This is a genomic window from Paenibacillus sp. GCM10027630 (assembly GCF_042676305.1).
In the GTDB taxonomy this organism is placed as follows: Bacteria; Bacillota; Bacilli; order Paenibacillales; family NBRC-103111; genus Paenibacillus_S.
In genome coordinates, this window is record NZ_JBHTGY010000058.1 from 57,672 (window position 1) to 115,342 (window position 57,671).

Annotated in this window: 66 protein-coding genes, 1 tRNA gene, 1 riboswitch and 1 other annotated feature (2 of these 69 cut by a window edge); of the genes, 4 read left to right on the plus strand and 63 right to left on the minus strand. The window is 44.1% G+C overall.

The features are described from left to right. From ACFQ0C_RS29275 to ACFQ0C_RS29420, 30 genes are all read right to left on the minus strand, one after another. Positions 1–381, minus strand: the 5' portion of a protein-coding gene (locus ACFQ0C_RS29275) for a hypothetical protein (RefSeq protein ID WP_379371995.1). 150 nt of this gene lie to the left of the window's left edge; 381 of the gene's 531 nt are visible here — the first part of the coding sequence; it begins with the start codon at positions 379–381; its stop codon lies off the left edge, out of view. A 205-nt stretch (positions 382–586) separates the two neighbouring features. Further along, positions 587–820 carry a trp RNA-binding attenuation protein MtrB gene (gene mtrB / locus ACFQ0C_RS29280; RefSeq protein ID WP_258216021.1) on the minus strand — a complete coding sequence of 78 codons (234 nt, stop codon included), beginning with the start codon at positions 818–820 and terminating at the stop codon, positions 587–589. 105 nt (positions 821–925) lie between these two features. Beyond that, positions 926–1,849 (minus strand): phosphatase PAP2 family protein, encoded by a 924-nt coding sequence (locus ACFQ0C_RS29285; protein ID WP_379371997.1) that lies wholly within the window; start codon positions 1,847–1,849, stop codon positions 926–928. Between the two features lie 93 nt (positions 1,850–1,942). Then, a tRNA-Pro gene (locus ACFQ0C_RS29290) sits at positions 1,943–2,019 on the minus strand. Between the two features lie 189 nt (positions 2,020–2,208). After that, positions 2,209–2,481 carry an HU family DNA-binding protein gene (locus ACFQ0C_RS29295; protein WP_171655817.1) on the minus strand — a complete coding sequence of 91 codons (273 nt, stop codon included), beginning with the start codon at positions 2,479–2,481 and terminating at the stop codon, positions 2,209–2,211. Positions 2,482–2,666: 185 nt separating this feature from the next. Continuing rightward, positions 2,667–4,145: a stage IV sporulation protein A gene (spoIVA, locus tag ACFQ0C_RS29300; RefSeq protein WP_171655818.1), complete on the minus strand. Its 1,479-nt coding sequence runs from the start codon at positions 4,143–4,145 to the stop codon at positions 2,667–2,669. A gap of 264 nt (positions 4,146–4,409) precedes the next feature. Next, positions 4,410–5,150 (minus strand): hypothetical protein, encoded by a 741-nt coding sequence (locus tag ACFQ0C_RS29305; RefSeq protein ID WP_379372000.1) that lies wholly within the window; start codon positions 5,148–5,150, stop codon positions 4,410–4,412. Position 5,151: 1 nt separating this feature from the next. Next, positions 5,152–5,496: a 2Fe-2S iron-sulfur cluster-binding protein gene (locus tag ACFQ0C_RS29310; protein WP_379372002.1), complete on the minus strand. Its 345-nt coding sequence runs from the start codon at positions 5,494–5,496 to the stop codon at positions 5,152–5,154. 28 nt (positions 5,497–5,524) lie between these two features. Further along, positions 5,525–6,151, minus strand: coding sequence for a nucleotidyltransferase family protein (locus tag ACFQ0C_RS29315; RefSeq protein ID WP_379372004.1), 627 nt, complete (start codon positions 6,149–6,151; stop codon positions 5,525–5,527). A gap of 59 nt (positions 6,152–6,210) precedes the next feature. Continuing rightward, a complete protein-coding gene (locus ACFQ0C_RS29320; protein ID WP_258216016.1) occupies positions 6,211–6,504 on the minus strand; it encodes a 2Fe-2S iron-sulfur cluster-binding protein in 294 nt (97 codons plus the stop codon). 56 nt (positions 6,505–6,560) lie between these two features. Next, on the minus strand, positions 6,561–6,740 hold the full coding sequence (locus tag ACFQ0C_RS29325) for a DUF2768 family protein (RefSeq protein WP_258216015.1): 180 nt from the start codon (positions 6,738–6,740) through the stop codon (positions 6,561–6,563). A gap of 111 nt (positions 6,741–6,851) precedes the next feature. Then, entirely contained in the window at positions 6,852–7,130 is a 279-nt protein-coding gene (locus ACFQ0C_RS29330; RefSeq protein WP_379372007.1) for a stage VI sporulation protein F, read from the minus strand. Positions 7,131–7,227: 97 nt separating this feature from the next. Further along, positions 7,228–8,271: an NAD(P)H-dependent glycerol-3-phosphate dehydrogenase gene (locus ACFQ0C_RS29335; RefSeq protein WP_379372009.1), complete on the minus strand. Its 1,044-nt coding sequence runs from the start codon at positions 8,269–8,271 to the stop codon at positions 7,228–7,230. Positions 8,272–8,326: 55 nt separating this feature from the next. Then, positions 8,327–8,929, minus strand: coding sequence for a glycerol-3-phosphate 1-O-acyltransferase PlsY (gene plsY / locus ACFQ0C_RS29340; RefSeq protein WP_379372011.1), 603 nt, complete (start codon positions 8,927–8,929; stop codon positions 8,327–8,329). A 12-nt stretch (positions 8,930–8,941) separates the two neighbouring features. Further along, positions 8,942–10,264, minus strand: coding sequence for a ribosome biogenesis GTPase Der (gene der / locus ACFQ0C_RS29345; RefSeq protein ID WP_258216011.1), 1,323 nt, complete (start codon positions 10,262–10,264; stop codon positions 8,942–8,944). Positions 10,265–10,438: 174 nt separating this feature from the next. Then, complete coding sequence (locus tag ACFQ0C_RS29350) at positions 10,439–10,621, minus strand: capping complex subunit for YIEGIA (protein ID WP_258216010.1); 183 nt, start codon at positions 10,619–10,621, stop codon at positions 10,439–10,441. 1 nt (position 10,622) lies between these two features. Then, complete coding sequence (locus ACFQ0C_RS29355) at positions 10,623–11,537, minus strand: YIEGIA family protein (protein WP_379372014.1); 915 nt, start codon at positions 11,535–11,537, stop codon at positions 10,623–10,625. A 39-nt stretch (positions 11,538–11,576) separates the two neighbouring features. Continuing rightward, positions 11,577–12,212 carry a hypothetical protein gene (locus ACFQ0C_RS29360; protein ID WP_379372016.1) on the minus strand — a complete coding sequence of 212 codons (636 nt, stop codon included), beginning with the start codon at positions 12,210–12,212 and terminating at the stop codon, positions 11,577–11,579. Positions 12,213–12,314: 102 nt separating this feature from the next. Continuing rightward, the gene (fni, locus tag ACFQ0C_RS29365; RefSeq protein ID WP_379372018.1) at positions 12,315–13,403 is read right to left on the minus strand and encodes a type 2 isopentenyl-diphosphate Delta-isomerase; all 1,089 of its coding nucleotides are present in this window, start codon (positions 13,401–13,403) and stop codon (positions 12,315–12,317) included. Between the two features lie 37 nt (positions 13,404–13,440). Further along, positions 13,441–14,685 carry a 30S ribosomal protein S1 gene (gene rpsA / locus ACFQ0C_RS29370; RefSeq protein WP_379372020.1) on the minus strand — a complete coding sequence of 415 codons (1,245 nt, stop codon included), beginning with the start codon at positions 14,683–14,685 and terminating at the stop codon, positions 13,441–13,443. A 129-nt stretch (positions 14,686–14,814) separates the two neighbouring features. Next, positions 14,815–15,399 carry a lysophospholipid acyltransferase family protein gene (locus ACFQ0C_RS29375; protein ID WP_379372022.1) on the minus strand — a complete coding sequence of 195 codons (585 nt, stop codon included), beginning with the start codon at positions 15,397–15,399 and terminating at the stop codon, positions 14,815–14,817. A 1-nt stretch (position 15,400) separates the two neighbouring features. Further along, positions 15,401–16,081 (minus strand): (d)CMP kinase, encoded by a 681-nt coding sequence (cmk, locus tag ACFQ0C_RS29380; RefSeq protein WP_379372024.1) that lies wholly within the window; start codon positions 16,079–16,081, stop codon positions 15,401–15,403. A gap of 144 nt (positions 16,082–16,225) precedes the next feature. Then, positions 16,226–16,438, minus strand: a complete 213-nt coding sequence (locus ACFQ0C_RS29385; RefSeq protein ID WP_379372026.1) for a hypothetical protein — start codon at positions 16,436–16,438, stop codon at positions 16,226–16,228. Positions 16,439–16,498: 60 nt separating this feature from the next. Further along, positions 16,499–17,152 (minus strand): flagellar brake protein, encoded by a 654-nt coding sequence (locus ACFQ0C_RS29390; RefSeq protein WP_379372028.1) that lies wholly within the window; start codon positions 17,150–17,152, stop codon positions 16,499–16,501. Between the two features lie 133 nt (positions 17,153–17,285). Beyond that, positions 17,286–18,644 carry a germination protein YpeB gene (ypeB, locus tag ACFQ0C_RS29395; protein ID WP_379372030.1) on the minus strand — a complete coding sequence of 453 codons (1,359 nt, stop codon included), beginning with the start codon at positions 18,642–18,644 and terminating at the stop codon, positions 17,286–17,288. Between the two features lie 109 nt (positions 18,645–18,753). Further along, entirely contained in the window at positions 18,754–18,915 is a 162-nt protein-coding gene (locus tag ACFQ0C_RS29400) for a hypothetical protein (RefSeq protein WP_258216001.1), read from the minus strand. A gap of 47 nt (positions 18,916–18,962) precedes the next feature. Next, positions 18,963–19,655 carry a glutamic-type intramembrane protease PrsW gene (prsW, locus tag ACFQ0C_RS29405; protein ID WP_379372032.1) on the minus strand — a complete coding sequence of 231 codons (693 nt, stop codon included), beginning with the start codon at positions 19,653–19,655 and terminating at the stop codon, positions 18,963–18,965. Positions 19,656–19,910: 255 nt separating this feature from the next. After that, positions 19,911–21,155: a Glu/Leu/Phe/Val family dehydrogenase gene (locus ACFQ0C_RS29410; protein WP_379372034.1), complete on the minus strand. Its 1,245-nt coding sequence runs from the start codon at positions 21,153–21,155 to the stop codon at positions 19,911–19,913. A 263-nt stretch (positions 21,156–21,418) separates the two neighbouring features. Beyond that, positions 21,419–22,021, minus strand: a complete 603-nt coding sequence (locus ACFQ0C_RS29415; protein WP_258215998.1) for a genetic competence negative regulator — start codon at positions 22,019–22,021, stop codon at positions 21,419–21,421. Positions 22,022–22,266: 245 nt separating this feature from the next. Beyond that, positions 22,267–22,653 carry a hypothetical protein gene (locus tag ACFQ0C_RS29420; RefSeq protein ID WP_379372036.1) on the minus strand — a complete coding sequence of 129 codons (387 nt, stop codon included), beginning with the start codon at positions 22,651–22,653 and terminating at the stop codon, positions 22,267–22,269. A gap of 102 nt (positions 22,654–22,755) precedes the next feature. On the opposite strand from ACFQ0C_RS29420, the gene ACFQ0C_RS29425 reads away from it, so the two are divergent. Next, positions 22,756–23,670: a polysaccharide deacetylase family protein gene (locus ACFQ0C_RS29425; RefSeq protein ID WP_379372038.1), complete on the plus strand. Its 915-nt coding sequence runs from the start codon at positions 22,756–22,758 to the stop codon at positions 23,668–23,670. Positions 23,671–23,706: 36 nt separating this feature from the next. On the opposite strand, the gene ACFQ0C_RS29430 is transcribed toward ACFQ0C_RS29425, so the two are convergent. Both ACFQ0C_RS29430 and ACFQ0C_RS29435 read right to left on the minus strand, forming a co-directional pair. After that, positions 23,707–23,928 carry a hypothetical protein gene (locus tag ACFQ0C_RS29430; protein WP_379372040.1) on the minus strand — a complete coding sequence of 74 codons (222 nt, stop codon included), beginning with the start codon at positions 23,926–23,928 and terminating at the stop codon, positions 23,707–23,709. After that, positions 23,928–24,521 carry a CPBP family intramembrane glutamic endopeptidase gene (locus ACFQ0C_RS29435; RefSeq protein ID WP_258215994.1) on the minus strand — a complete coding sequence of 198 codons (594 nt, stop codon included), beginning with the start codon at positions 24,519–24,521 and terminating at the stop codon, positions 23,928–23,930. The genes ACFQ0C_RS29430 and ACFQ0C_RS29435 overlap by 1 nt, the downstream gene beginning before the upstream one ends. Positions 24,522–24,588: 67 nt before the next feature. On the opposite strand from ACFQ0C_RS29435, the gene ACFQ0C_RS29440 reads away from it, so the two are divergent. After that, a complete protein-coding gene (locus ACFQ0C_RS29440) occupies positions 24,589–25,506 on the plus strand; it encodes a hypothetical protein (protein WP_379372042.1) in 918 nt (305 codons plus the stop codon). A gap of 69 nt (positions 25,507–25,575) precedes the next feature. Here ACFQ0C_RS29440 and ACFQ0C_RS29445 read toward each other — a convergent pair whose 3' ends face one another. Continuing rightward, positions 25,576–25,902 (minus strand): rhodanese-like domain-containing protein, encoded by a 327-nt coding sequence (locus tag ACFQ0C_RS29445; RefSeq protein ID WP_258215992.1) that lies wholly within the window; start codon positions 25,900–25,902, stop codon positions 25,576–25,578. Between the two features lie 244 nt (positions 25,903–26,146). Further along, positions 26,147–26,411 (plus strand) — a binding site (T-box leader). Between the two features lie 70 nt (positions 26,412–26,481). On the opposite strand from ACFQ0C_RS29445, the gene serA reads away from it, so the two are divergent. Further along, positions 26,482–28,065 carry a phosphoglycerate dehydrogenase gene (gene serA / locus ACFQ0C_RS29450; protein WP_379372045.1) on the plus strand — a complete coding sequence of 528 codons (1,584 nt, stop codon included), beginning with the start codon at positions 26,482–26,484 and terminating at the stop codon, positions 28,063–28,065. A gap of 99 nt (positions 28,066–28,164) precedes the next feature. On the opposite strand, the gene ACFQ0C_RS29455 is transcribed toward serA, so the two are convergent. From ACFQ0C_RS29455 to ACFQ0C_RS29570, 24 genes are all read right to left on the minus strand, one after another. Further along, entirely contained in the window at positions 28,165–30,024 is a 1,860-nt protein-coding gene (locus tag ACFQ0C_RS29455) for an ATP-binding protein (protein ID WP_379372047.1), read from the minus strand. A gap of 1 nt (position 30,025) precedes the next feature. After that, positions 30,026–30,742 (minus strand): response regulator transcription factor, encoded by a 717-nt coding sequence (locus ACFQ0C_RS29460; RefSeq protein ID WP_258215989.1) that lies wholly within the window; start codon positions 30,740–30,742, stop codon positions 30,026–30,028. 24 nt (positions 30,743–30,766) lie between these two features. Then, complete coding sequence (ccsA, locus tag ACFQ0C_RS29465; RefSeq protein ID WP_379372049.1) at positions 30,767–32,014, minus strand: cytochrome c biogenesis protein CcsA; 1,248 nt, start codon at positions 32,012–32,014, stop codon at positions 30,767–30,769. Further along, on the minus strand, positions 32,014–33,702 hold the full coding sequence (gene resB, locus ACFQ0C_RS29470) for a cytochrome c biogenesis protein ResB (protein WP_379372051.1): 1,689 nt from the start codon (positions 33,700–33,702) through the stop codon (positions 32,014–32,016). Before resB ends, ccsA begins: the two co-directional genes overlap by 1 nt. Positions 33,703–34,057: 355 nt before the next feature. Beyond that, positions 34,058–34,585 (minus strand): thiol-disulfide oxidoreductase ResA, encoded by a 528-nt coding sequence (gene resA, locus ACFQ0C_RS29475; RefSeq protein WP_379372053.1) that lies wholly within the window; start codon positions 34,583–34,585, stop codon positions 34,058–34,060. A gap of 67 nt (positions 34,586–34,652) precedes the next feature. Then, positions 34,653–35,399, minus strand: a complete 747-nt coding sequence (locus ACFQ0C_RS29480) for a pseudouridine synthase (RefSeq protein ID WP_379372055.1) — start codon at positions 35,397–35,399, stop codon at positions 34,653–34,655. A 21-nt stretch (positions 35,400–35,420) separates the two neighbouring features. Next, complete coding sequence (locus tag ACFQ0C_RS29485; RefSeq protein WP_379372057.1) at positions 35,421–35,762, minus strand: peptidoglycan recognition protein family protein; 342 nt, start codon at positions 35,760–35,762, stop codon at positions 35,421–35,423. A 106-nt stretch (positions 35,763–35,868) separates the two neighbouring features. Further along, positions 35,869–36,402: a spore maturation protein gene (locus ACFQ0C_RS29490; RefSeq protein ID WP_379372059.1), complete on the minus strand. Its 534-nt coding sequence runs from the start codon at positions 36,400–36,402 to the stop codon at positions 35,869–35,871. Positions 36,403–36,407: 5 nt separating this feature from the next. After that, positions 36,408–37,031, minus strand: coding sequence for a nucleoside recognition domain-containing protein (locus tag ACFQ0C_RS29495; RefSeq protein WP_379372061.1), 624 nt, complete (start codon positions 37,029–37,031; stop codon positions 36,408–36,410). A 32-nt stretch (positions 37,032–37,063) separates the two neighbouring features. After that, positions 37,064–38,236: a D-alanyl-D-alanine carboxypeptidase family protein gene (locus tag ACFQ0C_RS29500; RefSeq protein ID WP_445324366.1), complete on the minus strand. Its 1,173-nt coding sequence runs from the start codon at positions 38,234–38,236 to the stop codon at positions 37,064–37,066. A 187-nt stretch (positions 38,237–38,423) separates the two neighbouring features. Next, positions 38,424–38,909 carry a GerW family sporulation protein gene (gene ytfJ / locus ACFQ0C_RS29505; protein WP_379372133.1) on the minus strand — a complete coding sequence of 162 codons (486 nt, stop codon included), beginning with the start codon at positions 38,907–38,909 and terminating at the stop codon, positions 38,424–38,426. A gap of 136 nt (positions 38,910–39,045) precedes the next feature. Next, entirely contained in the window at positions 39,046–39,720 is a 675-nt protein-coding gene (locus ACFQ0C_RS29510) for a DUF2953 domain-containing protein (RefSeq protein ID WP_379372063.1), read from the minus strand. A 162-nt stretch (positions 39,721–39,882) separates the two neighbouring features. Further along, a complete protein-coding gene (gene scpB / locus ACFQ0C_RS29515; RefSeq protein ID WP_258215979.1) occupies positions 39,883–40,500 on the minus strand; it encodes an SMC-Scp complex subunit ScpB in 618 nt (205 codons plus the stop codon). Beyond that, complete coding sequence (locus ACFQ0C_RS29520; RefSeq protein WP_258216146.1) at positions 40,469–41,233, minus strand: segregation and condensation protein A; 765 nt, start codon at positions 41,231–41,233, stop codon at positions 40,469–40,471. The genes scpB and ACFQ0C_RS29520 overlap by 32 nt, the downstream gene beginning before the upstream one ends. A 203-nt stretch (positions 41,234–41,436) precedes the next feature. Continuing rightward, on the minus strand, positions 41,437–41,904 hold the full coding sequence (ribH, locus tag ACFQ0C_RS29525; RefSeq protein WP_258215978.1) for a 6,7-dimethyl-8-ribityllumazine synthase: 468 nt from the start codon (positions 41,902–41,904) through the stop codon (positions 41,437–41,439). A 25-nt stretch (positions 41,905–41,929) separates the two neighbouring features. Continuing rightward, complete coding sequence (locus tag ACFQ0C_RS29530; RefSeq protein WP_258215977.1) at positions 41,930–43,144, minus strand: bifunctional 3,4-dihydroxy-2-butanone-4-phosphate synthase/GTP cyclohydrolase II; 1,215 nt, start codon at positions 43,142–43,144, stop codon at positions 41,930–41,932. Between the two features lie 43 nt (positions 43,145–43,187). Further along, positions 43,188–43,850 carry a riboflavin synthase gene (gene ribE, locus ACFQ0C_RS29535; RefSeq protein WP_379372066.1) on the minus strand — a complete coding sequence of 221 codons (663 nt, stop codon included), beginning with the start codon at positions 43,848–43,850 and terminating at the stop codon, positions 43,188–43,190. Between the two features lie 2 nt (positions 43,851–43,852). Further along, positions 43,853–44,965, minus strand: coding sequence for a bifunctional diaminohydroxyphosphoribosylaminopyrimidine deaminase/5-amino-6-(5-phosphoribosylamino)uracil reductase RibD (gene ribD / locus ACFQ0C_RS29540; protein ID WP_379372068.1), 1,113 nt, complete (start codon positions 44,963–44,965; stop codon positions 43,853–43,855). A gap of 243 nt (positions 44,966–45,208) precedes the next feature. Beyond that, a riboswitch (FMN riboswitch) is annotated at positions 45,209–45,373 on the minus strand. Between the two features lie 115 nt (positions 45,374–45,488). Then, a complete protein-coding gene (locus ACFQ0C_RS29545) occupies positions 45,489–46,052 on the minus strand; it encodes a stalk domain-containing protein (RefSeq protein ID WP_379372070.1) in 564 nt (187 codons plus the stop codon). Positions 46,053–47,287: 1,235 nt separating this feature from the next. Next, a complete protein-coding gene (locus ACFQ0C_RS29550; RefSeq protein ID WP_258218356.1) occupies positions 47,288–47,719 on the minus strand; it encodes a peptidylprolyl isomerase in 432 nt (143 codons plus the stop codon). Between the two features lie 138 nt (positions 47,720–47,857). After that, a complete protein-coding gene (lysA, locus tag ACFQ0C_RS29555) occupies positions 47,858–49,189 on the minus strand; it encodes a diaminopimelate decarboxylase (protein WP_379372073.1) in 1,332 nt (443 codons plus the stop codon). 76 nt (positions 49,190–49,265) lie between these two features. Further along, complete coding sequence (locus ACFQ0C_RS29560) at positions 49,266–51,020, minus strand: spore germination protein (RefSeq protein WP_379372075.1); 1,755 nt, start codon at positions 51,018–51,020, stop codon at positions 49,266–49,268. Positions 51,021–51,068: 48 nt separating this feature from the next. Beyond that, positions 51,069–51,494: a stage V sporulation protein AB gene (locus ACFQ0C_RS29565; RefSeq protein ID WP_258218359.1), complete on the minus strand. Its 426-nt coding sequence runs from the start codon at positions 51,492–51,494 to the stop codon at positions 51,069–51,071. Next, complete coding sequence (locus ACFQ0C_RS29570; protein WP_379372136.1) at positions 51,487–52,125, minus strand: stage V sporulation protein AA; 639 nt, start codon at positions 52,123–52,125, stop codon at positions 51,487–51,489. The genes ACFQ0C_RS29565 and ACFQ0C_RS29570 overlap by 8 nt, the downstream gene beginning before the upstream one ends. Positions 52,126–52,345: 220 nt before the next feature. Here ACFQ0C_RS29570 and ACFQ0C_RS29575 point away from each other — a divergent pair, with 220 nt between their 5' ends. Beyond that, the gene (locus ACFQ0C_RS29575) at positions 52,346–52,561 is read left to right on the plus strand and encodes a DUF378 domain-containing protein (protein ID WP_258218361.1); all 216 of its coding nucleotides are present in this window, start codon (positions 52,346–52,348) and stop codon (positions 52,559–52,561) included. A 108-nt stretch (positions 52,562–52,669) separates the two neighbouring features. Here ACFQ0C_RS29575 and sigF read toward each other — a convergent pair whose 3' ends face one another. The 6 genes from sigF to ACFQ0C_RS29605 form a co-directional block, all read right to left on the minus strand. Beyond that, a complete protein-coding gene (sigF, locus tag ACFQ0C_RS29580) occupies positions 52,670–53,425 on the minus strand; it encodes an RNA polymerase sporulation sigma factor SigF (RefSeq protein WP_258218362.1) in 756 nt (251 codons plus the stop codon). 14 nt (positions 53,426–53,439) lie between these two features. Beyond that, complete coding sequence (gene spoIIAB / locus ACFQ0C_RS29585; RefSeq protein WP_258218363.1) at positions 53,440–53,919, minus strand: anti-sigma F factor; 480 nt, start codon at positions 53,917–53,919, stop codon at positions 53,440–53,442. Further along, on the minus strand, positions 53,916–54,269 hold the full coding sequence (gene spoIIAA, locus ACFQ0C_RS29590) for an anti-sigma F factor antagonist (RefSeq protein ID WP_379372079.1): 354 nt from the start codon (positions 54,267–54,269) through the stop codon (positions 53,916–53,918). The genes spoIIAB and spoIIAA overlap by 4 nt, the downstream gene beginning before the upstream one ends. A gap of 152 nt (positions 54,270–54,421) precedes the next feature. Beyond that, positions 54,422–55,621: a D-alanyl-D-alanine carboxypeptidase family protein gene (locus tag ACFQ0C_RS29595; RefSeq protein WP_379372081.1), complete on the minus strand. Its 1,200-nt coding sequence runs from the start codon at positions 55,619–55,621 to the stop codon at positions 54,422–54,424. Between the two features lie 221 nt (positions 55,622–55,842). Continuing rightward, a complete protein-coding gene (locus tag ACFQ0C_RS29600) occupies positions 55,843–57,177 on the minus strand; it encodes a pyrimidine-nucleoside phosphorylase (RefSeq protein ID WP_379372083.1) in 1,335 nt (444 codons plus the stop codon). Between the two features lie 151 nt (positions 57,178–57,328). Further along, a protein-coding gene (locus tag ACFQ0C_RS29605; RefSeq protein ID WP_379372085.1) for a hypothetical protein crosses the window boundary here: on the minus strand, positions 57,329–57,671 show its final stretch. Its footprint extends 839 nt past the window's final position; only the last 343 of its 1,182 coding nucleotides appear in the window; the start codon falls outside the window, past its right edge; its stop codon occupies positions 57,329–57,331.

Here is a 57,671-nt window from a genome sequence, read left to right on the forward strand (position 1 = left end):
CAGCAGCGCCGCTCCGCTGCCTGTGCTGCTTTTGGAGCTGTCTAATACACGCACCAATACTTGATTAATATTCGTCGATCTGCTAAACAATGTACGTGGAATTTCATACATATCTTGAACAATTTCACTTTTCTCCGAGGATGGTGAAGAAATCAGATCGACGGAAACAATCGCATGGGTAACTTCAACCTTCCGGATGCGAAGATGCAGCTGCATTTTACTCATGACATCCACTATATTGACCTCAGATACCGGCTGTGCTTTAACCGAACGAAACATAGCGGAATTCGAACCATTTTCCAATTGAGGCAATAACGACAGCGCTACTACTACGCCTACAGACAATAATGTTGTGATAAGAAGTCGGGGCAACCATTTCATCGGGTAAACTCCTCCTAAGAGTTCCGCTTTAGCGAAACTGACTTCGTAAGCATCTGCTGAGTTTTATGCATCAATCTGCTACACAAGCATGAAACTCAATTTCGCTTAACCGAGACCTTAGCATGTAAAAATTGCTTGACCGAGATCCCTACTCTTATCATTGTACAACTAAAAAAAGCAGGCTATGCCTGCAGAAGCTGAAAAATTATTCCTCTGTATCCATAACACCGTACTTTGTCATAACCAGAGCTTTTCCTCTAATCTTCACAGCTGATGTGTGTGCAGTAAATTGAGCAATCATAACTTCGCCTTTGTCCAGCTTTTCTGTATGATGGAACCTCGTATCCTGGCCTCGGGTCAGTCCGATTACCTGCACACCATTTTCCTTTGCTTTTATTACAAAATAATCACCTTGAGTCGGGCTTGAATTGGCGTCCATTGTTTTCTACTTCCTTCCTGTCAAAACATACTACTTGTATGATGCACAAAAAACAGGACTAATGTCAACTGTTCGATGCTCAAATGGACAAAAAATGGCCGCGGATTAAGCGACCATGGACTCTTTAGAGTAAGTTTTACCCTTTTTGCCGTAAAAGCCTTTGAAACTGCTTGGCAGAAACTTGGACGCAAGGTGGATAACTAGATCCGCCAATTTAACGGTACCGTAAGCAAATGCCATTCCTGCAAACACATCCAGCACCCAATGAATTTGCAAATACATCGTAGAGAAAATAATGGAAGAGCAGTAAGCGACCATCATATATTTAAAAATACGGTCTTTCTCTCTCAACGCTAATAACAGCATGGCAAACGATATCGAAGTATGCATACTTGGAAAGCAATTCATTACACTAACAAGCAGTTCATTCTCTGTAGCGAAGACGCGCCCCAATAAATCAGGTTGATGTTTAACCCACCACACTTCACGCAGAAGAATTAAATTATAAAAAGGCAGGATAAGCGGGAACTGCATTAAGTGCCCTGATAAGGCGTAGGAAAGCATCTTCTTCATACTTCTTGTCCAAAAGCTGCGCACAATGCAAATCCATAATGAAAGGACGAAACCATAATTATAGATCCATACCATCGCATGGTCAAGGGAAGGGCTATTAAACGTTCTGGCCCAGGCGCCGTCGTTAAACGGAATACTGTTCATCCAGGCATCCCAATTCCAAGGGTGGCGGTTATTTTCAAACATCCAATTGGCGATTTTCCACCAGAAGCCATTCCCGGTCCCGTAAAAATAGTAAAACACGTACAGCATCGGTATACCGAAAATAAAAAAACGTTTCCATTCAACATCAATCTGATCTTTTCTGACACCAAGCAAACACAATAATAATAACACCCAACAAGCAGGGCTCCAATTCCCGGCAGTACCAATACGCCAAATCAAATAAATAGAAGCTATAATACCATACATCGTCCAATCCAACGACGTCAGGTATGCTTTTGTTCTGTCCCCCACCGAAGTATCCTCCTCTAGCAATGTCACCGCTGAAAAAAGCCTCTATCTCTGCTTTCAAAAGAAAAAGACACCGGATCGACGATGTCTTTCTCATGGTCGGAGTAACACGATTTGAACGTGCGACCTCACCCACCCCAAGGGTGCGCGCTACCAGGCTGCGCCATACCCCGAATTCTTTTACATTGCTTATTATAATTGCGGTCTTTTTAATTGTAAAGATGATCTTTACATTAATAAAACGTTCTCATTGCTCATTCATCTAAATTGGGGGTAAACATAAAAACACCTGAATCGAAATCGATTCAGGTGTTACGGTCTACTCTTAAGTTCCAGCTATGATATGTAGGAAAGCATGGTTCTTACTGAATACCGTCTTTAAGTGCTTTACCTGGTTTAAAAGCCGGGATTTTGCTGGATGGAATATCGATCTCTTCGCCAGTTTGCGGGTTACGTCCTTTACGAGCGGAACGTTCACGAACTTCAAAGTTTCCGAATCCTACCAATTGCACCTTGTCGCCACCCTGTAAAGCTTCAGAGATAGCTTCAAACACAGCTTCCACTGCTTTGGTTGCATCCTTCTTGGAAAGCTCAGAGGTTTCTGCAACTTTGTTAATCAATTCAGATTTATTCATGCCATTCACCTCCCCCCACTATATTTCATATTACCCTTTGTTAACTGAATTGTTTAAAAATATACATACAGAACAAGGAAATCAAACAAACAAGACTATATTAATACACCCTAGTAGCTTTTTCAAGTAAAAACGAAAAAAATGCACCCAAAGGAGTGCATTTTCACTAGTTTTTGTGACCAAACTCACAATATGATAGCTATTAATCCACCCGAGCCTTCATTGATAATCCGGCCAAGTGTTTCTTGAAGTTTGTAGCGGGCATTGTCCGGCATCATCGCAAGTTTGCCCTGGATCCCCTCACGAACGATTGAATGGAGCGATCTGCCGAATATATCGGACTCCCATATTTTCAATGGATTGTCTTCAAAATCCTGCATTAAATAACGGACAAGCTCCTCGCTTTGCTTCTCTGTTCCGATGATAGGAGAAAATTCGGATTCAACGTCAACACGAATCATATGGATAGAAGGTGCAGTGGCTTTCAATCTCACACCGAACCTGGACCCCTGTCTGATCAATTCCGGCTCATCCAAAGCCATTTCCTCCAGCGTAGGAGGCGCAATGCCGTAGCCAGTCGTTTTAACCATCTCAAGCGCTTCTGCAAAATGATCGTATTCACGTTTGGCATGGCTGAACTCCTGCATCAACTGTAAGAGGTGATCCTTACCACGGATCTCCACCCCGACCACTTCCATCAGGATTCGGTCATAGAGCTCATCTGGGGCGTACAGGTCAATTTCCGCAACACCCTGCCCCATATTCATACCCGCCAGAGCGGCCTTATCAATAAATTCGTATTCTTCAAAGTGGCTTACAACCCGATCTACATCACGCAGTCTGCGAATATCCTGCACCGTTTCACGGACTGAATTTTCGAAGTGCGAGCGCAGCCAGTGGCTGTCTTCGAGCACCATGACCCAGCTTGGCAGATTCACGTTCACTTCATGAACCGGGAACTCGTAAAGTACCTCACGCAGTACAGAGGTCATATCATCTTCATTCATATTCGCTACACTCATTGCAACAACGGGAATATCATGCGTCGCCTGCAGCTCGTTGCGCAGTTCCTGAGCAATTTCACCATTGGGCTTCGTTGAGTTGACAATGACTATAAACGGCTTGCCGACTTCCTTCAGCTCATTGATTATACGTGCTTCCGCGTCCGCATAGGAAGACCGCGGAATTTCTGCAATCGTACCGTCTGTTGTAATTACAACGCCTAAGGTTGCATGCTCCTGAATGACTTTGCGCGTACCTATCTCAGCCGCTTCTTGGAATGGAATAGCTTCATCAAACCAAGGGGTATTAATCATGCGGGGACCATGCTCGTCTTCGTAGCCTTTGGCGCCTTCCACAACGTAGCCTACACAATCAACCAAGCGAACATTAACATTCAGTCCTTCAGCCACATGCAGCTGCACCGCAGTATTAGGTACGAATTTCGGCTCAGTAGTCATGATGGTACGGCCTGCCGCGCTTTGCGGCAATTCGTCCGTAGCCCGGATACGATCAGCATCGTTCTGAATGTTAGGTAGTACGATTGATTCCATAAAGCGTTTGATGAACGTTGATTTTCCCGTACGGACCGCTCCAACGACCCCCAGGTAAATATCCCCGCCTGTACGCTCTGCAATGTCCTTAAAGATATCCACTTTTTCCAATGAGAATCCCTCCTACAGGTTGTTTAAGACGAAACTCGTACCTATGCTTTCGGACTAGTAAAAATATATGTACTAGCAGAAGAATTATGATGAATTATTGTCACTTTTTATTTTAATCACTCCTTGCCCATAACGACTTTAGCCAAGCCGCCGCATGATCCCTAAGTGAATATATGAATAAGGGACCAAGTATATGACGGAATAATTAAAAAAACCTCTGTTTCCCCTTCTAGAAGGTTTACAGAGGCCTGTATTGGGTTCAAATTACTCCTTATTATCTGGTGTTGGCTGTCCATTCTTCCAACGGTATGCGAACGAACGCGCCGGAATGTAGAACGATTCTTTCACCAATAACTCTCTCAAATCCTGTTTGGCATCCAAACTATTCTGAAGTGATTTCTTATCAATCAATCTCATCAACTCTTCCGAATAATCAATAGCCACTTCTCCGGATTCATTCATAATGAATGGCAAAATAACCTGTCGTGTAAACATGCTTTGCACTTGTATCGGCTTTTTATTCATCTTTTCAAAATCGATTCGGGTAAAAGAAGGAGCCACCACTTCGCCCTTCGGCAAAGCTCCGGCGTTTTTGGACTTAAATTCATCCACAAGCTTCTGTGCTTCTACGGCTTGCTGATAAGAAACGAGATCCATCATTTTGACGGCAGGCTTAGTTTCGGGATCAACCAGCACATAGATTGCCGTTCCTCCGTTCTCAAAAGCGTTAACCGGCACATTGCTTATAAACGCTCGTTCTTTAAGCTTCTTAAAATCAATTGGATACTTCTCAAAGATCGGAGTAGATTCCGTACTGTTTTTAATAGGGAGTACACCCGTTTTCGCATGAAATTGGTCCACCGCATTCTGCACAACTACAACAAACTCTCCTGTTGCCGCTTGATTCTCTTTGCGCATCTCTTTAGGATACATGCAGCCTGTCAGAAAGGAGCAGCACAGCAGCAGTAATATAACAGCAGAGGCTGCTTTATTGATTCGTTTCACTCTATTCATCCTCCTGCTGCATCATTTCCAGCTGCTTACGGATAGCTGCCTTTAACGGATCCTCAGGAATCGTTACCGTAACATTTCCTGTTACTTTGGCTTGGCAAGCCAAACGGTATCCTTGATCCTGCAGCCCACCCAGCTTCAATCGTTCATTTTGATTGATTGGACCCAATCCGGAAGCATCTGTGTCCTTAACAATTACTTTACACATAAGACAGGCTGCCTTGCCGCCGCAGCGTGTTCTAATCTGCACCCTCGCTTTTCGTGATGCATCCAATACCGTTGTTCCCGGCCGTACCTCTATGGTTTTGCCGTCCGGTAAAAAAGTTACGTGTATACCCATCGGCCAGTAAACTCCTTTATGCCAGCACTTAATCCAGCTCTTTATTCACATGAAGCAATTGCATCAGTTGCGCAACCACGGCTTCGCTCAGTGAATTCCGTTCAATCAATTGGCGCATTGTCTGAGTCAACCCCACATTGCGACTGCGTATTACTGTTGCAATAGCTTCGTAGCGATCTGGACGGTTTCTCAGCAAGTTGAACAGCAACTCGTGCTCTAGCGGCATCACCTTCAGATGAGGAATTGAGACTTCATCATCCAGATCTGCCTCTTGGATAGTGTTCATTTCCAGTAAATGAGTATCAGCTAAATAGGCCGCCTCCACTTTATATAAACTATCGAGAGCAGTAACCTCAAACCCGCCAACCAATTCAACGTTGATGCCATTTATATCATAGTGACTTAATATTGATTTATAAATTCCAGACTGATCCTCTATTTGTTGGTCAACAGAATACGGTAACAACACACGATGTATTACTGCCGCAGCCGGTTTATCGGTGTATAAATCAAGATCACGAGGGGCTGCATGAAGCGGCACACCTTGAAGAAGCAGCCCACAGCTGCCTCCAACGAGCCACGGTTCTCTCACACTTCGAAGACTTAGATGCACCTGTCTGAGAGCCTCACTCAGCTTATTTATTAATGATTCCAAAGCGCTGACCCCCTCTTCAACCCTGAGCGGTGTTCAGGACGGACTCACGAATGCCTTTACTAGAAATAGGGCTTGTGAATCACCGTAACCGAACCATCCTGCTTAATAGCCGCCTGGCAGCTAAGCCTAAACCCTTCTTCAAGTTCTTCAGGCTCTAAACGGTCCCATTCTTCGTCAGTCGGCTCATTCAAATACTCTTTTCCTTCGGTTACGAGACAACGGCATCGCGCACATGTTCCACGAGCGCAGGAGAATCCCCAATCCACCTCATGCTTCAGCGCCAAATCCAATAAGGTAAGCTTGATCTCGGCGGGCACTTCTTTATGTATTTTTTTTCCTTTAAGCATTATCATAAGCAATTGAACTCCTCTGTCTATTTATCAATTACTAATCGTTATAAATAATAAGGTTACAAAATAGACACGATCATATAAAGTAAAATCGGTACAAACAAAAGAAAGGCAATAGTAGAAAGAATAAATCGCAAAACTCCAGTTGTTTTACTGCGCGCGAAGGAAATCAGAAACGATGCACCCACCATCAAAGCAATGGCTATAAAGGATGCCCACATTTTATCCATTGAACTCATTTTATTGCTCCTATTCTATATTTTTTGCTATTCACGCGAATTTAAACAACCCTGATTATAACACAAAAAAAGCACAAGCGCCCTCTCAGGGAGCTCATGCCACAAAACTGTCTATTTTTTTGAAATCATTTTCATCAGCTGCTCCATATTGTTTGCGTTCATTTTACTGGATTTAATTGCAGAGATCAGCTCGTTCATAGTTGCTTCCGAAACCGGCACATTTACCAAGTTCGAAACCTGCTTAATCAATTGCTTCAACTGAGCATCGCTTTGAGTAGTAGAGGGCTTCACACCGCTTGCCAGCTTATAAATATCCTTCTCACTGACATTCTTGCCGGTTTTCTTCTTAACTACATTAAGCACATCTTTGGATACATTCTTGTTGCTCATTGTCCTGTCCCTCCTTAACCTCATAGCTTCCACTGGAGTGGAACATGAATCTAAGGATAGTTTATGTACAGGAATGATCAATCGTGTAGGCGGTTGTCTAACCAAACCATTTTGTTTGTACGGGCTTGGCTACTTCTTCAATTTCATGAGTGCGTCCGCGTCCCATTAAATCCTGGGCTGCTGCTTTCGGTGACTTTCCTTCAAACAGGACGGCATAAAGTTCATCTGCTATAGGCATTGTAATCCCAAACTCACGTGATAGCCTGTACGCAGCCTGGGTAGTTTTAACACCTTCGACGACCATTCCCATCTGCTGAAGCACACTATCAAGGGGCTCACCCTGAGCCAATGTATATCCGGCACGCCAGTTACGGCTATGCTTGCTTGTACAAGTAACTACGAGGTCACCTATGCCAGCTAAACCTGCGAACGTCAAAGGATTGCCTCCCATCGCAGTACCTAGACGGGATATCTCTGCTAGCCCCCGGGTTAGAAGCGCTGCCTTCGCATTATCCCCGTACCCAAGTCCATCCGTGAGGCCTACTCCAAGCGCAATAATATTTTTCAATGCACCGCCAACCTCAACGCCTACTACATCAGGATTCGTATACACTCGAAAGTAGGAATTAATCAATAGATCCTGAGCAGCTTCAGCAGCCTCAATATTTTCTGATGCAACAACTACGGTTGTAGGGCATTGTTTAATTACTTCCTCTGCATGGCTCGGGCCTGACAGTACAACGATAGTGGAAGGATCGTAATGAGGCAGCTCCTCTGCCAATACAGTGCTCATTCTTCGCAAGCTCATCGCCTCAAAACCTTTTGTAGCATGAACCAGAATCGTTTCCTGCCGAAGAAAAGGACGCATTTGCGAAGCAACCTCGCGCATAGAAGCGGAAGGAGCCACAACAAACACTGCACGTGCTTCGTGCAGCGCTTCTTCCATTGAGGTAGTGGCTCGGATTCCAGGCGATAGTTCAACGTCCCCTAGGAAACGATGATTTCGGTGTTCGTTATTTATTTCAGTTACCTGCTGCTGATTACGAGACCACAGAATAACATCCAATTGGTTCTCCGCCAAAACCGAAGCAATGGCCGTCCCCCAACTTCCTGCAACAAGAACAGATACTTTGTCAGACATGAACGCCATCTCCTTTTGTAACGGGTACACTTTATGTGTTAGTAAAATACAGCAGTCAGGCCGTTTTTTTGGAGGAGCCCAATTTATTTTCCTGACCCTTCAATAGTCTGACGATATTAGATCGGTGACGAATCCAGGCGAATGCGAAAACTAATAAGCTGAAGTAAAAGATTTCAATCGGATAGTGCATAAACCATACAAGAATAGGTAAAATTGCTGTAAACAATAATGATCCGAGAGAAACATAACGTGTAGCTGCAATTGCCAAAATACAAACGATACCGGCATACAAAGCAGGAAGTGGAGCTAAGGTCAGCATGACGCCTATCGTTGTTGCTATCCCTTTTCCGCCGCGGAATCCAAAATATATAGGCCAATTATGTCCTGCAATAGCCGCTACACCACAAAGCACCAGGAGCAGCGCACTGCCGTCGCCAAGCCAATATCCAAGCAAAACAGCAATTACACCTTTAATAGCATCGAGCAATAAGACCATTACACCGGGCCCTACCCCTAGAACCCGCAGTGTATTGGTCGCACCCGCATTCCCGCTGCCATGATTTCGGATATCAATTCCTTTCAACAGCTTACCGGCTAAAAAACTAAAGCTAATCGAGCCCAACAAATACCCGATTAGAATGGATATGACAAACCACACTTGCCATCTCTCCTATTCATCATCCGATTTTTTACGTGTAAAGATCCTAAGCGGGGTTCCTACAAAACCAAATGCTGCACGCACTTTGTTCTCCAAATAACGCTCATAAGAGAAATGCATAAGCTCTGGATCGTTAACAAACAAGACTATCGTAGGCGGCTTGACAGCAACCTGGGTAGCATAATTGATTCTTAAGCGTCTGCCTTTGTCTGTTGGAGGCGGATTGATAGCAACTGCATCAGAAATAACATCATTCAATACGTGAGTCTGAATCCGAAGAGCGTGCTGCTCCGCTACTTGGTTCACTACAGGGAGTAATTTATGAACTCTCTGTTTCGTTTTTGCCGATAAAAAAAGAATCGGTGCATAGCTCATGAACAGAAAATGATCACGAATCTTCTGCGTGAACACCTGCATCGTTTTTTCATCTTTATCAACAACATCCCACTTGTTTACAACAAAAATGGCAGCTTTACCAGCTTCATGAGCATAACCTGCAATATGCTTATCCTGCTCAATAATGCCCTCTTCACCGTTGATCAGCACGAGGACTACATCAGCTCGCTCAATAGCTTTCATTGCACGCATGACGCTATATTTCTCCGTATTTTCATACACTTTACCGCGTTTGCGCATCCCTGCCGTATCGATAACTACAAACTTCTGGCCGTCCTTCTCAAAAGGCGTATCGATTGCATCACGAGTTGTTCCGGCAACATCACTAACGATGACTCGATCTTCCCCCAGAATGGTGTTCACCAATGAAGATTTTCCTACATTAGGCCGTCCAATTAGAGCTATGCGAGTTACATCTTCGCCATATTCATCATCCGAGGTTTCAGGAAAATGCTGAACGACTTCATCTAACAAATCGCCGATTCCTGTGCCATGAGAACCTGAAATGCCAAACGGAGTGCCAAAGCCTAAGCTATAAAATTCATATATATCATCCTGCCGCTTGATATTATCAATTTTATTAACAGCCAACACGATTGGCTTCTTGGAGCGGAACAACAGCTCGGCCACTTCTGAATCCGAAGAGGTAATGCCACCCTTACCATCGACCATAAAAATAATAACATCCGCTTCTTCAATAGCTAACTCGGCCTGCACACGTATGGACTTGAGCATTGCATCGTCTCCATCGATCTCAATGCCTCCGGTATCTATCACACTAAATTGATGTTCTAACCATTCACCTATTCCGTACAACCTGTCCCGGGTTACCCCCGGCATATCTTCTACAATTGCAAGCCTGTCTCCGATAATGCGGTTGAAAATCGTTGATTTTCCCACATTAGGTCGACCGACTATAGCTACAACGGGTCTTGCCATCAGACTTCATTCCTTTCTTGGATCCAGCAAATTCGCAACATGAAAAATTTCACAATCTACATCATAGCACTTGCCAACAAGTAAATCAACGCTGGATCCTTACCAAAATACGAAAGGATAACGGGCTTTTCTGCCTTTACAGACTAGCTGATTAGCATGATGGAGTACAAACACCTAGATTTTATGATCAACTAATATCATGGTGCCATTCTGTAAATCATGTGCAGAAGCATCTAATATTTTTTCTAATTTAAACGAAACCTTCTGCTGTTCATCCGAATTGCTCACAATAAATATTGGCGCTCCTCCAGCTACCTGGTTTATATCCGCTGTTACTACAGCAACAATTTTCCCCATTTCACAACCCTTCCTTTCCCTCCGGATGTAAATTGGCTTCAGTCGGCATTCTTACAGCGCTTTCCAATACCGGCGATTGCATCAGTATTCGCCTTGCCTTATCAACATTGCGTTCCTGGGGCAATAAAAAAACAGCTAAACGACCATCTGCCATATCCAGCTTGGCTAACGGCAAAAGTGAAGGCTCCCCTTCATCGCGATAAATTCCTAAAATTGTCGAAAGATCATGCAATATCGCTTGACGTTGCCCGACATTGGCGAGTGTGACGCGGCAATTTTTGTTTTTGGGTACAAGAACCAAGCCTATTCCCCTCTTACGTATAATGCTTCTTGTATCCTCCAAGCCAACATTCATTATGTAGATGTCATCAACAAACAAGTTAGGACCATCCAGCCTAACCTCGGCAGTATGCACTTCCGCAATATGGCTAATGCTTTTCCCTGACTTGAAGTGGTTAGTAATTAGAATAGCGCAAATTCCCGCTGCAATTCCCCAATACCACGAGAAAACGATACTGAACAAGGCTGCTATAAACGAGGTGAAAATAACCAAATAATTACGTCCTTCAAACACCATAGCTATACCTTCTATATATGTCGCTCCTCGAGGGACTAGCTCCATGCTGTCGATTTTGGAAAGCGTCTGCCGTTCCATGTTCCTTACATCCCGAAATTGTTGAGCGGCAAGGGATAGAAAGGTCACAGCCGTATAGTTTTTGTCCAGCAAGGATGGGACTGCAACCGAACCGAGACCGGCAGCTATGACGCCTAGTGAAATGTGAATGATTCTGCCATGGGGATACGTCGGGTATTGACGATAATCCGTTCTCAGCATGCTTAGTCTGGCAGCAAGCCCGAACATAACACCAAGCACAATACCGACCGTATATTTTTGCTCCACAATCCAGTTTAGCATAATAGCGCGCCTGCCTCTCATTTCTATTCCATCGAGCTTTTAATCACGGTATCGGACCATTTTTCTAACACCGGCAACAATCCAATTTACGCTTTTTTTACTCATTAGAAGCATGCCGGACAGAAGCAAAGACATCCCCCGCATGACGTATACCGTAAGCCACCAGCGGTCCTGCAGCATCGTAGTTCCCAATTGAAATTCGATTTGTCCTTTATGAAGGAAACGGAAATAAGCTTCTCCCAACAATAGGCCTAACGAAACGGCTGCCAGCTGAACGGCTGGCACTTTGATCAGCGAGCTGATCAAAAATCCAATAAGCAGTGCCATAGAGAGTTCTACGCTGCCTAGTACCATGGAAGGGAACAGATGAATCGTTTCCTGCAAAAAGAAAGAAACCGATCCCAGTAATATTCCTACAGATAGTACATGCAGCTTATACATGAGCCCGTGGGAACGCCACAATACAGCTACAATTAGAACCGCCAGAACGATCGTCCATAATCCAATACGTACATGCGGCAATGTAATCACGATCTCCATAGTCACTAACCACGAGACAAAAAAAAGAAGTATCACCTTTGAAGTTATACCTCTCATTAAATAATCCGTCCAGCCACTAGCAAATAAAATCAACGATACGACCAGAAATAATAATGACAAATATCCCGGATTCATCTGCACCACCTAAGAGCTTTACTTCGTCAGCATCAACATAATTTTACAAGCAGCGACCTTGTAAACATTGTCTAAGCTGTACCAGTTCTTAGTATGGCTTTATTATGTAATTTTTATCAATCCCGTTCGAGTGGCATATTGCCGGACATTAGTTCCCCTAACATCGCACCACTGTGCAGTTTCACCTGATATTACAACAGGAGCATTCCATAAATTCTGAATGGCCGGTGCTCCCAGCGCTGTCATAATCAGCTTTAATTCTTTATGAAAATCAGTAATTTGATTGATTAATGCTGAAGTACCTTCAGATCGTAACGTACGGAGAAAAGTACCTGCAATTCCAACTGCGGATGCCCCAAGTGTTAATGCTTTGCATATTTCAATAGTACTGCGAATTCCTCCGGACCCTATTACCGAAATGCCAGGTTGCAAATCACTACTAATTGCTTTGGATGCATTCAGTACTTCCAGTAGGGAAACTGCCGTTTTACAACCCCAGTCGTTTAACCAATCCATAGGCAAAGAACGCCGCGCGTTCTCGATAGCTGCAAAATTAGTGCCGCCAGAGCCTCCCACATCAATAATCTTAACGCCCGCCTGTATTATTGCCGCAGCGCTTTCCTGCGCCATTCCAAAGCCTACTTCTTTGACGATTACAGGAACTCCTACACTTTTGGTAATTAATGAGATTCGCTCCAGCATCCCCATAAAATTGCGGTCACCCTCAGGCATTATCAGCTCCTGCATGATGTTCAAATGAATCTGAAGAGCATCAGCCTGTACCATTTCAACGGCTTTTTCTGCTTGCTCCAATGTGGCTTCGCTCCCCAAGTTACCAAAGATGATTCCTCGTGGATTCATCTTCCGGACTATCCGGTAGCTGGATGCAACCTCCGGATTTTTAATAGCGGCCATCTGGGAACCAACCGCCATTGCCAGCCCGGTTTCCCTCGCGGCAACAGCCAGTTCCTTGTTGATCTCTTCTGTCTCCTGCGCTCCGCCTGTCATGGCATTAACAATAATCGGCGAGCTCAGAGTGAGTTCGCCGATTATTGTTTGTAATGAAATAAGCTCAGTTGAGGTTTCAGGGAGACAATTAGGTATCAATTTGATATCAGCGAAACCTTGTTCACCGCTTTGTCCAAGCTGGAGAGCATGATGCACATGCTCCATTTTTCTTGGAATACGCACCCTGACTCCTCCTAAAAACCTATGATATTATTTCAACTTATTTGAATTTACTCAATTTATCGCCAAAACGCTCGCCTAATGTTAAGTTGAGTCCTTGATTTTGATATTCTTCAGCAATAACCGTTTCTTTAGGTGCTCTTGCCGGTCTGTCTGATTTAGGAGCACGCTCCGGAGTGGCCGGTGCTTCTTCGGTTTCTTTGATACTTAAGCTGATTCTTTTCTCTCCAGCGTTCACATCAAGAATTTTAGCCTGAACCTCTTGACCTTCCTTCAATACTTCCGAAGGAGTTCCGATATGGCGGTGTGCGATCTGAGAAATGTGAACCAATCCTTCAACGCCCGGAGCTACTTCGACAAAAGCACCGAATTGTGCTAGACGTTTTACAGTACCCGTTACAATATCACCAACATTGAAGCTGCTGGTTACTTGCTGCCATGGGCCTGGTTGGGTAGCTTTGATACTCAAGCTAATACGCTCATTAGCAGGATCCAGCTTCAAGATTTGAACTTTCACTTGATCGCCTTCTTTAACAACCTCTGCAGGGGTTTCAACATGATGCCACGCCATTTCGGAGATATGCACCAGACCGTCTACTCCGCCGATATCAACGAAAGCGCCGAATTGCGTCAAACGTTGAACCGTTCCGTCTAACTCTTGACCAACGGATAGCTGCGCGAAAACCTCTTTCTTTTTCGCTTCGAACTCTTCATCCAATACATCCTTTTGGGACAAGATGACTTTGTTCTTCTCGCGATCCATTTCTTTCACACGCAATCTAAGCGTACGTCCTTTGTAATCGCTGAAATCTTCAACAAAAGAACGCTCCACCATCGATGCTGGCACGAATCCTCTCAGACCTACGTCTACAACAAGACCGCCTTTGACAACCTCAGCTACAACAGCCTCAAGAATCGTCTTGTTTTCCATTTCGCTTGCCAGCTGTTCCCATGCCTTTTCACTGTCAACTACACGTTTGGAGAGCTCCAGCTTCTCCTTGCTGTCATTGATGGAAAGCACTTTTAATTCCACTTCCTGGCCAACCTGAACACTTTCACCGGCGCTACCTACGGTTACGGATGAAAGCTCGCGAACTGGAATAACTCCATCATACTTATAACCGATGTCAACGAATGCTTGATCATCGTCAACTTTAATAATTGTACCTTTAACCGTATCGCCCTTCTTCAGAACTGCTACATTAGCCATAGATTCCTCTTGGGATACTTCTTGTTGCGCTTCTTCTGCTTGTACGTTTTGTTCTACATTTGTTTCTTCTGACATGGTTCAATTCCCTCCTTGATTAGCAACCTCAACCAATAAGTAATTAGTTACAATTGCTGCTATCTTATATAATTTACCGACGCAGTAAAGATACGCGGTTAATTGTTTTTCTAAGTATTCCACATTCTATCATTTCGATTCGTATTGCTTTACCATAGTACGGATAACCGACAAAATTTTGTCAGTTGCCTGTTCGAGTCCTTCTGACCCTTGATCGGCAAATTCACTAATATCAACGGGTTTGCCGTATACCAACGTTAATTGTCTAAACGGTTTGTATCCACCAACAATAGCTGCCGGTACAACTGTAGCTCCTGACTTCAAGGCTAAACTGGCAGCACCCTTCTTGCCCATTCCCCCTGCATTGCTTCTAGACCCCTCAGGAAAAATCCCAAGAATTTTGTTCTCACTAAGCAATTGCAGCGACAAGCGAATCGACTCTTTACTGACTCCGCCGCGCTTGACGGGAAACGCACTTATTCTTGGGAGAACCCAGCCCAGTACCGGAACATCGAATAGCTCAGCTTTTGCCATATAATGTACACGTCTTCCTACTAGCGGACTCCCTAATAATGGAGGGTCCATGTTACTCGTATGATTAGCGCATAAAATGACGGGCTTTCCGTGTGGAACATTCTCCAAACCTACAACTTTCAAACGAAAAACAAGCCGGAATATAAAATGAAAAAGGGCGCGAAGCGTTGAATAAAGCATACTACTTCCCTCCGCCGACTTCAGTCCTGCAAAGCTCCAATATACGTTCAACCACTTGGGGAATCGGCATACTAGTAGTATCTAACAGAACGGCATCCGGTGCTTGAACGAGTGGAGCTGTTTCTCTGGATTCATCCATTCTGTCCCTTGCCGCTATTTCTGCTTCAAGCTGTTCTAGGGTTACATCGGTACGATCATCCTGAATCTCTTTGTACCTCCGTTCGGCTCTTACCCTTACACTAGCCGTTAGAAACACCTTCAGCTCTGCGTTCGGAAGAACATGGCTGCCAATATCTCTGCCATCCATAACTACTCCTTTGTTAGCCGCCAACTGTTTTTGTTTGACAGTTAAATTGCGACGAACTTCAGCAATTGCAGCAATTTGCGACACATTATTCGTTACTTCAGCAGAACGGATATCCAGTGTCACATCTTGTCCATTCACAAATACCTGTTGTCCATTCTCACCCGGAGCAAGACGAATCTCCATCCGTTCTGTAGCGGCAATAACCTCCGCTGTTTGATCCGTACTCAATCCCAAACGTAGTACATTCCATGTGACTGCTCTATACATGGCCCCCGTATCTACGTAAACAAATCCTAAAGTATTGGCAACAAGCCGGGCAATAGTACTCTTCCCCGCTCCCGCCGGACCGTCTATAGCAATGTTGAACTTATCCAAAACGCGGGCCTCCCAGCAATAAAAAAGAAAATACGATAAAGCTTTATTTTACAGGCCCTGCCTGTGATCGAAGAAAATTATACCATAGGTGAAAGAGGGATTGCAAAGTTGCCTCCCTCTTAATCCATGTGGTAGAAGTTTCCTTCATTCCGAACGAACGAAAGAGACCCCTTCCAATTGTTCCACCTTCACCAAGTAATAACGGATACTTGGAGACAGCAGCAACAGCTGAAAAATCAATAATAACGTCAATAATCCGATTGTTGCTCGTACAAGCCATTTTTCCACTAAAGCCGAAAACATTAAAAATATGTCTTCATACCTGTTGGGCTGATTGGGATCATCATTATTAACCACAGTCACCGCTCCATAAACTACTTTTGGAGGTAGTTTGTCCATAAAGCAGTAAAATATGCATTACCGTTTACGGAAATCGAGCTGTCGCTCAAAACAGTACCGGATAATCTTTTGTCGATCTCTGTCGGATATTTCAGCAAACCGCATCATAACCTGCTGCTTCCCGCTTTCCAACTGCTTAACTCGAACCAGTTCACCATTAAACGGGATATGCTCGATCTGACCATTTCTATAATGGGCCAATAGCCAGCAGCTCACTATTTGTTGACTGGCAAGTGGAATGTATCCATCACAAATAAAAGATATTCCACCACCGCCAACGTCATCCGTTACGGCTATAAATTGCAGCTGCTCCGAAAATTTAACAGCCATTTCAAGCTCTGCTGGCACTCGTAGAAAGCTGCGACGCTGAACCTTCGTAATGGCATCGGGCTCCGGCTTTCTAATATGTACCATGCGGATAACATCATCGGAAAATCCTAGTACCGAGGACGTAAAATAGTTTTTAACACCGCCATCGGTAATGAAATAGGCCGATAGTTCATCGCCGACATATAGCCTCTTTAAACGGCCTGTTTTTTCGTTAAGTGGAACTTCCATGCTGATATAGCTGTCACTAATATCAGAAATTCTCGATTTCAACTCTTGTTTTGCTTCTTCCTCATCAATCGAGTTTATTTGTATATGTAAAATTTGATTTACCTTTGGAAGCAAAATTTGCACCTCCCATCGTTGTTATAACCAGTACCATAGTACTAGACTCTACCATTTATTATAGCATGACGAGAACAGATGGGAAGCAAAAAAAAGGAGACTCTGTAAAAGTCTCCTTCTCCTGATTCGTATTTTACGCATTACTTACTTTTTCATCATTTTGTCGAAGCCGCTCTATTTTTTCTTCAACGCCATTTTCCGCATTAATATAGATCCGGTATATTCCACCGTTGATCTTACCCATAAATTGATGACACAACACTTCCTCTTGTGTATCATTGCGAATTAAAGCCAGCGCCTCATGTTCTGTTTTAAAGTTTGGATTCAATACTTTACGTGCTTCCTCAACCGTTAATTTAGGGGCCTTCAACTGACGCTCCTTATGATCGAATACATAATCGGTTGCTTGAAGCCCTGTCACTTCACCATTGTCCAGCGCTACCTTAACAGACAGCTTGTCCAGGTAGTTGATAATGTCATTATCACGGCTTGCAAAAGTTACATTAGCTATATTGGTATACTCATCATAGCTGACTGCTGTCATATTGCCGTAGCCATGCGAATCCAGAAATTCTGCTGCAATATCTCTGGCACGGCGAATGTCCAGCTTCCTCTCCTTCACATCCCTTGTGAAAGCAAACCATAACAGCTGGCCGCCTTTTGTGCTGTAATCCAAATGAACCCCATCAGCTGAATTTTCTTTAGGTGCCGAAACGCTGAAGGAATGATATTCCGTTCCAGGACCGTTTTCAACTACTTGAAAAGAACTTGTATCTTGAACCCCAAGAAATTGGGCTGCTTTTTGTTTTATCTCCTCTGCAGTCACATTATTCCCTGATAGCATATTCATGTCATGCTTTTGAAAAACATTTAACATGGAAGGACTCCACTTGACGTCCGAATAATCGCCGACTTTCTTATCCACCGTTTGAAAGCCGTCTATGATTGCGTTATCCAGAGGCTCCTTCTGTGTAGCCAATGCCGTTTCAACATCCATCCAGCGCAAGTTATTATCAAGCACCTTGGTCTGCATGCTTCGAAGATCCGTAGAAATTTCCGATGCATGGGTATACAGCGCGTTCAACGTCTTCATCTCTTCTTCGGTCAGCGGCTGCTTTGTTAAATCACGTACAGCGGCCCGGTATGAGAAATTAGCCATATTGGCCAGAAACTCCTCGGTCTTATTAAAAGGCAGCAAAGTCAAAGGCAGCTGATTAATCTCACTTTGCGCTTGACTGGTGATCCTCCAGACGTTGATTAATCCTTTTTTATACGAATCTTGGGACATCGTATTGACTGCCAATGTATTTCCCAATTCATTATGAAGACTTTCAACATGGTACGATAAATCGTGGAAGGCTCTTTGGTATTGATTCTCCGCTTTGATCAAAATCGCATTTTTCTCCTGATGTTCTAAATAACCCCACAATCCTGCACCAACCAATGCTATAAACAAAATGGGAAACATTACAATACTTAATCTTTTATACATATTCGTGAAATCTCCCTTCATCAGCCAAACTTGGGCTTAGCTTTCGCTGAAGGAAGAAGTCTTATACACATAATCTTTAACAAACAAAAAAAGAAGCCCCGCAGGCTTCTCACATTCCATTCGTATCAATATCAAAATCAGAATCATTACTGCAGATACATTGCTTAAACCCTGTATCGATTTTGCCTTTGTCTCTTCTCCCTTTAAGCACAAAGCGTTCACCGCATTTTTTACAGCGAATAGTCACTTTGACACGATCATTTACCGTCATGCATTCCCTCCGGTTTGTTATATTAATATGCAGTATAGACAAACCGGTTATATTTTAACCTGATCCTCTGATTGAATAACTCGCAGTGGCGACTTGGAATTGGCCCGATTGACCTTCTTTAAGCTGCGTGCCCACAAAAATACCATCAACGGGATCATAAACCATACCCAATAAGATTTCGTAGTCAGCAAAATGTAATCGTATAATCCATGCCAAAAAATAGGGAATAAAATGGAATATGCCAAGTACCTTGTTTTGCGATCGGGTGTAAACTTAGATTTCCCTAAGTAATAACCCATGATGACCCCGAACATCGCATGACCGGAAACGGGAAGCAACGCTCTGGACAACAGTGAAGAAATACTCGCCGAGTTAAGAAAGGCATAAAACACGTTCTCCAAAGTTGCAAAACCAAGAGAAACGGCTACAGCATAAACAATTCCGTCATAGGGCTCATCGAAAGAAGCATGCTGATAAATTACAATATAAACTATAAACCATTTCAAAAATTCCTCTAAGCCTGCCGAAATGATAAATGAAAATACAAGCGGATCAGCGCCTAAGCCATGAGCAAAAGCCCGCTGTAGTACCATGACTGGAAAAACCAACAGTACACCGAACAAAAATAATTTCATAACCAGATGTATAGGCTCAGTATCATACCTATCCTTCAAGTAAAAATAAGCCAGCAGAGCGACACCCGGCGCAATGGCCGCCGTCAAGACTGACAAGACGCTCAACGTGTCCCCTCCGTTCCTTGGGTTTTATATGGGAAAGCAAATTTCTGACAAATAGCCATAATTCCGGATCAAAAGCAACTGCCTTCGGCCGCTGTTGAAATCGGGTTATTTTGAATTAACAGTACTCATGCGGTAATAACCCGATTCCAAAGGCGGCACGTAAACTCTACGGCAGTTACTTTGACCTCCATTATTTTCTTCGTCAGGAAAATAAGAACCCAAATAAAACCTGCCAATACTATTATAAATAAAAAATCAAACCCAGCCGCGGTAACGGGAAGCTTCGGCCATTTTCCGTACACCGACCATATAAGCGGCCAGACGCATATTAATTTTTCTTGTGATATGAACATTATAGACATTTTCAAAGCCTTTTTCCATCATTTCTTGCAATCTGGAATGCACTTCAGCTTCTGTCCAGTAATACCCTTGGTTATTTTGAACCCATTCGAAATACGAAACGACCACACCACCAGCGCTTGCCAAGACATCCGGTACTATTAGAATCCCCCGGTCCGTCAAAATTTGGGTAGCTTCGAATGTAGTTGGACCGTTGGCCGCTTCAACTATAATAGAAGCCTGAATTCGTTCAGCGTTTTCCAAAGTAATCTGATTCTCAATCGCCGCTGGAACAAGAATGTCACACTCCAATTCCAACAATTCTTTGTTTGTAATCGTTTCTTTAAACAGGTTTGTAACCGTACCGAAGGAATCACGCCGGTCCAATAAATACTCAATATCGAGACCATCCTTATTATAAAGGGCTCCATAAGCATCTGAAATACCAATGACCCTAGCCCCGGCCTCATACATAAACTTGGCTAGAAAGCTGCCCGCATTTCCGAAGCCTTGAATAACAACTCGGGCATCATGAAGAGGGATTCCCTTTTTCTTCAATGCCTGATCGATCATTATAGTAACCCCTTTGGCTGTGGCCGTCTCACGTCCATGAGAGCCGCCTAGAACCAATGGCTTGCCTGTTATAAAATTGGAAGCGTCGAACTCTCGAATACGGCTGTATTCATCCATCATCCAAGCCATTATTTGAGAGTTCGTCATAACATCCGGCGCCGGGATATCCTTGGTAGGTCCAACTATTTGACTAATAGCCCTAACGTATCCACGACTCAATCGTTCAAGCTCACGAAAAGACATCTTCCGCGGATCGCATATGATGCCGCCTTTTCCGCCCCCATAAGGCAAATCAACAATACCGCATTTTAAACTCATCCATATCGAAAGCGCCTTTACTTCGTCCTCCGTCACTTCCGGATGAAAACGAACACCGCCCTTGGTTGGTCCGACAGCATCGTTATGCTGAGCGCGGTAGCCCGTAAATATCCTGATAGAATCATCGTCCATTCGAATAGGGATTCGGACTGTCATAATTCTCATCGGCTCTTTCAGCAGCTCTACCATCGCAGAAGAATAACCAAGCCTGGTTAGTGCATCTTCGATTATTAATTGCGTAGCTTGAAGCACGTTTAAGTTTTCAGTCATCAGAACCATCCTTTGCTTCGTTAACTATTTATATGAAGAGTGTTTTCAGGTAACCTTACTATGCACATTTCATTTTCTTTAGTTCTGTATTGTTTGTATTCTTACACTTTCACGCCGCGCTGATTCATCAAGCCAGACACAAATCAAAACCCGCTGCTATTATGAGCTGCCCTAAAGGAACAGATAAGCACATGCACAGCCCAAACAAACCGCAAAAAAGCACTCCGCAAAAACAATACTGTTTTTGAGAATGCTTTGGGCAATTATTTGAAGTGTGTACAGAGTACATTAACAGCATCAGCAGCAATAACTGTTTTTCCGTATTCCTCAAGAACCGCCCGAGTTACGGAAGCTGCATCTCCATACTCCGACAGAACTGCTATGACAGCCTGGTAACCGTTCTCTTCCATATCAACGGCATCCAGCTGCAAAAACCACTTGTTCTTATAGGAGAATAAGATCCCACCATCGGTTACCATCGGCTGTAACACCTTGGCCATGCGCAAGAGGTCTTCAAAATCATGAAACACATAGGAGATTTGGTCGGACTGCTCCAATGTGACCTCTAGCTCATACATTTCTTCGACTTCCTCATCATACGATTCGCCTGAATGATGGAAGTCCATCTTGCTGCGAGTGACGATAACAACCATTCCTTGAGCGGGTAGCGCTAATACTTCGACAGCCAAAGGTCCTGAGGGATCGAATCCCAATTCGGTGTAAGCTTGATCCATCATATCACTGAACAGCTCGTGAACCTTGGGGATCTCCCTCCACATATCATCCTTTTGAATGCCTCGCTCCGTCAAGTCGTCGAATGTGAGAAAAATCCGTATCTTGTCCTGACTTAAACGCTCCATTTTCATACAGGATTCCTCCCTTGCCGCCACTTATAATAACAGCTTATGAAGTAAGGTTAAAAAGGTGTGTAAGCTTCACAGCTTGTATTCAATTATATGAGTATTATATCACAACATAACAAAAAATGTCTTGTGCTCATAAAAAAAGAAAAGGGCATAAGCGAAAAATCCGCTCATGCCCAGCATTTATGGATAAAACCAGATCTGTTATTTCATGAATGCCCTCTTTACAAGGATACGAATAAGAAGCTTTATTGCGTATGAAACGTTTCTTTTTCGTTATTATTTTGTGCTAATATATCTTGGACCGTTTCATTGAGCTTTGGATCCTTTTTGATGATTTCCTCTACTTTACCAAGCCCACTGCTGCTGTTTGTGGAGAAAGCATCTTCCTTCTTAAAAGCATTCGATGAAGACGAAGCTGTCTTATTACTCGAATGCTTGCTGCTGTCAAAAGGGCTGGTTGAGGCGCTGTCTGATGCCCCGTTGAATCTATCCTTTGCTTTATCCATCATATTTCCGACTGACTGATTATTGCTGCTGAATGCGGATAATAACATCGATTTGCTTTTATTGTTCCAATATACGACTGCGGCTGCCCCAACTAATCCACCAAATAAAAATGATCCTAATTTCATGTTATCCCTCCATTCGTATAGGTTCGAACTTATTTTTTACTATGTACGAGGGAAGCATGCATGATAAAATTAGGAAACCACCACGAATAGGAGCAACTTATAATGAACATGAAGCTTACAACACTGTTAGCCGCGATGCTGATAATGACCTCAACTGCCTGCTCGAATAATCCAGGCATTCCTGCAGCATCCCAGCAACCTGCACCTGCATCGCCACAAGTCCAAGGATCAGCTAATACGCCACAAAGTCCGGATCAGAAATCATTGCCGGAAAAACCAACGGATGCTGCCCCTGTAAAGCCTCTAGTTGATTCACAGCCTCCTTCGGCTGGCAAAGATTCTAATCAACCGGCAACTGCACCTCAACCGACGACTAAACTTTATAAAATGAATCCTAAATCTTATGACATAGTTCCAATCGATCCTACAACAACTGATAAAAAGGTAGTATTGCTCACGTTTGATGACGGTCCACGCAATAAAGAAGTATTGGAAGGCATTTTAAACACTCTGGATAAACATAAAGCCAAAGCTATTTTCTTCGTCAACGGTTATTTGGTAAAACAAAAGCCCGAGCTGCTCAAGCTAATTAAGGAGCGCGGCCAAACAATTGGAAATCACTCATGGGACCACATCGATTTAAAGAAGGAAGGCAAGGAGAAGATAGCTCAGCAGGTCGAAGATGTGCAGGCCATTGTGAAGGAGCTAACAGGCAGCGCACCCCAGTTTTTCCGCCCACCATTTGGGTCTGGTAGTGATGAGCTGCGAGCCAAAGTAAAACAAGAAAACATGCTTTATATGACATGGTCCAACGGTTCTTTGGACTGGGAAATGTCAGTCAAGAAAAATGATCCCAATAAGGTGATCAGCAATGTTATGGAGCAGTTACGAGGAGGCAGCAACATCTTAATGCATGAGCTTCCCTGGACAGAGAAAGCTTTGGACAGCATGCTCACTCAATTGGAGGAGAAGCAGTACGGCTTTGTAGACCCAGGCCTCATTGAAATAACCCCTTAATATCCCAAAGAGCTAGCATTCAAGGGGAAGCTGATTTCAGGCTTCCCCTTTCACTTTGCGCCAGCCCCAAACTAACAATCCTGCAACCAGCATTATAAATAACCACAGTAATGATCGGTAGAAAATACGGAGCCATTTTTCTTTCTCAGTTGGATGAACCGCATTGCGCGGAGGAAGAAAAGTATCATCCTCTTCTAACGATTCTTTTTTTATGTCGATTGTTTGATTATCCAAATTATGTTTTGAATTGGAAAACATTAATCTTCTCTCCTGTAACGAATGATGCAACCCATAATAAAGTCAATAACAAAATGCGCAATAATCGGTGTCCACAAGGAGCCTGTCTGAATATAAATCCACCCCAGGCCGTAGCTAATGCTAAAAACCAAGCCGGTCATAATCCAATGCTGCAAGTAGCGAATGTGAATGGCAGCAAACAAAATACTGGTCCAGTAGGGACCCCAGGAGGCTTGAATAGCACCACGGAAGAGCCATTCCTCGCAAATAGCGACAATTAACGACAATAAGGCAATATGCCATAATGGACGATTTTTAAAAATCATTTCATTAATACCGCCGTCATCCATAACTTCTGCCGGGACCCATCTCGATACAAGAATATCGACAAGCAGCACCGCCGCGGCAAAAGCAATACCCCAGATAGGAATATAAATCCCCTTCTCAAGCGATAACATGGCTCCTAACGAGGGCTTCTGAAAAAGCATAACAATACATGCTATCACAAATACGGCAAGCTGCGTAATGTATAAGTTGATCAAAAGCATTTTGTCATTTAAAGATTGAATATCCACTTTTTGAAACTTAAACGGCTTGAAATTAAATTTTTTCATCAATTATTCCCTTTTTCGACAATATCACCTATACTATCAATAGAATTTAAGATAAGGAGCTAGGGTCATGAATAAGCGGCTGTCACGTACCGATTACTTATTTGCCATCATGTTTATCTTTATGCTTGTGCTTGCTCTTGGCACCTTCTTCTTCGGCCTCAGAATGGGACAAGAACGAGCTACAACTAAGTATGAGGACCTGCTCTTCAAAAAAAATGAAGCAGCTAATGGATACTCTGCTTATCATCAACAATATTTGGTGTCCTACTATCATACCATTTATCAGCCATACAGGGAATTTCATAAGAAATGGTTTGAGAAAATCAACGAATTGGAACAAAACCGATCTGCGGACGGGGCCCTTATATTAAAAGAATTAAGTAAAATGGCTAAAGAGAAATACGATGAATTAAGCAATAAAGCAATGCCGGACTCATCTCCACTGCTCCAAGAAGCCCAACAAAATTATGCAAAGAGCCTCAAGCTCTTTCATGAAGCCTTAAACACTCTAACCGCGAGAGCGAACGGAATGCCTGGAGCTGACTTGGTTACACTAATGGATAAGGATGTATATTTATCCGAGGCCAAGCAATTTTCACTGAACTCACAAAAAAACTACTATGAATCGATCATCAAATGGAACGAAGCCGACAACCCTCAGCTAAAAAAGGTCGATGTGAATAAACCGCTTCTCCTTGCGGATTGGAGCACCTTGAGTCTGAACGTAAAGAATGATTACATAGCACAATCGCTTGCTACAGGTAAATCCTTCACATCCTTTACCCCACAGGACTTATCTGTTCGTATCGATGAAATTATATTTTCCGGGCAAGCCAAGAAAATGAATCTCAACGAGGTTCATCAAGTTATCGGCGTGCTTCTGGCAACGGAAGCAGTACGTACCGGCGATTTCATCCGCAATAAAGCGAAGTTTTATCCGACTGAAGTACTTCCACAGCTGCCTTTCTTCTCAAGTCAGAACTAACCCAAAATGAAGCCATCGTGAAGGAGCCTTGTTCCCGAAACGATGGCTTTTCATTTGTACACGAAAGCCTTAATCGTACTGGAACCCTCTGAGCATCGCAACCGCTGCCATGCCACCCTCCACATTAATTACATCCTCATACCCTTGCTCTTGTAAAAAATAGCAGACATTAGCGCTACGGACGCCATGGGCACAAATGATATATAATTTACGATCTCTTGGTAGCTGATCCAAATTACCGGGGATCGTATTCATGGGTATTAATATGGACTCTTCGAGGTGATAATATTCCCATTCCATTCGTTCACGTACATCTATGACTAAAGCATCTTCAAGCTCACCCCGATTAAGTATTCCGGTAAATTCTCTTGGTGAAATCATTTCAAATGAGTCCATATCCATCACTCCTCTTAACTGTGTTGATTGAAGAATAAACGAAAATTCATATTAGATCAACCCAAAACCATTGCTTTTCTGCTGAGTTTGCCATAAAATATGGTAGTGTTCTTAGTCAAGTCAATCTGCATTTATTAAGTACACACTGCTATTATTAATTAGGTTTTGAATAAGCTGTGACAACATTCTTCATCTATTGACACGACCTTCCAGGTCATGTTACGCTTATGAAAATTTCATTTGTAACAAAACATTGACGGAGAAAGTGTAAACCCAGTAATGCGCAGAGAGCCGATGACAGGTGCGAATCGGACATTATTGTTTACACAGAGCACTCCAGAGTTGCTGAACTGAAAGTACAGGGACATTCATTGGATACCTGTTTCCTATAGGTACAGCCGGGTAGAAACCGTTATATTTCCGGGTCTTTAACAAAGACCCATAAGGTTGCAGGTGCGAGCTTGCAGCGAATTAGGGTGGTACCACGAAAGTTACTCTTCGTCCCTTGTATACGGTAATCGTATGGGGATGAGGAGTTTTTTTGTGTTTGTGTTTAATATGAATTGGAGGTCAGTGAGAATGTATAAAGTGTTGGTTATGGATGGCATCAGCGATTTGGGAATCCAACTGCTGAATGACGCAGCTGATGTAACAGTGGATAAGAAAGCAGGTCTCTCTGAGGATGAACTGGTTGCAATCATTGCTGATTACGATGCGATGATGGTACGCAGTCAAACGAAAGTAACTGAACGTATTATGGCCGCAGCTCCTAAGCTTAAAGTAGTTGGCCGTGCAGGTGTAGGAGTCGACAACATCAACCTGGAAGCCGCTACTCAGCGTGGTATCGTAGTTATTAACGCTCCTGACGGCAATACAATCGCAACTTGCGAATTAACATTCGCGATGATGATGGCTGTTGCTCGTTCCATTCCTCAAGCTTACAAAAAAACAGTTGAAGGCGAATGGGATCGTAAAACATTCGTAGGCGTAGAGCTTCGCAATAAAGTATTGGGAATTCTCGGTATGGGCCGAATCGGCAGCGAGGTAACCAGACGTGCAAAAGTATTCGGGATGGAAGTCATCGGATATGACCCGTTCCTTACTGAAGAGCGTGCAGAGAAACTTGGCGTAAAGTTGGGTACTGTTAATGAAATAGCAGCTCAAGCCGATTTCATAACTGTCCACACACCACTTACGAACGAAACCCGACACATTATCGCACGTCCTCAATTCGAATTAATGAGAAAAGGCGTAAGAATTATTAACTGCGCCCGCGGCGGCATCATTGATGAGCTGGCATTGGTTGAAGCGATTGAGTCCGGTATTGTCGCAGGAGCTGCTTTTGACGTGTATGAACAAGAGCCGCCGCAAGCAGACCATCCGTTCTTGAATAATCCAAAGATCATTGTAACCCCTCACTTGGGCGCTTCAACTGTCGAAGCTCAAGAGAACGTGGCTATTGATGTATCTGAGGAAGTGCTTCATATCTTGCGTGATGAGCCTTTCAAAAATGCGGTTAACATGCCTCCGGTTCCGGCAACCGTTTTGAATCAGCTTCAGCCTTACTTCTCGCTTGGCGAAAAGCTGGGTCAATTCATTGGACAAACAACAGAAGGTGCTGTTAAAGAAATCGTTGTAAGTTATGCCGGCGATTTGGCAGATGTGGACACTACTCCACTTACCCGCTATATTGTCAGAGGTATCTTGTCCAACCAATTAGAGGGTGTGAATATCGTTAATGCGATGCACCTAGCCAAATCACGTGGCGTTAACGTCGTTATTCAAAAGTCAGCAGCAAGCAAAACATTTACTAATTTGCTGTCTGTTACACTTAAAACCAAAAATGAAGAACATATAGTTGCAGGTACACTACTCAGCGGTTATGGCGAGCGTATCGTACAAATTGATCAATATCCTGTAGATATCGCACCAAACGGAAATCTTCTTCTTATCTCACATAACGACAAACCAGGTATCATCGGTAGAGTTGGAACATTGCTTGGAAGCAACGATGTCAACATCGCGACCATGCAGGTAGGCCGTAAAGTGATTGGCGGTTCCGCTATTATGGTACTAACAACAGATAAGCAGACTCCAAAAGAAGTTCTAGGCCAATTGGTTCAGCTTCCTGATCTAACTCACGTAAGTGAGCTTTCCCTTTAGTAATTGGCTAAGTTAACCTAATTGTTTCACGAACAACAAGATAAAGTCGTACATTTCAACAAAAAGAGAGCCTCTGATCCTAGAATCGGAGGCTCTCTTTTAAATTTTAGGGTCTTTCAGAGGAAGAATTACGGAAAATGTCGTTCCTTGACCTACTGTGCTTTTAACCTGTACAGCTCCCTGATGTGCCTCCACAATGTTGCGAACAATAGACAGTCCCAAACCTGTCCCTCCTGAAGTGCCCCTTGTACGAGCCTTGTCAGCCTTATAGAATCGTTCAAAGATATAAGGCAAATCACTTGCAGCTATTCCATAGCCTTCGTCGCTTATTTCAATAAGAACCGCTTTCTCACCTTTATACTGAATGGTATCTGCACGCATTCCAATTGCCGCGTCTTGAGGAGTGTGCCGAAAAGCATTATCCATCAAGTTCGTCATTACCTGCTCCAGCCTGTCTTCATCTACTTCATGCAAAATAAGTTCCTGTTCCGGAAGCTCGCAGGTTAAAGAAATATTCTGGTCCTTGGATAGCACGGCAAACTTTCGGTGGATTCGTTTCATAAAGCTTCCTACATCCATCGGTCTGAAATGAAGCTCCAGATTGCCTGTTTCCATACGGGCAAGGTCCAGCAAATCTCTCACTAGCCTTCCCATCCGCAAAGACTCATCATGAATAACCTGAGCAAGCTCCTGGCGCTCTTCAGGCGTTGCTGCGATATCATCGAGCAGTGCCTCGCTGTATCCTTGGAGCATCGATAAAGGCGTTCGCAGCTCGTGGGATACATTAGCCACGAAATCCTTGCGCAGCTTATCCAGCCTAAACTCCTCCGTAACATCACGAAGCACAGCTACAACGCCACGTACAGCATCTCTCGAATACAAAGGCGCCATTACAACGGACCAAACTTCGTTTTGGACATGGAGCTTGGAAGATATCTCGTGAGCCCCGCTAATCACATCATCAAACAGCATTTTCATCGGTTCAGGTATTTTTCCATCCTGCACTTCCAAAGATGAAATGACAGATCCCTCGTTCTTCAAATCATCATTCCATTGAATCTCGTTCCACTCCGTAATAATCTTATACCCTTGCGGATTGGTAAGAATCACATTTCCATCTGCATCAAAAGTGACTACTGCGTCCGTCATACTTCGCAGCACGCTCGACAGATGTTCTTTTTCATGACTTAAAGCCTTAATTGTATCCGATAGCTCCTCACCCATGCGGTTAAAGGTTTTGCCGAGCTCTCCAATTTCATCGGTAGATGCTATCGGAACTCTTGTACCGTATTCGCCATGTGAAATCAAATCCGCCGCTTTCTTAAGACGCAGCAGAGGCTGGGTAATTTTCGTAGAAAGAAAGAAGGTGAAGAAGGTGGTCATCAGAAACCCGATAACCCCAACATAAGCAAACACTCGCTTTACATAAGCTTGCGTGACCTCCACCGATTGAGTGGATTGATATACTATAGCGGCGCCGATAATATTTTGCTGAGCGCTGTCCTTTAATGGAACTGCAACAGCTGAATATTGGCTATTCGTATACTGCTTCTTCCCCCCTGATGTTCCAGCAACCTGGTTATCTATCGACTCACCAGCGAACACAGCTTGAAGCGATTGCTTGGTAAAAAAATCATCATAATGCAAATCATTCAAATTGCCATTATCGTGAAAAGTGTTCAATTGCTTTAAATCGGTATTAATAATAAATACATTCGCTTCCTGCGCGCTCAATAAATCATTGACCAGGTTTATATAACGGTCTTCTTCCATATGACTTGAAATGCCGCTTGCAACTTTGGCAGCAAGCCTGTGCAAGTTTTCCGTTTGATCCTGTGACTTAGGAAAGGACGTTTCGATATATTGACTAAGAAATAAACCTAATACAACCAATATTACAGCAACCAATCCAATAATGGTCAGCCATAGCTTTCCTACTACGCTTTTTAAAATAAACACTTTACTTAGGCACCTCTAGCTTGTAGCCTACACCCCACACAGTTGTAATCATGGATGCAGCATCCGGAGATACTTTATTCAACTTCTCTCTCAGCCTTTTAACATGAGTATCAACGGTACGCAGATCCCCAAAAAATTCGTAATTCCAAACGTCCTTTAATAGCTCCTCACGGGAAAACACTTTGTCCGGAGAAACAGCCAAATAATGCAGCAGCTCATATTCTTTAGGAGTAAGAGCCACTTCCTGTCCACCGGCACTTACACGGTGAGCGTCATGCTCTATTACAAGGTTCGGGAACACGATATTGTTGCTGGTGTTGACTTCCTTGGACAAGTAAGCCGTAACGGATGATCTGCGCAAAATCGCTTTGACCCGATAAATCACCTCACGTGGGCTAAAAGGCTTCACAACGTAGTCATCAGCGCCCATTTCAAAGCCTTGGACACGGTTCGTCTCTTCACCTTTAGCTGTTAGCATAATAACCGGTGTAGACTTTACCTGACGCAATCTTGCACACACTTCATTGCCATCGATACCAGGCAGCATGACATCAAGAAGTATCAAATCATAGTCAACTTCCAATGCATATTTCAGAGCTGTCTCGCCATCTTCCGCCTCTTCGATAATAAAATTTTCCTTTTCCAAATACATCCGCAGTAATCGGCGAATTCTCTCTTCATCATCGACTACCAATATTGTCATTTTCGCTTCTTGCATGGATATCAGCCCCTTCTCAACAAATTATACGCCCGAGTAAGAATGTAGTCCGGCAATAACAAGGTTAACGCCGATTAATGTAAACATTACAACCATAAACCCAATAACCGCAAGCCACGCAGACTTCTTCCCCTGCCAGCCTTTGGATAAACGAAAATGTAAATAGGCGGCATAGTACAACCATGTAATTAATGCCCATACTTCTTTGGGATCCCATCCCCAGAAGCGTCCCCAGGCTTCAGCAGCCCATATCATTGCAAATATCAATGCTCCCAGTGTGAAAATGGGATAACCAATGGCGATCGCCCGATAGCTGATCTCATCGATATCCTCTCCATCAATACCATGAAGCATCGGGCTTAGCGCTGTACCCAATGGTTTACGGACAACAATCCGAAGCAAACCATACAAGATCAAGCCCGCAAGAACAGACCATACAACCGTATTCAGCTTCCTTCCTGCATTCGCTCCCTTCATCCATGATGGAGCTTCGAATGGAGCTTCTGTCATACCGAGGAACGGCTTCATATCCAATTGCTCCCCTTGGTATGGTTTAAAGATCGGTGGCAGCACATAATCTACAGGCTGCTTTATAGTACGTTCAATACCCTCTTTATCGGTGTATGTAACATCGTTCGCAAACTTGGCATGATAGCCTGATGCATTGAATCCGAATATAGATACAACGAACGCGATGATCATAACCAGGAAAAATAACGTGAACTCAACCCCGCGCTGCTCTTTACGATCCACAGCTTCCTTGCTTTTGAAATTAACACTGCGCAGCAAGTACATAAGTCCGGCCGCAAACCCTACGGCAAAGAAGGCTTCGCCTGTCGCAGCAGTAGTCACGTGGATTTTGAGCCAATAGCTTTGCAAGGCGGGAATCAATGGTTGAATTTCTTTAGGGAATACCGAAGCATAGGCGATAATGATAATGCCAACGGGAAGTGCAAAAGCACCGAGCACCGGAGCACGGTACAGAAAATAAACAATGATAAAAGCAAACATAATCATCATGCCGAGGAAGGTCATAAATTCATACATATTGCTAATTGGAATATGTCCGCCTTCCACCCAACGCAAGAAGAAAAAAGAAATATGACCAAGGAAGCCGACAATAGTCAATCCTATTGAAACATTTCCCCATTTCTTTATGTGTGCCTCAGGATCATTCTGATTCCACTTTTTGCCGAGAATTGCGATAACAAAGCTCAAGAATGCAGCATTATACACAATAAACGCGATTAACAAAAACAGACTGCTGTCCACTATTTCACCACTCCTGCTTCCAACGATTTAGGATCTACATCTATACCTGACTTATGAAGAAATTGAGCTACTTCCTTACGGACCCCAAACCAGTTTTTGCTTGTATGCGCACCCAACGCTAATTTTCCATTATCAATACGAAGCCAAATCCGTCTATGATGCCAATAAAAGCCCATAATTAAGCCAATCATTGAAATCGTAGCTCCAACCCAAACGAACGGCATAGCCCGGTCAATACGTATATTTAAATAACTGATATATTCGGAAAATTTAACATCGGTCATTGAATTTACAGATAACTCCAGCTTGTCGGCCATGGCTCCATTGATTTTATCCTGCTGAAATGATTCCTTATCTATCTGTCTTGGGAAATAAAGATAAGGCTCGCCTTGAGGCAGCAAATCAGGTCCAGTTATAGAAAAAATAAAGGCAGGCATTTTCGGTTCATTCGAGTTAGTCATCGGCATGCCTTTGGAATCCAACCCAAAATCAGGGAAATAAGCTTTCAATGTCAAAGTATAAGCACCAGCTTTATAGCTTTCAGCCGGTCTCGACATGGAAAGATCAATACTTCCGTAAGCTTCACCTGTTTTTTTATTTTTGAGAGTCGGCTTCACTGAAATCAGCATCGGTGATTCCTTATAATCGAATTGATAGGCCATAAAACCTTTATATTGAAGCGGCGTATTGACGATAATATCTTGTCGGTACACTTCCTTGAGCTGCGGCTCTTTCCCGGATTCATTGCAATCAGCCGTGCATTCATACAAGACGGCTTTGGTCTCATACACTTTGGGAACAGCCTGCTGCTTCTCGCGGAAACCTTCAGACATTTCCTGCTCGCTATAATATTCAAGTGTAAATTTTTCATTTTTCAAATAATAAGGTGTATCCGTAATTTTGACGGCTTGACCCTCAGGAAAAGCAATATGTTGATCCATATGCCAGCCTGGAATACCTCTCATCAACACAGCCATGAGAAAAATAATGAGCCCAATGTGATTGATGTATGGACCCCAGCGGCTAAACCTGTATTTCTCCGCAAGTAATGCGGTTCCATCCTTGTGTACACGGTAATTCTGTTTTTTAAGCAGCACAGCGGCTTGATCTACCCATTCCAATTCCTCTGCCTTAGAGTCCTCAGCTGCAGCCAGTTTTTTATTGTTAAACGGTCCTTCGTAAGATACCTTTTGCCGTAAAATAAAGTCCAGATGTTTGCGAATCTGCTGCTTATTGAGTGCACGGTAAAGCGGCAGCACACGATCCAGGCTACACACGACAAGCGACGTCCCAATCATAAAAAGGAGGCCAATAAACCACCATGATTCAAACGTGTGCGATAAACCTAATAAATAATATATCTCTCCAAATGTTCCATAGGTGTCCTTGTAGTAGGTAGAAGCATCAAAATTGAGAAAGGTGCTTTCCTGAGGATATATCGTACCCAGCGATGATCCTATGAGTGTAATAATAATCAGATAAATAGCGATCTTTACAGAGGAAAAAAAGTTCCATACTTTATCCAGAAGGTTTGGATTTTCCTTCTGTGACCGTCTGGCCACCCCATCGTAGCGCATTTCAAGTGGAGCTTCACCCTTGACCTCATACAAGGGCTTGCCACAGGATTCGCAAAGAACGGTACCTACATGATTCTGGTGTCCGCATTCGCATTTTGTGTTTTGAATCATGGTGGTCCTCCTAAGAGTTAGTTTGTGAGCTGGTTCAGCTGTGCAGCGTTGCGTAAAAGAGAGCGCCTGCGGCCGCTGTTGAAAGAGTGTTCCCTGATTCGGAAAAGATCTACGCTGTAGGAACACTCTTTCAAAGGCGGCACGAAACTCTCCGGCTGCTCTCTTTTACTCCACTGAAGCAAACCACCGAGACAAATAACTCTAGTCGTTATTTAGTAGTAAGATAAGCAAACTCCCCCGGGTCGTTTGCGTCGCTTGTGTAGAACAAGAGAAACCAAAAGAAAAGCCAGAATTAAGCAGGATTTAAATAATCCCCAGCGTTCAGCCTTATTTGTCTTTAGGACCGATACAGAAGTTACTTGGAAGCTGAGATGGAAGCAATGGTTTGCTCAATGAAGGCTTCTGTCATTTCGCCGATCCAAATCTTGGCGATTTTACCGTCGGGGCCAACAAAAAAGGTCGTGGGGTAATTCATAACACCGTAGCGCTTGCGCGTTTCCTCGTTATCATCCAGCAAGATAGGAAAAGTAATTTTGTATTGATCAATGAAATTTTGGACGGTAATCTTGCTTTCCCCCAAATTCAAACCAAAAAATTCCACCTTCTGAGCGTTTCGTTTATCAAACTGATGCTGGATCGCCGGCATTTCATCTTTACAAGGAGGACAGAAAGTACCCCAGAAGTTGATCATTACCGTCTTCCCTTTATAATCAGACAGCTGATGCTTCTTGCCATCCAACCCAACAAGCGTGAAATCCGGAGCCTTGCTGCCTTCTACCGGTTTCTTGTCCTTAGCATACAAATTATTGATTAACGTTAACGCCCCAATCAAAAGAACAGCAGAAAAAATAATCAGCTGCACCCATCGTTTATTTTTTCCCATTGGTTTACACCTCAAACCTTTGCTTATCGAACCTAACACCTATTATATCGAAAATTACAGTCCGTGCTTATTTCCCTTTTTGAATATTATGTGTCTTGAGCGCGTTGTCTGTCAGTTCTTTGATTTCCTGCGTTGTTAAATGGCGATATCTGCCGCGGCCGACACCTGTCAGAGCCAACGGCCCAAACATAACGCGTCGAAGCCTGGTGACGGGAAATTGGATCGCATCAAACATCCGGCGAACCTGTCTGTTTCGACCCTCATAAATGGTTATGGAGACGATAGTTTCTTTACTTTCCGGATTGATGTCATGATAATCAACCTCCGCAGGAGCAGTCATACCGTCCTCCAGCTCAATCCCGCTGCGCAGCTTGTCCAAAAGTGATCCATGAGGCACACCTTTTACAGTAGCATGATATGTACGAGGGACATGGTGCTTCGGATGTGTCAACAGGTTGGCAAACTCGCCGTCATTAGTTAACAGCAGAAGCCCTTCTGTGTCATAATCCAGCCGGCCGACCGGGTATATCCGCTCAGGGATATCCTTAATAAAGTCTGTGACAATTTTGCGTCCGCCTGGATCTGAAGCACTAGTAATTACTCCCTTTGGCTTATGAAAGAGCACATATACCTTTTTCTGCTGCCGGATGGCTCGTCCGTCCACATGGATCACATCCTGGTTGGCGCTTACTTTCACGCCCAAGGTTGTGACCACTTCGCCATTGACCATAACACGGCCTGCAGTAATTAATTCCTCACATTTTCTCCGGGAGGCAACTCCCGCTTCTGCCAATACTTTTTGTAATCGTTCCATTGGTCTCTATTCACCTCAACCCTAATGATACCTATCCTCAGACGAAATCACAAGCTGCGACCAAGGAAAGAATGCGCCCGGGCAAGATATAGTATGAGGGAAAATGTCATCATGCTGGAACTTGAACGTATCCGCCAATCTTAAAACCAATTTATTCAACAAAAAAAATTGCTCTTTTTCTTCCAATGAAAAAGGATGACGATGATCGGAGAAATCACCTTCGAGGCAAATATGAATATACAAAGGGTCTGTTTGTTCGGAAGAAGGGATGATCGATCCATTGCGGGCGATAAAAAAATCATACCCTTTTCCATTGATGGAGGGACAAATTGAATGGTGAATGACAATTCCAAAAAACTGCACGCAGCTCACTCCTATGTGCAACCATAGCTTCCATTGCAGCTTGAAGCCGGTTATCACTTCTAATGCGTTAGCTGGTACAGTATATGTGCGGAGAAAAGCGAGGGTTCTAGGCAAAAACTAAATAACAAATAAGTATAGAGGCCACAAAACCAACAATATCCGAAATTAATCCTACCTTAAGAGCATAGCTTGCTTTACGAATACCGATTGCCCCAAAGTAAACAGTGATCACATATAAGGTTGTATCTGTACTGCCCTGAATTGTCGAAGCGATACGACCTATCATGGAATCCGGACCAAATTGCTGCAACAAATCGGTAGTGAACGCGAGCGACCCTGCCCCCGTAATTGGACGCAAGATCGCTAAAGGCAGCACTTCACTTGGTATTCCAATCATCTCGAAGAAGGGCCTCGACCACCCAAGCATCAGCTCCATAGCTCCTGATGCACGAAATACACTGATCGCCACCATCATCCCGACAAGATGAGGGATAATGCGGATTGCTGTGTCAAAGCCCTCCTTCGCACCATCAACAAACGATTCATAGACCGGTACTTTACGATAAGCTGCATATAAAGGAATAAAAACAATGATAACAGGAATGGCCCACGCCGAAATTAAATTCACGATTGAGTACAAGGGAATCATCCTTTCCCTTTTGGATTATGCTTGGAGGATTGGCCCTGCAGCATTAAATATTTCCGTCTGTACCATTTGTCCACAAGAATAGCAGCAACAGTCGAAACAATCGTTGCAAGCAAGGTAGTGCCAACAATTTCGGCCGGGTTAACGGAGTTATAATTCATACGAATGGCAATTAATGTAGTTGGAATAAGCGTAATGCTTGCAGTGTTGAGCGCAAGAAGTGTGCACATTGCCGGACTCGCAATATCCTTATTCGAATTCAAGGTTTGCAGCTCCTGCATCGCCTTAATTCCCATCGGAGTGGCTGCATTTCCAAGCCCTAAAATATTGGCTCCCATATTGGACATGATATATCCCAAAGCCGGATGATCCTTGGGTACACTAGGAAATAAGAAGCGCACCGCCGGCCGAAGCAACGCAGACAGCACCCGCAGCATACCGGCATCCTCAGCGATACGCATAATGCCAAGCCAAAAAACCATGATGCTGATAAGACCAAAGCAAACGGTTACCCCGCTTTTGGCTCCATCAAAGGTGGCCTGCGTAACCAACTCTATCTTGCCTTGCGCTGCAGCGACAATAAAGCCGGCAACGATGAAAAATAACCAAATTATATTTACCATGAGTTATCGCCACTCCCTCCCCGATTTGGCTGTCAATCGGTATTTCCCATAAACAAGACTCTCACTAGAAAATGCAAATTAAATAACCATCTATCCATAACTGACACTTCGCCTATTCCCGTTTCCGTAAACGAAAATGCGCTGCTTTCTTTAAGCTTCAATCTTGGGCTGTCTTTCATATATATAGGCACGCTGCCAATCGATTTGCCGTTTAACAAAAACTGTTGTTTTCCTAATTCCCCCATCCGAAAATATATCGAATCCTGACTATTGAAATCTAATTTCGATGTAACTTGCGCTTTCTCCCCATCAAGAACAGGGTAGGCGAAGCTCGCTCCTGCCACATATTCCGTACCTTGGATGACATCTCCTTTTTGAACATAAGTTTGCAAAGGATAGTTCTTAAAGCCATAGTCCAACAACTTGGAATGGTCAGCCCAGTCATCTGAATCGTTAAGAGTGACGACAGCCAATTGCTGCCCATTACGTGTAGCAGAGGATACGAGGCATCGTTTAGACAGCTTTGTATAGCCCGTCTTCACTCCATCTGCGCCTTCATACAGGTTAAGCATCTTATTTTTATTCAACCATGTGTAATCCCAGGCTTCATTGGGATTAGGTGCTTTTTTCACCTTCGTCTTCACGATCTCTTGAAATACCGGATTTCGCAATGCGTAGGCTGTCAGCTTGGCCATATCGTTTGCAGTGGAATAGTGGTTTTCCTGATCCAGACCTGAAGGGTTTTTAAAGCTGGAATGTTCCATGCCGATCATTCTGGCCTTCTCATTCATCAGATAGACAAATCCATCCAATGTGCCTCCCACATGCTCTGCAATCGCAGTTGCTGCATCGTTGCCTGAGCGGAGCATCATTCCATAAAGCAGATGCTGCAGGCTCATTTCTTCATTCAATTTCAAATAAATAGAGGAGCCTTCTTTGCCAAATGCATTTTTACTTATAGTAGCGGTACTCGATAGATTGCCATGCTCGATTGCAACGATCGCCGTCATGATTTTAGTTAAGCTGGCAATACGCATGGATTTATCACCCTGACTGCTGTACAGCAATCTCCCGGAACGCACATCTATCAAGGCCGCGGCTTCTGCATGTGTAGAAATTGAGGGAGCAGCTTGTACGCTTACAGGCAAATAAATTACAGAACTAAGCAGCGTCAAAGCAATTAACAGCATAACCATTCTTTTCATCTGGATCCTCCTAAGAACTTTGGCTCGAGCAAAGTTTACTTCGCAAGCAACGACTTGCAGACCTATATCTTGTACATATATATGCTTATCTACAACAGTTATGTCCAAACAAAAAGAACCCCGCCAAAGAACTTAGTTCCTCGCAGGGCCATAATTTTGTTTTATATTATGATACAAAAGCTTTAAGCTAGACGATAAAGTTCTGATTTTCGATATTATTAGTTACGGATGTCCCATTGCTTGTTCCTGTACCGGCAGTCATCCCATTGGCTGTATTGCCTTTCATCATGCTCTGAATCCTGTCAACTACAGTCGGCGCAGAATCGATCAAGCGCTCCAGCAGATGTGTCTGATTATCAAGCGGTACAATTTTGACACCTAATTTACTTACCACGAGGAATGCGATCGGAGTAATCGATACCCCACCTCCGCTACCTCCACCAAATGGGAGAGATACTTTGGCGTTTGCCGCGTCATTGTGGCTCGTACTGTTTTCCTCAGCGCTAAATTCACTACCTCCAGCCGCAAATCCAAAGCCTACCTTCGATATCGGCATAATTACACTTCCGTCAGGGGTTTCCACAGGGTCACCTACAATTGTGTTAACGTCCACCATCTCTTTGATGTTTTCCATGGCCGTCTTCATTAACCCTTGTATCGGATGTTCTGTCATCGTCATATCGTCCTCCTTCATCTTTTTATAAAAAAGTTCTTTTAAGCATTTGTTAGAATTCCCTGCAAGGATGCGGCATATTCTCGAATTCCTGTTGTCAAAAAATCACATTGCACGATCCGGCTAGAGCTCTGACTTATGCCTTAAACAGTACACGCTGCCATGTTCTCCATCCATCCTTGACCTTTATAATCCGAACGAGCAAATGAAATCCGGCCAACATAATGTAATACAATCGAATACGGGCCAGGCACAGTACCTCAGTTGAAAACTTCACCTCGTTGAATTTTGGTTCAACCATAAGTTCCGGTCGGGTATCCAGTTTAATGAACCGAAACACAAATCCGAGCAGAGAAGTTTTTAATCCCCATACCATGCCTGTCGTTAATGCAGTTTCAGCAGCATCGCCAACTCCCACGGACGTTTTCCAAACTACTCGTGTACAATGAATATGTCCCAATGTATTTAGAAGCCACTGGTGAAATTGAAAGCAATGACTCAGAAGATCGCGCATTGCATCAAAAGCTTCTTTAATTGTTTTTTTTGTAATTTTTTTCTCTGTATTGGAAACTACATGCTCCTGGGCCTTATCCACGTATTCCGCCTTGACACCTACTCCTTCAGAAAAGCCTTTAAAAACAATAACAGGGACTGTGATTCGTTTCTTCACTAAGCCAAATACAGCTCGAACATCGAAAACAATTTCATCATCATCTTTTTTTCGCATCAATGTAAGACTAAACTTCACATTACTTGAAATTAACATGACTAATAATACAACAGCTACTCCTGCCATCCAGGGCCAAACCATGATTAACCCTCCACTCCCGCAGCCTTCAATAGGAAAAAGAAAAACTCCCAACGCAAGAAGCGCTGCTTCTTCTCATTTAGGAGTTAGTATAGCCCTGTATTGGCAAAACATTCGCTGTTACAATCAGGCCGTTCTGCCTGTTTATACCTGTTGTATGCCTGTTTATTCCGTGTCAGATACATCCTCGAAGGTAATTTGTGTAGTGTCCTCACTTCCGAGCTTATCGAATAAAAGTCTGGTTTCTTCCTCTAAATTATCTTCATTATGGAATAGCGATGATTCCGGGAGCTCTGCAATACTGGCCAAAGCAAAATAATCGAGAAATGATTTAGTTGTCCCATAAAGAATAGGACGGCCTGGAGCATCTGCGCGATCCACCTCATGAATTAAATCTTTGGCCACCAGCGTCTGCAAGGCACGATCGGCTTTAACCCCTCGGATTTCCTCAATTTCTACTCTGGTGATAGGCTGCTTATAAGCAACAATTGCCAATGTCTCTAACGCTGCCTGCGATAATGAAGTGCGGGATGGGGAATACGCTAGCCGCTCAAAAAAAGGAGCATGTGCCGGCAAGGTTGTTAATTGAAAAGTTCCTGCAAGCTCCACGATTTGCAGCCCTCGCTTACCGCGGCGCAAATCAGCTTTCAGATCCAATACAAGCCCCCTGATGAAATCAGTATTTTGCTCAAGCACCTCGGCTAAATGTTTGACATCGAGACCTTCATCACCCGCTACAAACAGAAGGCCCTCAATAACTGATTTCATCTGCCGTGAATCCATTTGCTGTCCCATCCTCTCTTGCCTGAATCACAATTTCCTCAAATAATCGATGCTGGTAGCATACAACAGCCTTTATCTTCATCAATTCAAGCAGCGCTAAAAATGTCGTAACAATCCCTTCACGGGACATGTCCTCATCAATTAATTTAGAGAACAGCAGCTTGCCGCCAGCTTGCTCAAGCCATAACACAACTTCCTTCATCCGATCCTTAACAGATATCTCATCCTTGCGGATTTTGGCAATCATGTTCCGGCTTGTCATTCTCCGAAGTGCCTTTTGAAAAGCATAAACCAAATCTGCAACATTCAGGCCCTTGACCGGATTCTCAATTATATGAGGGATGTAAGGGGTCAAATCCTCAGGCTCACGGGTATAGATGAGGCTTCGCTCCAGCTCTTTATCTCTTAAATGGTCGGCTATCGCTTTATATTTACGATACTCAATCAGCTTGGCCACGAGCTCAGCTCGCGGATCATAGTCCTCATCGAGCATATAATCATCATCATAATCAAACTCAATAATAGGCGGCTTCGGCAATAACATCTTGCTTTTAATAGACAAAAGCGTTGCTGCCATAACAAGAAATTCACTCGTTACTTCAAGCTCCAGCTCCTGCATATCTCCTATATATGCCATATATTGATCTGTAATTTCCTTGATAGGGATGTTATATATGTCTACCTCAGATTTATCTATAAGATGCAGCAGCAAATCGAGGGGGCCCTCAAACATATCCAGTTTGTATGTAACTTTATCCAACTAGATTTTCCCCCTAAAAGCTTTCCTGATGAAAGCTATCTTCGTAAGCAATAATTATTTAAATATATTTGGCATACATAATAAATGGTTCTTTCGCAAGCAATGCTGAGCTTCCATAAGGAAACTCAGCATGTGTAGTTTACTCTATTATACTGATTTTATAGGAAAAAGCTAAATTAAGATAGTTGTTTTGTCAAATTTGCCATTTCAATTGCAGTTACAGCTGCTTCCCAGCCCTTATTACCGGCCTTAGTGCCTGCTCGCTCTACCGCTTGCTCGATGGAATCTGTAGTCAACACTCCAAAAATAGTAGGAACGCCAGTCTTTAAATTGATAGCTGCCACCCCTTTTGCTGCTTCACTGCATACATAATCGAAATGTGGTGTTGAACCACGAATTACGGCACCTAATGTGATGACTGCATCATATTTGCCGCTTTCAGCCATTTTTTGTGCTATTAGCGCGATTTCAAATGCGCCGGGAACCCAAGCCACTTCTACCTCATCCTCAGTAGCTCCGTGACGCTTCAACGCGTCCAAAGCCCCGCCCAGCAGCTTGCTGGTGATGAATTCATTAAATCTTCCAACAACGATTCCGTATTTCAGTCCTACTGATATTAAATGTCCCTCGTATACTTTTGCCATGTTTGTTCAACATCCTTCCGATTTTTTATATTTGAAAATCAAGCAAATGGCCTAATTTTTCTTGCTTCGTATGCAAGTAATTGGAGTTGGACTCGTTTTCTTCCATCTGAATGGGAACACGCTCCACCACTTCTAAACCATAACCCTCCAACCCTTTAATCTTCCGCGGATTGTTGGTAAGCAGACGGATTTGGGAAACTCCTAAATCTTTTAGAATTTGAGCGCCAATACCGTATTCCCGCAAATCAGGGGCAAAGCCCAGCTTAATATTCGCGTCAACCGTGTCTAAACCTTGTTCCTGAAGCACGTAAGCCTTCAATTTGTTAATCAAGCCGATACCGCGACCCTCTTGCCGCATGTATAGCAGCACACCTGAACCCGCTTCGTCAATCTGCTTCAGCGCTGCATTTAATTGTGGCCCACAGTCACAACGATGGGAATGAAATACATCACCGGTCAAGCATTCGGAATGTACCCGAACCAGCGTAGGAACCGAACCGTCAATTTTGCCTTTGACCAATGCAACATGCTCTTTAGAATCCAATGCGTTCGTGTAAGCTACCGCATTATAGTCACCGTAATCCGTGGGAAGCTTTACTTCAACCTCACGCTGAATTAGTTTTTCTTTCAGATTGCGGTATTGAATAAGATCCCGAATCGTAATGATTTTCATCTCATGCTTGCGGCTGAACTCAAGCAGCTCAGGAACACGAGCCATTTCCCCGTCCTCTTTAATGACCTCGCAAATAACAGCAGCCGGGTATGAGCCGCACATCCGGGCCAGATCTACCGCAGCCTCCGTATGCCCGGTTCTCCGCAGCACACCGCCTTTTTTGGCGATCAATGGAAATATGTGACCGGGACGCCGAAAATTATGAGCCTTCGTAGATGGATCGATCAAAGCTTTAACAGTCATGGAACGCTCCGATGCGGAGATGCCAGTTGTCGTATCACTGTGATCCACGGAAACTGTAAACGCGGTGCCGTGATAATCCGTGTTTCTAGCCACCATCGGGGGAAGCTCCAGCTCCTGGGCACGTTCCTCCGTAATGGGTACGCAGACAAGTCCACGACCTTCCTTGATCATAAAGTTAATGACCTCCGGAGTTGCTTTATCCGCTAATGCGATAAAGTCCCCTTCATTCTCGCGATCCTCATCATCGACAACGATGATAATTTTACCCAGGATCAAATCATAAATGGCTTCTTCAATCGTATGAAATTGGATAGGTTCCGTCATTTCCACTCCCTGCCTTTCCTTATCTCTTTTACTCTCTATTCGATTAAATAAATCCATTGTCCGCCAGAAAAGCTTCGGTTAAAGTGCTTTGCTTTTTTACCGGTCCGCTACCGCCGCGGGAATTCAACAGCTTTTCAATATATTTACCGAGAACATCTGCCTCAAGATTAACTTGATCTCCTGGCTGCTTCCTCTGTAAAACCGTTTGTGCCAAAGTATGAGGTATTATCGATACCGTGAACCGCTGCTCCGTTACTTGCACTAATGTCAAGCTAATCCCGTCTATTGTAATGGAGCCATGTGGAATCATATATCTAAGTACTTCTGTGTCCTCCGGCTCAATTTGAAACACAACAGCGTTCTCCTCCGGGACACGGCCTGTAATGATCCCTGTAGAATCAACATGCCCTTGAACGATGTGACCGCCAAAACGGCCCCCCGAAGCCATCGCGCGCTCCAAATTGACTCGATCGCCTACATGAAGCTTTTGGAGCGTTGTTCTGCGGAATGTTTCCGGCATCACGTCGACTGTTATTGAAGCTTCATCGAACTGGATAACGGTTAAACAAACACCATTCACCGATATGCTGTCGCCCAGATGTACATCCTCCAATATCCGTTTCGCCCCGACCGTCAAAACCATCGCTTGTCCCTGCTTCGTTATCCTGCGCATGGTGCCGATCTCTTCAATAATACCTGTAAACATCCCTACACCTCGTTCCTGTAAAGCGGATAACCGGCAATACAAATATCTTCTCCAAACTGCTGCACCTGAGTCCGCTCCAGTTGGATGGCATCCTTCATGGATTCGAAACCCGAGAATTGAAAATTATCAGGAGCTTGATTGCCGCCACCGATAATTTTGGGTGCAAAGAACATCAGCATCTTATCAATCAGGCCAAGTTCCAGCATGGACCCATTGAGCTGTCCACCGCCTTCAAGTAAAATAGATGAAATTTCTCTTTCTCCCAGCAATTCCATTGCTTTGGCCAGATCAACCCTTGGTCCTGCCCCACAAGCCAAAACGGTCACACCGGCAGCTTCCAGCTCATCCCGTTTGGTTGCCGCTGCTTCCTCTGTAGTAAGCACAATGGTTTCAATCGAGCGGTCCACGACAACTTTGGCATTCAGCGGCAGACGCAAGCCTGAATCTACTATCACGCGAATCGGGTGCAAGCCAGGTACATCCAACCGGGTCGTTAACATCGGATCATCACTTAGCACCGTTCCAATCCCGACCATAATCGCTTGATGCCGGTGGCGCAATGTATGCACATAGCTTCTGGATTCCGCATTCGTAATCCATTTACTATCACCTGTGCGCGAAGCGATCTTGCCATCCAGTGTGCTGGCCGTTTTCAACGTTACAAATGGCCGACGCGTCATAATGAACTTGTTGAAGGCTTCGTTCAACTGTTGGGCTTCAGTCTCCAGCAAGCCAACATCCACTTGAATACCATGATTTCTGAGCTTGGCAATGCCTGTTCCCGCTACCAGAGGATTGGGATCGCTGCAGCCGACGACTACCCGTTTAACCTTTTCCTGAATCAACCGATCGCTGCATGGCGGCGTTTGGCCATGGTGGCTGCAGGGCTCCAATGTGACGTAGGCCGTGCTGCCCTCTGCTTCCGCCCCAGCCATCTGTAGAGCATGAATTTCAGCATGGGGAGTTCCACGTTTCAGATGAGCTCCCATTCCAATGATGCGGCCTTCTTTCACCAGCACGCAGCCGACTACCGGGTTTATGCCGGTTTGACCTGTTGCGCCTGCTGCAAGCTGTATGGCTAACCGCATGTAATATTCATCATTCAAAAGCTGCAAAATTCAACTCCCTCCCCCGAATTTCAATGTCACGGTCGCTTTGTACACTTTTTTGCAACAAAAAAGCCCACTTTTCCTGAGAAAAGGGGCTTGTGTTTGATAGGCATACGTAAAAACGCAGAACGAATAGGCCATTTAGCATAGCTAAAAAATAATGACAGCACAAAGTAAACAGTCGTTGAGACTGTTAATAGAAATACCAAGGCTGGTCAATAGAAGCCATGACAAAATAAAACCGTTCCCGTTTTCCTTCTCCCATCCAGACTATACTGTCGGTCTTGGAATTTCACCAAGTCCACCGTCTGCTGCTCGCAATAAGCTGCAGAACGGGTCACGGACTGAACAAAGCGCGATTAAACGCTTCATATCACCGCCGGTGGGGAATTTCACCCCGCCCCGAAGGAAATCATCTTGCTATAGGTATCTGAATATTCAAAATACCCCAATTGATTAGAAATATTATCATTAACTCAAAAAAAAAGCAAGGAAATTATCCTCACTTTTAATTAGTTAATATATTTATTTATTTGGATATACTAAATTTATTGTTTTCTAGACTTATTTTCAACCCCAGTTCCTCTACAGCAAATCGCCAGGTCATTGGAAAATAAGTGACGTCGTTAAAAACTAAAATCGGGTATTCCTCTTTGTCATTATCAATTTCATTGTTGTTCACACGAATTGAGAAGTCCGGCAGTTTGGCATACAAATGTCTAGCCGATATGATGGCCACTTCATTGGTAAGCTTTTTGGGCGCTTGATTGCTTTTATTAATAGCGAAGCCTTTCTCGGAATCCCAACGCACATCTAACCCAAGGGCTTGTGTAAATCCCCATGTCATCGGGAAATAAGTTACACCTTCATATATTAAAACAGGGTATCTCAATATTCCATTATTCAAATGTATGTTGTTGATCATAATTTTAAAGCTTGGAAATTTAACTTCGTACGTCTTCTTCTGCTTCGCGGAGTTACTTGGAACAGAAGATTCATTCGAAGAACTCGCCGGAGAATTAGCAAATGTAAGCGAAGGAAATGAAATGAATAATATCAGGACTAATAAGCCGTGAATAAAACGGTTTTTCATGGGCTTCTGCACCTCCAGGTAGTTAATTATACCCATGACAATAATGCTGCACTCGAACTGCTCGTTCAATCGTTCAAGTATCCGTCTTGGATATAACTAATACCATCCTATGCTTGTCCCACTTCTGACATTCCACTTTATTCCAACAAATAAGCCTCTTGTTATTACTACTTCTTCCATAATGAGTCCAAGCATTAGCGGAAGTAATCATTCCGCTATGGCATGGAAAACACAAAAAACAGAGAAATAACGTAACAACCGCTTCCGTTATCTCTCTGTTTTGGTCATATTATTCCTCATTCGCTCCAAATAACGGAATCCCGACTTCCGCTATCGTGTCTTAAATTGGAGATGACAGCTTGAATAAAGGAACTCTCAGTTCCGTTCAGGAGCTTTAGAGTACATAGCTCGTACCCCGATCCAAGTATAAAAAGGAACTCTTCTGATGATTGAGTACGTTAGCCCTGTCCCCTTTGTAGTATTCTCGATGTGCATTCAAATTAAAGCGGTGTCGTATCCTCTCCCGATGTACATTCAAAGCTAAAGCGGTGTCGTATCCTCTCCCGATGTACCTTCAAAGCTAAAGCGGTGTCGTATCCTCATCCCGCCGCTATAGAGCTGCCAATCACTCGCTTAGACGGAAGTGAGGTGCGCTATTTCATTGTTTTAACGTATTATTCGAGTGAAACGGAACTAGGATCTCTTATTTGTTTAAAATAGTGCCCATTCGTCTATAAAAGTCGGAATAATGCATCTTAGTTCCGCTACTTCATGAAATGGGCTGGATTCTCAACCTATAGAGTATCGACGTTCCGTTAGAGCCGTAAGGATCTCTTATTTGTTTAAAATAGGGCCCTTTCGTCTATAAAAGTCGGAATAACGCATCTTAGTTCCGCTACTTCATGAAATGGGCTGGATTCTTAACCTATAGAGTATCGACGTTCCGTTAGAGCTGGAATCATATTAAATAGCTCCAAAGACATAGCTATGATGAATCTCCACCCCCGTTAGTGAGAGACTTTCCCTATATTCTATATAGAGTTGGCTATACGCACCGGATCGAAGACCCGTGTGCTCATCGCAATCTAATGGCTTCCATACGTTCGAGTCCATATCTCTACCTTACCAAAGGGTAAGCTTCGTTTACTCCAAACTGGCACAAAAGGCCGAATTCCCTTGTAATCCAAGGAATTCGGCCTTTTGACTTATGTAGCGATTTAGATTAAAGTTCGAGTTTACACTTCAACAATTTTAACGGATTCCATTTTGTCTCTGCCTTTGAAAGCATCAACAAGCTCCATACCGGATACAACTTTACCAAAAACGGTATGTTGACCATCCAAGTGAGGCTGAGGCTGATAAGCGATATAGAATTGGCTGCCTCCAGTGTTGCGTCCCGCATGCGCCATTGCCAAAGAACCGCGTTCATGCTTGTTAGGATTGATCTCACAGTTGATTTGGTAACCAGGACCACCTGTTCCTGTTCCGGAAGGGCATCCTCCTTGCGCTACAAAACCAGGAATTACACGGTGAAATACCAAACCATCGTAAAACCCTTCATTAGCTAATTTCTCGAAATTAGCTACAGTGTTCGGAGCATCCTTTTCGAATAAATCAATGACGACCTCGCCGCCATTAGCTAGTTTAACATGTGCTTGCTTTGCCATTATGTATATAACACTCCTTTATTATTCAATGTGTTTTATTGTACTATATATGCCCGGTCTGCACAAATTTTAGCAGAAAAACGAACGTCGGCAGCCAGTACATGACCGGAACCGACGTTCTGCCGCTTCTTTTTCGAGTTAAACCGTCTTGGAAACCTGTTTCATCCGGGAAGGAACAAGATCATTCCCTACGATATCATTATAAGATTCACGCTTCACAACAATATCAGCTTCGCCATCCTTAACGAACAAGACCGCCGGTCTGCGGATACGGTTGTAGTTGCTGGCCATTGAATAGTTATAAGCACCTGTGCAGGCTACAGCTAGAATATCTCCTGTATTCACTTTTGGCAGCTCTACATCCCAGATCAGCATATCGCCGCTCTCGCAGCATTTGCCTGCTATAGAGACTACTTCTTCAATCGGATCATTCGCCCGATTCGCAAGTGTCGCCTCATAACGCGAATCGTAAAGAGCTGGACGAGGGTTATCCGTCATCCCGCCGTCAACAGCTACATATTTACGGATACCCGGGATATCCTTGTAGGTACCAACCGTATAAAGCGTTGTACCCGAATCGCCTACAATACTACGGCCTGGCTCAATCCAGATCTCAGGTGTAGGATAATCGTATTTATTGAAGTTGGTTTTAATCGACTCCGTGATAGCCTGAACATAGCTTGCAACTGGAAGTGGAGTGTCCCCATCCACATACCGAATTCCGAAGCCCCCTCCTAAATTAATAACGGAGAAAATAAATCCAAGCTCATCACGTACCTTGGCGGCGAAACCGATAACTTTATCAACAGCCAATTGGAAACCTTCCACCTCAAATATTTGGGATCCGATATGAGAATGAACGCCCAGCAATTGGATATTCGAAAGCTGCAGCACTTCTTGAACCGCCTGATAAGCCGATCCATTGTCTAAATCGAAGCCGAACTTGGAGTCGTTCTGCCCCGTGGATATATACTCATGGGTATGCGCTTCTACCCCCGGTGTTATGCGGAATAACACATTGACCTTCTGACGTTTCTCAGCCGCAATAGCGTTCAGCATATGCAGCTCTACCTGATTGTCTACAACAAAGCAGCCAATCTGTGCGTCAATGGCCATTGCAATTTCATACGGAGTCTTATTGTTGCCATGAAAATGAATCCGCTCTGCGGGAAAACCAGCTTGCAAAGCCGTATACAGCTCGCCATCGGACACAACATCAAGCGACAATCCTTCTTCCTCTACAATGCGGCACATCGCCATAACGCAAAATGCTTTGCTTGCATAAGCGACCTGAAACTTAAGACCGGAGGCACGGAAAGCATCTACAAATTCACGGCATCTTTGACGAATCAATGCTTCATCCATTACATACAAAGGTGTTCCAAATTGTTGAACCAATTCTGTTGCATCACAGCCACCGATTTGCAGGTGACCCTCATCATTTATTTTACTTGTTCCATGCAGGTACATAGTCAGCTTCCCTCTCCTGTAAACATTTCTTCTAAGGTACCATAATGAAGTATATGCTGACAATATGTAATGCGCGTTATGCTTTGGGATTCCGTGTGCTATCTGATGTTTTTGTCAAGCTCATTCTTGTTTTAGCTGTTAAAAAAGGTCTTCTTAACAAGATTTCAGTCAATGCTTTACCGTTAAACGGTATAAACGGCCACATATAGGGCGCATTATAGGACCTTTTGGCAGTAAGATAAATTAACCATACCGAAGAAACTATGACAAAACCAGGCACTTTAAAAGCTGCCGTCGCTATAAGCAGTATCATTCTGGTCAAGCGGTTGGCAAGACTCATCTCATAGCTCGGAGTTGCAAAGGTACCTACAGCCGCTACAGCTAAATATAAGATGACCTCATTGACGAACAGCCCCGTTTTTACGGCAACGTCCCCAACCAATATCGCCGCCACTAATCCCATTGCGGTCGCTAAAGGAGAAGGTGTGTGAACTGCTGCCATCCTCATCAGATCGGTGCCGACCTCTGCGATTAAAAACTGCAGCAGCAACGGCAGATTAGCTTGCTTTTGCGGCCCTATAAACTCAAGCCCGGCAGGCTTCAGTTCAGGCGAGGTCACTAGCAGAAACCACAGCGGCAGCAGAAACAAGGATGCTGCAATGCCTATAAAACGGACCCAACGAAGGTAGGTCCCCACCATCGGAGTCTGTCTATATTCCTCCGCATGCTGAACATGGTGAAAGAATGTGGTCGGCAAAATAATAACACTTGGCGATGTGTCCACGAATATGGCTACATGTCCCTCCAGCAAGTGAACCGACACCACATCCGGCCTTTCCGAATAACGTACCATCGGATACGGATTCCAGCCTTTTCCGCATATAGCTTCCTCCAATTGCTTCTCTGCCAACGGAAGACCATCCACCTCGACCTGCTTGATTTTGTCACGAATGGATTCAACCAAGGTAGGATCACAAATATCGTCAATATAGGCTAAGCAAATATCCGTATGCGTTCTTCTTCCGGCCCGCAGCATCTCAAGCTTCAGCCGCGGATCGCGAATCCGCCGTCTAACTAGCGTTACATTCGTAAGCAGGGTTTCCACAAAGCCGTCTCTCGCTCCACGCACCACACGCTCCAAATCAGGCTCGGCTGTAGAACGGGCAGGGAAGGTTTTGGCATCCACCAAAAGCGCTGAAGTAGAGCCTTCGAAGAAAAAAGCTGTAGCTCCGGTAGATACAGTATCGATAACCTCGCTTAGCTTATTGGTTTCCTTCACCTGGATATGAGGAACTAATGCGTCCATAAAAAGCTGAACGGTATCCTGGCCTTCCCCTCCGTGAACGGTGTGCTTGATTGGCGAAACGGACAAGTCCTTCCGCGCAGATTCTTCAGTATCGACAGCCACGGATAAACGTTTAAGTATTTCGGTGAGCACCGTGTCTTTAGCAAATCCGTTATAATAAAATATACCTGTCTTCTGACCGCCGAAAACCATTTCGCGAAATACAACATCAAAGCTTATATTGAATCCGACACGCTTCTCTAGCTCTCGTTTCAGTTCACCAAAGTCTGTGTAAATCACGTCATCTTTTGTGAGCCTCGACGTTTCCTCTTTATGCTCAAGCCCTCCATCTGACTCCGGCAGTTCCTCTCCGTTCTCGATTTTTCCTTCCCCATGCTCTCGAACGTCATGATGCTCATGATGTAATTCATCAATGATATTGCCGTCATAATCTATAGCCAGCTTAGCATTGTCATCCTTGTACTCTATATCTTTCTTATCAAGGCGTCCCGATAATTGCGTAGGTTTGATAGGTATTTTTTTCATGGTGTCCTTAAGCCTCCCTGCATCATTGATAGGTTCACCTAGTACCGTCTATTCCAGGAAATGCAGCCAATCCAATAAAGAACCTACCACTTTCCCAAATATCATCGCCATTAGCAGCCAGATCATATACGAGCCCATTCCGATCCGTTTCGCCAATATGGGAAGCACATTAACCACCTCGGTCAATGCACCTGCCAGCATTCCGATAAAGCCGCCCGCAAATAATCCAAAAACAGCAGCTGATAACGGGAACAAAGAATACGAAAAATTAAAAAAATCCGTGCATGTAAAAAACAGCGAGCCCATAATAACCGCCCCTTCATACCAGCCTATTAAGTGATAGGAACGGGTAATTTGTGCCAGACGAGGCAGCACATCAAGCACAACCAGAAAAGCTACCATACCGCTGCCAACTGCTAAACCTCCTGCAAATCCTATAAAAATTTGTACAGGGACTGCCCACCATTCACTCATGATGGCGATCCTTCTCTTCATAAATTTTCGTATATTCCTCGGTGGTGACGTAATAATTTACATTTTCCTGATACATAAACATCTCTACTTCCAGTGGACTTGGCTCCTCATTGAACTTCTTTTTGAACAGGTGGTTAAAAAACACAATCATTCCTAAACCAATCCCGATTGAATAAGGAATTTGCAGAAGCAAGGGATGTTCTACCCACTTCCCGGTTAGCAGCTGATAAATACGCTGATGTACCACCGCCATGCTGACATCGGCATGAAAGTTCATGATTGCGAGTCCTGATCCTATAAAAAGCAGCAGCCATACCATAATGATCAAAATTAAACTGGGAGCTTTACGCTGCTCGGTAATTTCAATTAAGCAATGAGGCTCACCAAAATGCTCAATTTGCATAAACGGAAACTGCCGCTTTATTTTCTCGACTATGAGCATCATATCGATCAATACAATATTGCCTTCATTTTCTTTGGGCTCATGCAGCAGCAGCTTGTGCAGAGCATATTCATACTGGGGATCTACCAGTATTTGTGCAATTCTACCAAGGTGAACGGATTCACCTCGCCGGATACACATCCTTTTACGTAAACGGATATATAAGACGGAGACGGGAGCTGGTTGCATCTGCATTCACTTCCCTTGTTCATTGATGTGACAACCAGCCTCATACAGGCTTTGTCCAGAAGTTATTGGTTGTACAGATATCCCATAGTATGAAAAAAAAGCTCTGCACATAAACATCATTTCCTCTGGCAAAAATTCTCTTGCCCATGTATAACTTTTTCACTTTTATGAAACTTTATATATACAGACACAAATTCCTATTAACGAAAGGATGTTGGTCATGGGCAAATTTGCTTTAACCCTAGTCATTATTGGAGCTTTGAATTGGTTGCTGGTTGGGTTATTCCAGTGGGACCTTGTTAGTGCGTTGTTCGGCGGCGATTCTCATCGGGTATCATCAGGATTTAGCCGAATCATTTATACATTGGTTGGTTTGTGCGGGTTATATTGCATCAAGTATTTGTTCGTGGATGAATCGCGAGGAAGAGCCAGATAGGTCCATTCATCACAAAAAACAGATGCCTAATTGGCATCTGTTTTTTTTACATGAGACAGTATGTGCAGCGCTTAGCTTGCAAAATGTGCTTTTTCATCCAGCGTGCGGCTACTGGGCAATCTGGTCTTTAATCGATTGCAGAATTTTTTTCTCGAGCCTTGATACCTGAACTTGAGAAATTCCTAAACGGTTGGCTACCTCAGATTGAGTTTGATCACGGAAATACCGCAAATATACAATCAACCGTTCTCGCTCGTTTAAAGTCCCGATGGCTTCATTCAAAGCAAGCTTTTCAAACCATTTGTCCTGCCCATCGTCCGCGATTTGATCCATTAATGTAATGGGATCCCCATCGTTTTCAAATACGGTTTCGTGAATAGACGAAAGCGGCTTATTCGCTTCTTGAGCGAAGACGACGTCCTCCGGTGTGATTTGCAGCTCTTCAGCTACTTCCTTGATCGTAGGTAGCCTGCCGTTTCGTTTGGACAGCTCATCCTTGGTCTTACGGATTTTGTTGGCCAATTCCTTAAGCGACCGACTGACTTTAAGTGTGCCGTCATCACGCAGAAAACGTTGAATTTCACCAATTATCATAGGCACTGCATAGGTAGAGAACTTGACGTCATAAGATAAATCAAATTTATCCACCGACTTCAGCAGTCCGATACAACCAATTTGAAATAAATCCTCGGCCTCGTAGCCTCGGTTCAAAAAGCGTTGTACCACTGACCAGACCAAACGAATATTGCAGTTTACCAGTGTTTCTCTGGCAAGCGCATCTCCGGATTGGCTTAAAGCAATTAACCGTTTGACCTCAGTATCATCCAAATAGCTGTGGGAGGCATGTTTCAAATCGACATCCATAGTTGATCAGACCCCTAATTGAACAAAGCTTTTTTAGATTCAATTCGCTTTTTCATTTTGATTTTTGTACCGATCCCAACAGTCGTCGTCACTTCGATTTCATCCATAAAATTTTCCATAATCGTAAAGCCCATTCCAGAGCGTTCCAGCTCCGGCTTCGTCGTATATAACGGCTGTTTGGCTTGCTCCAGATCGTCGATTCCTTCACCCTGATCTTCTATGGTGAGGTAAACGGTCTCATCGTCTATCTCCGCTTGAATAGTAACTACACCATCCGGTCGATTGTTATAGCCATGGATGATACAATTGGTAACAGCTTCGGATACAACGGTTTTTAAATCCGTAAGCTCATCAAGCGTTGGGTCCAGTTGGGTTACAAAGGCCGCGACTGCAACTCGAGCGAATGCTTCGTTCTCTGAACGGCTGGCAAATTGCAGTGTCATAAAATTCCGTTCATGGTCAGAGCCGTTGCGATACTTATTGTTTTCACTCATGATACAACCTCCAAACTGCTTAGAGCTTGAGTTTCGTTATCCTGAATGGACAATATTTTGAACAACCCCGACATTTCAAACAATCGATAAACGGATGGATTAACGTCACATACAACCATTTTCCCGCCTTTAGCCACCACTTGCTTATAACGCCCAAGAATGACACCGAGCCCCGAACTGTCCATGAAGGACAATTCCTTCAAGCTTAAGATAATATGGCTCACATTGCCCTTCTCAAGCGCTTCCTCCATACGTGCCCTGACCGAATCGGCAGTGTGATGATCTAGCTCACCCTTTAACCGGACAATCAGTGCTTTTCGCTGATGCTTTAGTTCAATATGAAGACTCAAGCTGTTCACTCCTTCCCTTTCATGCACACTCATTTCTACACGGGATTTACCTTTTCCTGCCACCCGACAAAACTAGAAGAAATGCGTCACAATAAGGAAAAAAGCGACATATTACGCTCGAGCCTTCTATTGTCTTTTATAGATTCAATGGATCATTTTGCGCTCTCCGCCGGCTCCGTATGGAACAAACGTTCGGCCGTCCGTTTTATCAGCATCCACCAGCCCGCCTTTTTAACATGAACAGACGATTCCAATGGAAATTCAGATAACACCTGATCCCCTTTATATACAACAATTTTACCTATGGGCTGACCGACTGTTATCGGAGCTTTTAAATTTGGATTGATTTGTACTTCATGGCGAACTCCGTCACCGGCCTCACCCTTTTTCAAAACAATACTGAATGGATGTTTGGCCGTGATCGGCACAACAGCCTGCTCGCCTTTGCTAACCTTAAATTCGCCTATTGAATCGCCGGTTTTATAGATTGAATAGTTAGTGTATTGAGAAAAAGCGTAATCGAATAAACCGGATACTTCCGCATTGCGCGTTTTCGTATTGGGTTCACCCAAAACAACCGCTACCAGCCGGAAATTATCTCTTTTCGCAGTTGCGGATAAGCAAAACTTGGCCTCGCTTGTATAGCCTGTTTTCAAACCGTCAGCTCCGCTGTAGAAGCGCACTAATTTGTTCGTATTAACCAGCCAAAACGGTTTCGCCGTATCTTTTCTGAGGTAATCCTGGTACATCCCCGTATACTTGGTAATTTCTTCGTGTTTTAACAGCTCTCGCGACATGATAGCAATATCCATGGCTGACGAATAATGATTATCGACAGGTAGTCCATTAGGATTGGAAAAATGAGTGTTTTTCGTCCCAAGCTGCTGAGCCCGTTCATTCATCATTTGGACAAAAGCGGCCTCAGAGCCTGCCAGCTTCTCTGCCATCGCTACAGATGCATCATTTCCGGATGCCAGTGCAATGCCCTTCAGCATATCTTGAACCGTCATTTCTTCGCCTGGCTCCAGAAAAATTTGCGAGCCTCCCATCGATGCGGCATATTCACTGGTGCGCACTTTATCGTCCATTTTGATTTTCCCTTGATCCAGCGCCTCCATTATTAGAAGCATCGTCATGATTTTAGTAATGCTGGCAGGAGGAAGCTTGGCATCTTTATTTTTCTCAAACAGGATCGTTCCCGTATCCGCATCCATCACAACAGCCGAAGTAGCATTCGGCGTCAAATCAAGCGACGGACTCGGAGCTTTCTTCTCTTCCGCATACGCGGCCGGCAATGCTAATGCCATTAGCAAATGAATCGAAATAAACAGCTGTAGTACCTTCTTGAGCATCCCTTTCTACCCCTCCATAAATAAGGTTATATTGCTGCTAATCAGTGTTGACTAGTTTACAACAAAATATTCCATTGATGGGATGAAAAAACAAAACACCCGCTTGCCGGACTATACCGGTAAACGGGTGTTCCATATGATTTAAACAATAATGATGCTTATGAACGCATCTTTGAGGTCCAAGGTACCTGACTGCTGCCTGTAATCTTGAACCAGCTCCCTCATTGAAGCAGCTGTACTCCATGCTTGGTTACAACTGCATAGATGAGAGGTGCCTTGACAACTTCTCCTGAGCTTAGGGTGAAGACATCGCGTGTCCGCTGCGTCATCTCCTCAGTGAACATCGGCTCATTGCGGTTCATATACAATTCGGCAATGCTCTCACCTGCCGATACGTAGTCGCCGACTTTTTTATGCAGCACGATGCCGACTGCAAGATCGATGTGGTCCTCCTTCGTTGCTCTCCCCGCACCGAGCATCATCGCCGTAACGCCCAATGCTTCGGCGTCAATGTGAGACACGGTGCCAGCCTGCAAAGCCGGCACAGGCACTTGGTAAGCCGCTGATGGCAGCAGCTCCGGCCGGTCGGCGACCTCCGGGTTCCCCCCTTGCGCCGCGATCAGCTCCCTGAGCTTGCCCAGCGCTGCGCCGCTGCGTAGTAGCTCCTCGGCGAGGCGCCTCGCTTCGTCGTACGAGGCCGCCTTGCCGCCAAGCTGAAGCATGTGGGAGCCGAGCACAAGGCATAGCTCTGTCAGATCGGCAGGCCCCTCTCCGCGCAGCGTGTCAATGGCCTCGCGAACCTCCAGAGCATTGCCGATTGCGAGCCCTAGCGGCTCATCCATGTTCGTAATGACGGCAACGGTTTCCCTGCCGACCTGATCGCCGATCTCAACCATCGCTTGAGCTAGCTTAATGGAATCATCCAACGATTTCATAAACGCGCCGCTGCCGGTCTTCACGTCCAGCACAATGGCATCGGCGCCTGATGCAATTTTCTTGCTCATAATCGAGCTCGCAATTAAAGGGATCGAATCCACCGTAGCGGTTACATCGCGAAGCCCGTACAGCTTTTTATCCGCCGGAGTGATATTGCCCGATTGGCTTATTACGGAAACTCCGATCGATTTCACCTGCTGCAAAAATTGCTCCTTCGTCAGCTCTACCTTATAGCCTTCTATGGCCTCCAGCTTGTCAATGGTTCCTCCTGTATGCCCAAGTCCGCGTCCTGACATTTTGGCAACAGGCACACCTGCTGCCGCCGCAAGCGGAGCCAGAATCAAGGTTGTCGTGTCTCCCACACCACCAGTGCTGTGCTTATCCACCTTCACCCCGGGAATCGAGCTTAAGTCTGCCTGATCGCCCGAACGCGCCATTGCCAAAGTCAAGTCAGCTGTCTCCGCAGCTGTCATCCCATTAAAATAAACGGCCATTGCCCACGCCGACATTTGATAATCCGGTATTTCCCCGCTGACATAGCCCTGAATTAATGCTTCAATTTCCTGTGTAGTTAATGGCTTGCCATCCCGCTTCTTTTGGATGATATCGACTGTTCTCATTTCAGCCACCCCACTCTATTTAGATTATTACTGCAAGCTTGCCGCTAATGCACAATTCCAAGAATGCTCACGCTTTATCGCGACAAACTCACCGAACATCTAAATTTTATCACAGTTAGAGCAATTATTCCTAGCCTGCCAACAGCTGCTGTCATTTAAAAACATCCTTGATATCGACCTTGTACATATGCCGCTGTCCTTCGTGAGTTGAATCGATAGAAAAAGCAGTACCCGCACGATTCCAACGTGGATGCAGATCGCTCCGAAAATCTCCGTCTATGTTAGGATACGAATATAAGGAGCCCAAAGTAACTCCTCTTTTCTGTATCAGATCATATAAATACAAATGTCGATAGCTGAATTCATCCGGATAGCTGTCGTACAGCAGCAGTTTTCGGTCAGGGGAATAGCTGCAATGTCCATCCTTTAAAAAGAATGCTTTATCAATAGCCGTCACCTCATGTGTCCGATCCTTCAGTTCATACAGCTGGTTC

Coding starts and splice junctions, on each gene's coding strand:
- mtrB (WP_258216021.1), bottom strand. CDS start 820: ATGGACGCCAATTCAAGCCCGACTCAAGGTGATTATTTTGTAATAAAA.
- ACFQ0C_RS29295 (WP_171655817.1), bottom strand. CDS start 2,481: ATGAATAAATCTGAATTGATTAACAAAGTTGCAGAAACCTCTGAGCTT.
- ACFQ0C_RS29310 (WP_379372002.1), bottom strand. CDS start 5,496: ATGGGTATACACGTAACTTTTTTACCGGACGGCAAAACCATAGAGGTA.
- ACFQ0C_RS29320 (WP_258216016.1), bottom strand. CDS start 6,504: ATGATAATGCTTAAAGGAAAAAAAATACATAAAGAAGTGCCCGCCGAG.
- ACFQ0C_RS29325 (WP_258216015.1), bottom strand. CDS start 6,740: ATGAGTTCAATGGATAAAATGTGGGCATCCTTTATAGCCATTGCTTTG.
- ACFQ0C_RS29330 (WP_379372007.1), bottom strand. CDS start 7,130: ATGAGCAACAAGAATGTATCCAAAGATGTGCTTAATGTAGTTAAGAAG.
- ACFQ0C_RS29335 (WP_379372009.1), bottom strand. CDS start 8,271: ATGTCTGACAAAGTATCTGTTCTTGTTGCAGGAAGTTGGGGGACGGCC.
- der (WP_258216011.1), bottom strand. CDS start 10,264: ATGGCAAGACCCGTTGTAGCTATAGTCGGTCGACCTAATGTGGGAAAA.
- ACFQ0C_RS29350 (WP_258216010.1), bottom strand. CDS start 10,621: ATGGGGAAAATTGTTGCTGTAGTAACAGCGGATATAAACCAGGTAGCT.
- ACFQ0C_RS29355 (WP_379372014.1), bottom strand. CDS start 11,537: ATGCTAAACTGGATTGTGGAGCAAAAATATACGGTCGGTATTGTGCTT.
- ACFQ0C_RS29360 (WP_379372016.1), bottom strand. CDS start 12,212: ATGAATCCGGGATATTTGTCATTATTATTTCTGGTCGTATCGTTGATT.
- rpsA (WP_379372020.1), bottom strand. CDS start 14,685: ATGTCAGAAGAAACAAATGTAGAACAAAACGTACAAGCAGAAGAAGCG.
- ACFQ0C_RS29375 (WP_379372022.1), bottom strand. CDS start 15,399: ATGCTTTATTCAACGCTTCGCGCCCTTTTTCATTTTATATTCCGGCTT.
- ypeB (WP_379372030.1), bottom strand. CDS start 18,644: ATGTATAAAAGATTAAGTATTGTAATGTTTCCCATTTTGTTTATAGCA.
- ACFQ0C_RS29400 (WP_258216001.1), bottom strand. CDS start 18,915: ATGACGGTAAATGATCGTGTCAAAGTGACTATTCGCTGTAAAAAATGC.
- ACFQ0C_RS29410 (WP_379372034.1), bottom strand. CDS start 21,155: ATGACTGAAAACTTAAACGTGCTTCAAGCTACGCAATTAATAATCGAA.
- ACFQ0C_RS29415 (WP_258215998.1), bottom strand. CDS start 22,021: ATGAAAATGGAGCGTTTAAGTCAGGACAAGATACGGATTTTTCTCACA.
- ACFQ0C_RS29420 (WP_379372036.1), bottom strand. CDS start 22,653: ATGAAATTAGGATCATTTTTATTTGGTGGATTAGTTGGGGCAGCCGCA.
- ACFQ0C_RS29425 (WP_379372038.1), top strand. CDS start 22,756: ATGAACATGAAGCTTACAACACTGTTAGCCGCGATGCTGATAATGACC.
- ACFQ0C_RS29430 (WP_379372040.1), bottom strand. CDS start 23,928: ATGTTTTCCAATTCAAAACATAATTTGGATAATCAAACAATCGACATA.
- ACFQ0C_RS29435 (WP_258215994.1), bottom strand. CDS start 24,521: ATGAAAAAATTTAATTTCAAGCCGTTTAAGTTTCAAAAAGTGGATATT.
- ACFQ0C_RS29440 (WP_379372042.1), top strand. CDS start 24,589: ATGAATAAGCGGCTGTCACGTACCGATTACTTATTTGCCATCATGTTT.
- ACFQ0C_RS29445 (WP_258215992.1), bottom strand. CDS start 25,902: ATGGACTCATTTGAAATGATTTCACCAAGAGAATTTACCGGAATACTT.
- serA (WP_379372045.1), top strand. CDS start 26,482: ATGTATAAAGTGTTGGTTATGGATGGCATCAGCGATTTGGGAATCCAA.
- ACFQ0C_RS29460 (WP_258215989.1), bottom strand. CDS start 30,742: ATGCAAGAAGCGAAAATGACAATATTGGTAGTCGATGATGAAGAGAGA.
- resB (WP_379372051.1), bottom strand. CDS start 33,702: ATGATTCAAAACACAAAATGCGAATGCGGACACCAGAATCATGTAGGT.
- resA (WP_379372053.1), bottom strand. CDS start 34,585: ATGGGAAAAAATAAACGATGGGTGCAGCTGATTATTTTTTCTGCTGTT.
- ACFQ0C_RS29480 (WP_379372055.1), bottom strand. CDS start 35,399: ATGGAACGATTACAAAAAGTATTGGCAGAAGCGGGAGTTGCCTCCCGG.
- ACFQ0C_RS29495 (WP_379372061.1), bottom strand. CDS start 37,031: ATGGTAAATATAATTTGGTTATTTTTCATCGTTGCCGGCTTTATTGTC.
- ACFQ0C_RS29500 (WP_445324366.1), bottom strand. CDS start 38,236: ATGAAAAGAATGGTTATGCTGTTAATTGCTTTGACGCTGCTTAGTTCT.
- ytfJ (WP_379372133.1), bottom strand. CDS start 38,909: ATGACAGAACATCCGATACAAGGGTTAATGAAGACGGCCATGGAAAAC.
- ACFQ0C_RS29510 (WP_379372063.1), bottom strand. CDS start 39,720: ATGGTTTGGCCCTGGATGGCAGGAGTAGCTGTTGTATTATTAGTCATG.
- scpB (WP_258215979.1), bottom strand. CDS start 40,500: ATGGATTCACGGCAGATGAAATCAGTTATTGAGGGCCTTCTGTTTGTA.
- ACFQ0C_RS29520 (WP_258216146.1), bottom strand. CDS start 41,233: ATGTTTGAGGGCCCCCTCGATTTGCTGCTGCATCTTATAGATAAATCT.
- ribH (WP_258215978.1), bottom strand. CDS start 41,904: ATGGCAAAAGTATACGAGGGACATTTAATATCAGTAGGACTGAAATAC.
- ACFQ0C_RS29530 (WP_258215977.1), bottom strand. CDS start 43,144: ATGACGGAACCTATCCAATTTCATACGATTGAAGAAGCCATTTATGAT.
- ribE (WP_379372066.1), bottom strand. CDS start 43,850: ATGTTTACAGGTATTATTGAAGAGATCGGCACCATGCGCAGGATAACG.
- ACFQ0C_RS29545 (WP_379372070.1), bottom strand. CDS start 46,052: ATGAAAAACCGTTTTATTCACGGCTTATTAGTCCTGATATTATTCATT.
- ACFQ0C_RS29550 (WP_258218356.1), bottom strand. CDS start 47,719: ATGGCAAAGCAAGCACATGTTAAACTAGCTAATGGCGGCGAGGTCGTC.
- lysA (WP_379372073.1), bottom strand. CDS start 49,189: ATGTACCTGCATGGAACAAGTAAAATAAATGATGAGGGTCACCTGCAA.
- ACFQ0C_RS29560 (WP_379372075.1), bottom strand. CDS start 51,020: ATGAAAAAAATACCTATCAAACCTACGCAATTATCGGGACGCCTTGAT.
- ACFQ0C_RS29565 (WP_258218359.1), bottom strand. CDS start 51,494: ATGAGTGAATGGTGGGCAGTCCCTGTACAAATTTTTATAGGATTTGCA.
- ACFQ0C_RS29570 (WP_379372136.1), bottom strand. CDS start 52,125: ATGCAACCAGCTCCCGTCTCCGTCTTATATATCCGTTTACGTAAAAGG.
- ACFQ0C_RS29575 (WP_258218361.1), top strand. CDS start 52,346: ATGGGCAAATTTGCTTTAACCCTAGTCATTATTGGAGCTTTGAATTGG.
- sigF (WP_258218362.1), bottom strand. CDS start 53,425: ATGGATGTCGATTTGAAACATGCCTCCCACAGCTATTTGGATGATACT.
- spoIIAB (WP_258218363.1), bottom strand. CDS start 53,919: ATGAGTGAAAACAATAAGTATCGCAACGGCTCTGACCATGAACGGAAT.
- ACFQ0C_RS29595 (WP_379372081.1), bottom strand. CDS start 55,621: ATGCTCAAGAAGGTACTACAGCTGTTTATTTCGATTCATTTGCTAATG.
- ACFQ0C_RS29600 (WP_379372083.1), bottom strand. CDS start 57,177: ATGAGAACAGTCGATATCATCCAAAAGAAGCGGGATGGCAAGCCATTA.